Source organism: Tabrizicola sp., from assembly GCF_041919135.1.
Classification (GTDB): domain Bacteria; phylum Pseudomonadota; class Alphaproteobacteria; order Rhodobacterales; family Rhodobacteraceae; genus Tabrizicola.
This window is the reverse complement of record NZ_JAYRUJ010000017.1, coordinates 1-56,088: the sequence shown is the minus strand read 5'-3', so window position 1 is coordinate 56,088 and position 56,088 is coordinate 1. Positions and strand designations below refer to the sequence as shown.

Genomic DNA, 56,088 nt, shown 5'->3' with positions numbered 1-56,088 from the left:
GATCGTGCAATCTGGGATTGAGTTCGCTGCCCTGCTCATAGACGTCGAGTCCGGCGCCGGCCAGTTCTCCGGCCCGCAGCGCGCGGGTGAGGGCGTTCTGGTCGATCACCTCGCCGCGCGAGGTGTTCACCACCACCGCCGAGGGTTTCATCAGCTTGAGCCGCCGCGCGTTCAGCAGGTGGAAGGTCGAGGGCGTGTGCGGGCAGTTGACCGAGACGATGTCCATCCGGGCCAGCATCTGGTCCAGGCTTTCCCACCAGGTCGCCTCAAGCTCGGCCTCGGTCTCGGGGCGGACGCGCTTGCGGTTGTGGTAATGGACCTGAAGCCCGAAGGCCCGCGCCCGCCGCGCCACCGCCTGCCCGATCCGCCCCATGCCGAGGATGCCGAGCCTGCGTCCGCCCAGCCGCCCGCCGAGATTCGCCATCGGCGACCAGCCCGGCCAGTTGCCGGACTGCATCACCTTCAGCCCCTCGGGGATGCGGCGCGTCACGGCGAGAATCAGGGCCATGACCATGTCCGCCGTGTCCTCGGTCGTGACGCCGGGCGTGTTCGAGACCAGGATGCCGCGCTGGCGGGCGGTGGCCACGTCGACATGGTCGAATCCTGCGCCATAATTGGCGATCAGCTTCAGCTTCTCGCCCGCCTGGCCCAGCAGGCCCGCGTCGATCGTGTCGGTGATCGTGGGCACCAGCACATCGGCCTGGCGCATGGCGGCGGCCAGTTCCTCGCGCGACATCGGCGTGTCGGGGTCGCGCAGGGTGACGTCGAACAATTCCTTCATCCGGGTCTCGACGACCTCGGGCAGGCGCCGCGTGACCACGACCGACAGACGCTTTACTGGCATGAAACCTTCCCCCTGCCCTTCCAAATTCCTGGCACTTGCGGCAAGGTTACGGCAAGGGGCGCAATGCACAAGCCCCACGGAAGGGCGCACCCCGTCGCTGGCGGGATCGGGCAGCAAGGCGGACGGGCATGAAACGGTTCCTGGGAAGCATCGCGATCCTTGTCGCAGCCGCGACTCTGCCGCTTGCCGCGCAGGAGACCGACCTGCCGCAGCCCGAGAAACCGCCGGAAGAACAATGCAAGCCCGATATCGGCTGCGTGACCAACCTGCCGCTGCCGCGCTATGTCTCGCTGAAAGGGTCCGAGGGCAACGCAAGGCGCGGGCCGGGGCTGACGCATCGGGTGGACTGGGTGTTCACCCGGGCCGGGATGCCGCTGAAGATCACCGCCGAATACGAGAACTGGCGCCGGGTCGAGGATTTCGAGGGCGCGGGCGGCTGGGTGCACTACTCGCTTCTGTCGGGGGTGCGCTCGGTCATGGTGACGCTGGACATGGCCGAGTTCCATGACGACCCCGACGATGCCTCGCCGGTGATCGCCCAGGCCGAGGTCGGGGTGATCGGCCGGGTGCAGGAATGCCTGCCCGACTGGTGCCGCATCACGCTGGACGGCGCGCGGGGCTGGGTGCGCAAATCCGCGATCTGGGGGGTGAAGCCCGATGAAACCATCGACTGAGCCGTCCGGGCCGGGACTTGCGCTGTCGGCGGGCCTCGCCTCGGTCCTGGTGGCGGGACTTCTGGTCGCGCTGAAGCTTTGGGCCATGGCCGAGACGGGGGCGCTGTCGATTGCGGCCTCGCTGGCCGATTCCGCGCTGGACCTGATGATGTCGCTGGGGGCGGCGGCGGCCATCGTCTATGCCGCCCGGCCCGCGGACGAGGACCACGCCTTCGGCCACAGCAGCGCCGAGGACCTGACGGCGCTGGCGCAGGCGGCATTCATCCTGATCTCGGCCGGGGTGATCGGCTGGGCGGCGGCGGGGCGGCTCATGTCCTCCGCGCCGCCGGAACTGACCAGCCACGGGCGCGGCGTGGTGGTCATGGGCCTGTCGATCCTGCTGACCCTGGGCCTGGTCTGGTGGCAGGGCCGGGTGGCGAAGGCCACGGGCAGCAAGGTGGTGGCGGCGGACCGGCTGCACTATCTGGGCGACCTTCTGCCCAGCCTGGGCGCGATCGGGGCGCTCCTGGCCTCGTCGCGCTGGGGGATCGGCTATGTCGATTCGGTGGTGGCGCTGGGGGCGGCGGGGGTGCTGGTCTTCGGCGCGCTGAAGATCGGCAAGGACGCCTGGGACGCGCTGATGGACCGCGCCGCCGACCCGGAGGTGCTGGAGGGAATCGGCCGGATCGCGCAGGCCTGGCCCGGGGTGCGGGGTTATCACGACCTCAAGACCCGGCGGGCCGGAAGCCGCGTCTTCGTCAACCTGCATATCGAACTGGATGGCGAGCAGTCCCTGCGCGAGGCGCATGACATCGGCGCGGGACTGCGCCGGGCGATTCTGGCGGCCTATCCGCAGGCGGATGTGATGATCCACAAGGACGTCCACGATCCGGCCGGCAAAACCTGAAGTGTTGCGGACTTGACTTCGCTGCGCGGCAGGCCGATTGTTCACGCGTATAACAACCCGGTCGCCATGCAACCCGTCCGCCGCCTCTATCGCCGCGAAAGCGAGGAAAATCGCCGGTCTTCGCTGATCTCGGCCACGCAGGAGCTGGTGGCCGAGGGCGGGCCAGGGGCTGCGACCGTGCGCGCCATCGCGGCGCGCGCCGGGGTCACGCCGGGGCTGATCCGGCATTACTTCCAGTCCAAGGACGAACTCACCCGCGCCGCCTACCGCTCGCTGATGGACGGGATGACGGCCAAGGGGTCCGACGCGCTGGAGGGGGTGGGCGCCCTGCCCGAGGAGCGGCTTGCCGCCTTCGTCTCGGCCTCGCTACGCCCGCCGGTGCTGGATTCGGGTTCGGTCGTGCTTTGGGCCGGCTACATGCACAAGGTCCGCAGCGACCCCGAGCTGCTGGCGGCGCATGAGGCCGGCTATCTTGCCTATCGCGACATGCTGCAGGCGCTGATCGAGGCCCTGCCGCGTGAAACCCGGCCCGGCCAGACCCGCTCCGAGGCCATCGCCTGCAACGCGCTGATCGACGGGCTCTGGATCGAGGGCTCGCTCCTGCGCGACAGCTTTTCACCGGGCGAGGTCGTGACCATCGGCCTTCGTTCGGTCGGCGCCATCCTTGGCGCCGACCTGATCGCCCATTCCTCCATGCTGCCTGATCCGGGAAAGACCCTCTGATGCGCTACGCTTCCGTCACCGACCGACTCGCCGGACTTGGCGGCGCGAAATGGGCGATCCATGCCCGCGCCCGCGACCTGAAATCGGCCGGAGAGCAGATCATCGAACTGACCATCGGCGAACCCGACGTCGAGACGCCCGAGCCGATGCTGGAGGCGGCGGCGCGCTCGATGCGGGCGGGGCGGACCGGCTATTCCAACGGCCGCGGCGAGCCGGGGCTGGTCGCGGCGCTGGCCGCCCGCTACACCGCGCGGCGCGGACGCGGGATCGGGCGCAATCAGGTGATGTGCCTGCCCGGCACCCAGACCACGCTTTACGCCATCCTGCGCACCCTGGTCGAGAGCGGGGACGAGGTGCTGCTGGGCGATCCGATGTATGCCACCTATGAGGGGCTGATCGCCCAGACCGGGGCGACCATGGTGCCGGTGCCGCTGCGGCCGGAACACGGCTTCCGGATGCAGGCCGCCGATGTGGCCGCGCGGATCACGCCGCGCACGCGCGTCCTGTTCCTGAACACCCCGCACAACCCGACCGGCGCCGTCCTGCGGCCCGCCGACATCCGCGCCCTGGGCGAGGTGGCGAAGGCGCATGACCTCTGGATCGTCTCGGACGAGGTCTATGAGGACCTGGTCTTCCCCGGCGTCCCCTTCACCTCGCCGCTGGACTTTGCCGACCTGGCCGACCGGGTGGTGGTCGCCTCGTCGATCTCGAAGTCGCACGCGGCGCCGGGCTTCCGCTCGGGCTGGTGCGTCGGCCCGGCCGAGTTCTGCGAGCGGCTGCTGCCGCTTTCGGAAACCATGCTTTTCGGCAGCCAGCCCTTCATCGCCGACATGACCCAGATTGCAGTTTCCGAACCTTCGCCGGTTGCGGCCGGGATGGCGGAACGCTTCGCGCGCCGCGCGGCGCTGATCCAGGATCAGCTCACCGGGGTGAACGGGCTTTATGTCCACCGGCCCGAGGCGGGGATGTTCGCGCTGGTCGATGTCCGCGCCACGGGTCTTACGGGCGAGGAGTTCGCGCTGGGGCTTCTTGACCGGCAGAAGGTCGCGGTGATGCCGGGCGAAAGCTTCGGCGCGGGGCTTTCGGGCTGGCTGCGGCTCAGCCTGACGCAGCCGGACGAAAGGGTGGTCGAGGCCACCGACCGCATCGCCGCCCATGCGGCCAGCCTGCTGGAGGGCGTGGCATGACCACCGTCGGCATCCGTCTGGTCGAGGGGCTGGCCGCCCGGGGCATCGACACCGTCTTCGGCATCCCCGGCGTCCACACGATCGAGCTTTACCGCGGCCTTGCCGCCGCCGAGGGCAGGATCCGCCATGTCACCGCCCGTCACGAACAGGGCGCAGGCTTCATGGCCGACGGCTTTGCCCGGGTCGCGGGCCGCCCGGCCGCCGCCTTCGTGATCACCGGGCCGGGGCTGACGAACACGCTGACCGCCATGGCGCAGGCCAAGGCGGATTCGGTGCCGATGCTGGTCGTCTCGGGCCTTGGGCGCAGCGATACCCTGGGCAAGGGGTTGGGGCGGTTGCACGAACTGCCGGACCAGGGGGCGATGATCGCCACGCTTTGCCATACCGAGACGGTGACCGATCCGAAGAAGCTGGGCGAGGTCCTGGACCGCGCCTTTGCCGCGATGACGGCAGGGCGGCCGGGACCGGCGCATATCCAGATCTCGACCAACATGATGGGCCAGCCCTGCCCCGCCCTGCCGCCGCCGGTGGTGTCCACCGCCGCCGTGCCGCTGCCGATGGGCCGGATGCGCAGCATCGCCACCGCGTTGAACAATGCCGAGCGGGTGCTGATCCTGGCGGGAGGCGGCACCCGCGGCGCGCATGAGGAGTTGCGCAAGCTGGCCGAGATGCTGGACGCCCCCGTGGTCCTGACCGCGAATGCGCGCGGCGCGATGCATGGCCACCGGCTCTGCGTCCCGGCCTCGCCCAGCCTGACGGCCGTGCGCAAGCTGATCGCGGAGGCCGACCAGGTGCTGGCGGTGGGCACGGAACTGGGGCCGACCGACTACGACGTCTATGCCAAGGGCGGCGTGCCGGACCTGTCGGGGATGATCCGCATCGACATCTGCGCCGACCAGTTGGGCCGCCATCCGGCGAAGATGCCGATCAAGGCCGATGCCGGGCCGATGATGGCGGGGCTGATGTCGATGCTCCTGCCCGCCAACCGCGAGGGCGCCCGCCGCGCCGCCGCCACGCGCGAGGCCGCGCTGGCCGAGCTGTCGACGATCAATGAAGCCCTGCCCGCCCAGCTGGACATGGTCGAGGCGATCCGCGAGGCCGTTCCCGGCGCGATCATCGTCGGCGACAGCACCCAGCCGATCTATGCGGCGAACCTCTATTACGACCACGACCGCCCGCGCGGCTGGTTCAACGCCGCCACCGGCTATGGCGCGCTGGGCTTCGCCCCCGGTGCGGCGGTGGGGGCGGCGCTGGCGGCCCCCGGCACTCCGGTCGTCTGCCTGATCGGCGACGGCGGCCTCCAGTTCAGCCCCGGAGAGCTGCGCACCGCCGTCGATGAAAAGCTGCCGATCACCTATATCGTCTGGAACAACGCCGGCTTCCGCGAGATCGCCGAGACGATGCGGCAGTACAAGGCGCCGGTCCTGGGCTGCGACCCCTCGCCCCTGGACATGGAGCATTTCGCCATGGCCTGCGACATGCTGTTCGCCGCGGTGCCGCAGGACCCGGAGGTCCTGGCCGAAATGCTGGCCACGCCGCATGACGGGCCGCGCCTGCTGGAGATTCAGGTCCGCTGACGCGCCAGGATCGGGGCGAGGAGGAAGACCGCCCGACCAGGAAGGCGGCCCAGAGAAAGGCCATGCGCAGGCCGAAGGTTCCGGCGATCAGGCCCAGCAGCGGCGGACCGACGAAATAGCCCAGATAGCCCAGAAGCGTCGCCCGGGCCACGGCGCGGGCGCGGGTGCCGGGCGGGCTGTACTGGCCGACGAGTGAAAAGGCGGTGGGGGCAAGGACCGAGGCACCGATCCCCATGACGAAAAAGCCGAGATAGGCCCCGATCGGCCCCGCGGCCTGCGCGGCGATCCCCGCCCCCAGCGCCGCAATCACCGCCCCGCCCTTCAGCAGCCGGAAGGGGTTCACCCGACCCGAAAGCCATTGCCCGCCCAGCCGGGCAAAACCCATGGTCAGCGCCAGCATCGCCGGGCCGAAGGCGCCTTCCTCGGGACTGCCGCCCAGCGTCTTCTCGATATGCAGCGCAGACCAGTTCTCGGCCGCGTTCTCGGTCATGAAGGCGATCAGCACGATGCCGCCGCCGATCACCGGCACCAGGCCCAAAGGCAGCGCGTTCCCGTCCTTCGGGCGCTGCAACCCTTCGATCCTCCCGTCGCGCTCCAGCGTCAGCAGGGCGCAGAGCAGGCCGAGCAGGCCCATCAGCCCCAGCACCCAGGCCGGCGCCCAGCCCGCGCCGCGCATCGCGCCGGTCAGGATTGCGCCGGTCGCATAGCCGAAGGAATAGGCCGCATGGGCGAGGTTCATCAGATGCGCGCCCCGCGCCGTCTCCATCGCGGCGACGCGGGCGTTCATCAGCACATCGGTAAGGCCCGTCGCCGCCCCGGCGCAGGCCATGGCCAGCGGGAACAGCCAGACCGCATCCGCCTGCCCCGGCAGCACGAAGGCCAGCGCCATCAGGGCGGTGGCCAGGGGCAGCGCCACCCGGCCCAGCGCCGCGCCGAAGGCCGGGGCCAGCAGCATCGCGCTGATCGCCGCAAGGGGCGTGAAGAACAGCAGAAGGCCCAGCCCGGCCTCGTCCACCCCGAGCATCGCCTTCAGGTCCGGCAGGTCGGCCGCGAATGTGCCCCAGAGCAGGCCCATCGCCCCGAAGGCCGCGATCGCGGGCCGGGAATAGGCAAGGGTGGCAAGGGCAGGCATGCGGGGCTCCAGCGGCGGAAGCCGAGAGGTATCCTGCGACCCCTGCAACCTCCACCCCTTCCGCGACGCGGGCCGGGGCCGAAAGCGACACGGAACAAGCCCCTTTCCTTCCCGCCGATTCCCCGTTATGGACCCCCGGTCGCGCCATGCACCCTTGGAGGATGGCGGACCTTACATATGGAGAGACCCAATGGCACGCGAGATCGTCGATCTTAACGCCGAGGTACGGACGGGGACAGGCAAGGGGGCCGCCCGTCAAGCCCGTCGCGAGGGCAAGGTACCTGGCATCGTCTACGGCGACGGGCAAGAGCCCACGCCGATCAAGATGAACTACAACTACCTCCTGACCAAGCTGCGGCAGGGCCGGTTCCTGCAGACGCTGTTCAACCTGAAGGTCGAAGGCCAGCCCGACGTCCATGTCATCTGCCGCGCCGTGCAGCGCGACGTGGTCAAGGACCTGCCGACGCATGTCGACTTCATGCGCATCCATGATGAAAGCCGGATCGAGCTGTTCATCCATGTGACCTTCGTGAACCACGAGGCAAGCCCCGGTCTCAAGCGCGGCGGCACGCTGACCGTGGTCCGCCCCGAGGTGGAACTGGAAGTCACCGCGGGCGACATCCCGGATCACATCACGGTCGACCTGACCGGCAAGAAGATCGGCGATGTCATCCACATCGACGACGTCCAGCTGCCGGCCGGCGCCAAGCCGACCATCGCGCGGAACTTCGTGATCGCCAACATCGCCGCGCCCTCGGGCCTGGTCTCGGAAGAGCACGCCGAAGCCGAAGCCTGAGGCTGACGCGCATCGACGACCTTTGCGGGGGGCCTCTGGCCCCCCGCTCGCTTTTCCGCCGTTGCCTCCGCGCCCCGCCTGCCGCGCGCTGCCCTGAGGCGTGGTTAAGCCTTCCTTGCTACCCAGCCTCGCCATGGGCGAAGCGGCCCGGGCCTGCCCCTTCCCGCTTTGCCGTGGCGTTCAAGCTGGCAAGGGAGTTTTCAGATGAACAAGGCAATCACCGACGGGCTGGTCCTGATGCCGCCGCCGTTCTCGGCCGGGCTGAACCTCTGGTCGCGCGGCGACGGGACGCCGGGCTCGGCCGCGTGGCAGGGCCAGCCGAACGCGGCGCTGGTGACGAACGACCAGGATTTCGCCGGCTGCCTGGAGTTGCAGAAGCTTGAGGCGACACAGAAGCTGCGCAGCTATGCGCAGACGCCGGTCCAGCCCGGCCTCTACCTGCGGGTGACGGCGCGGGTCAAGGCGGTCTCGGGCAACCTTCCGGCCGTCCGCATCGCCGCCTGGGCGGGGGATGTGGCGGGCCAGAACCTTGCCGCGCTGGCCCAGACCGGCCCCAGCGTGGCGCTGACCACCTATGGCGAGGTGGTGACGGTCAGCGCGATCATCTCTCCGGCCGCGCGAACCGGGGTGGACATGGCCTGGACCACCGAGGCGGTCTATGCCCATATCGGCCTCGACCTGACCGGCGCGAACGGCGGGGTGGTCCGCATCGACGACCTGGTGGTCGAGGATGTGACCGCGCTTTTCATCCGCAAGCTGATGGACTGGGTCGACGTGCGCGATTATGGCGCCCTGGGCAACGGGACGACCAATGACGCCGCCGCCTTCCTTGCCGCCGATGCCGATGCGCAGGGCCGCGCGATCCTGGTGCCCTCGGGCCTGTTCCGGCTGAACTCGGACGTCACGATCAACAGCCGCATCCGCTTCGAGGGCACCGTCTCGATGCCCGCCAACCGCCGGCTGATCCTGACGCGCAACTTCGACCTCGATACCTATGGCCAGGCTTTCGGCACCGAAGTTGATGGCTTCCGCCGCGCGCTGCAGGCGCTGTTCTACTTCACCGACCATGTGACGCTGGATCTCTCCGGCCGCCGGGTGGAGCTGACCGAGCCGATCGACGTGGCCGCCGTCGCGGGGCTGACGAATTTCAACAACCGCCGCGTGCTGCGCAACGGGCAACTGGTGGCGGTGGCAGGGCCGGCATGGACGACCGAGGATTTCACCTCGACCGCCACCTATTCGCCGGCGAACAACCTGACCCTGACCGGCGTCGCCAATGTCGCGAATATCCCGGTCGGCTCGCTGGTGATCGGCACCGGCGTCGGGCGCGAGGTCTATGTCCGCGCCAGGAACGTGGCGGCGGGGACGATCACCCTCAGCCAGCCGCTCTGGGGCGGGACGGGGACGCGGTCCTATACCTTCCGCCGCTTCAAATACATGCTGGACTTCTCGGGCTTCGACCTTCTGTCCCGGTTCGAGATGGAGGATATCGAGTTCAACTGCCAGGGCCTGTGCTCCGGCGTGCTGCTGGCGACCTCCGGCGCGACCGCGCGTTTCGTCTCCTGCACGCTGAACCGGCCGCTGGACCGGGGGATCAGTTCGCCGGGCCTTGGCTGCCAGGGCATGTTCGTCGACATGTGCCAGTTCCTGTCGAACGAAAGCGCGCTGCCGGCGCAGAGCCGCACCTCGATCGCGCTGAACGTGAACGCCAATGACGTCAAGCTGCGCAACAACCGCGTCGTCCGCTTCGCCCATTTCGCCATCGTGAACGGCACCGGCCACCTGGTCCACGCCAACCACTTCTTCCAGGGCGACGACGAGCCCGCGGGCATCCGTCGCGCGGGGCTGGTCTTCACCCAGACCAACGTCTCCACCGTGGTGACGGGCAACTACATCGACAACTGCTTCATCGAATGGGGCAACGAGCATGATTCCGAACCACAGTGGAACGGCGAGTTCTCCTTCGGCGGGCTGAACATCGTCGGCAACGTCTTCATCGCCTCGTCCACGACCTCGGCCTTCCGCTGGATGGTGATCAAGCCCTATGGCGCGGGGCATTACCTGAACGGCTTCTCGCTGGTCTCGAACAGCTTCCGGGTCTTCAACGCCACCATCGACCGGGTCGAGATGCTGGACACCAGCCTTGCCACCCTGGACTTCCTGCAGTCGCGCAATGTCCGGGTCGAAGGGAACAGCTTCAACAACGTCGCCCAGGGCATCCAGAACCCGCTGATCGTCAGCCACAGCCAGAACACCGCCGCCGATACCTGGACCATCGACTCGGATGGCTTCGTGCCCTTCGGTGGCCGGATCCGCATGGTCGAGGCAGTGCAGCCCGAGGGGACGATCCTGAACGGCGCGAATGCGGCGCGCCATGTCTTCCCCAATGCCCTGCCCGGCACCGGCGCGCAGGGCAATCAGGCGCAACTGCGCTGGGGCGAGGCGGTGAAGGGCAAGGCGGTGGTCAAGATGCGCATGGATATACCGTCCTGATCGAACCTTTCGGGCCGAAAATGCGGCCGGAGATACCACATTCTTAAAGAAATCGAACAGGCGGGCCTTCGGGTCCGCCTGTTTCACAAATTCTGCGGCGTCAGGTGGAAGGCGCGGGCGAAACCGCCGTTCAGCAGCGCCGACAGCGGCGTCAGCCGCACGAAGGCGAAATCCGGCAGGTCGACATAGACCTGCGCCTTCGGATTCCGCTCCAGCCAGCGGGCGCGCATCCCCGCCCGGGCGGGATCGTCGGGCGCGACGAAACCGGCGCGGGCCCGGATCATCAGGCGCGGATGGGTCATCGGATCGCCCTTCGCGCCGACCTCGCCCAGCATCAGCGCGCAATCCGGGTTCTCGCGCAGCGCCCGGAAATGCGGCGCCAGGCCCGAGACCAGCGTCAGCAGTCCCGCCTCGGGGTCGCGGGCAAAGGCGATCCGGCTGATCCCCGGCGTGCCGGTCGCCGGATCGGTCCAGGCCAGGGCGGCATGGCCCAGCGACAGCAGGCCCCGGGCCAGGCTGCGGGCCTCATCATCGGCGGGGCGGACGGGATCGGGCATCATCGCTCCTTGACACTGGCGCGGCAGAGGCATTGTCTGGCGGCATTCGTTCCGCGATGCCAGCAATTTCTGGCGCTTCCCTTCTGGAAGACGAAGATGCCCCACACCGTCAAGGGCCAGGGCGGCCCGACCGAATACCTGCCCAAGCTCCTCACCGTCTGGCGCGAGGGCTATCGCCTGTCCGACCTGCGCGCCGATGCGCTGGCCGGGCTGACCGTCGCCATCGTCGCGCTGCCGCTCTCCATGGCCATCGCCATCGCCAGCGGCGTCGGGCCCGAGCGCGGGCTGTTCACCGCCATCGTTGGCGGCTTCCTCGTCTCGGCGCTTGGCGGCTCGCGCTACCAGATCGGCGGGCCGGCGGGGGCCTTCATCGTCCTCGTCGCGGCCTGCGTGATCGAGACCGGGCTGCCGGGCCTGATCCTGGCCACCTTCCTGTCGGGCTTCATGCTGATCGCGGGCGGGGCGCTGCGGCTGGGGACCTATATCCGCTACATCCCCTATCCCGTCACCGTGGGCTTCACCGCCGGCATCGCCGTGATCATCTTCGCCAGCCAGCTGCGCGAGATGTTCGGCCTGACCCTGCCGGGCGCCGAGCCGGGCGAGATCCTGGCCAAGGTCGAGGCGCTCTGGGCCGCGCGGGGCACGGTCACCTGGGCCGCCGTCGCAGTGGCCGCGCTTACGGCGGCGGTGATCCTGGGGCTGCGGCGGCTGCGGCCGCATTGGCCCGGCATGCTGATCGCAGTGGCCGTGGCCTCGACCGCCGCCGCGCTTCTGTCCCTGCCGGTCGAGACCATCGGCACCCGCTTCGGCGCGCTGCCAAGGGTGCTGCCGGTCCCCGCCCTGCCCGACCTCTCGCCTGCAGCGATCCAGGCCGCCCTGCCTTGGGCCGCCAGCTTCGCGCTGCTCGGCGCGATCGAATCGCTTCTCTCCGCCGTCGTCGCCGACGGGATGAGCGGCGCGCGCCACCGTTCCAACGCCGAGCTGGTGGCGCAGGGGGTGGCCAACGTCGGCTCGGCGCTGTTCGGCGGATTCTGCGTCACCGGGACCATCGCGCGCACCGCGACGAACGTGCGCGCGGGCAGCCGGGGGCCGGTCTCGGGGATGCTGCATTCGCTGTTCCTCCTTCTGTTCCTGCTGGTCGCCGCGCCGCTTGCCGCCTATATCCCGCTGGCGGCGCTGGCCGGGGTGCTGGCCGTCGTCGCCTGGGGCATGGCCGAGCGGCACGAATTCGCCGCCCTCGTCCGCGCGACGCGGGGGGATGCGCTGGTGGTGCTGGCGACCTTCCTCCTCGTGGTCTTCCGCGACCTGACCGAGGGGATCCTGGTCGGCTTCTCGCTGGCCGGACTGGTCTTCATCAAGCGCATGTCGGAAACGGCGGGAATGCGCCCGTCGAGTGATGCGACCCCGGACGCCCAGCGTGCCGACCGCATCGTCTATCACCTGGAAGGCCCCTATTTCTTCGGCGCGGCGGCGCAGCTTGGCGGCGTGCTGGAACGGATCGCCGAGGCCCCCCGCGCCCTGGTGCTGGACATGTCGGCCGTGCCGCTGATGGACAGTTCCGGCGCGCGCGGCGTCCTGCAACTGGCGGCGCGGGCGCGGCGGCGGGGCGGGCAGATCTACCTGATCGGCCTGCGCCCCGCCCTGCGCCGGGTGCTGGAATCGCAGGGCGCGCGCGAGCCCGAGGTGCATTTCCTGCCCGACCTCGCCGCCGTGGACGCCCGCCTCGCCCAGGGCGAATCGGCCTGAGCCAGCCTTTTCCCCATACGGGGCAGCCCTACGGTCGCGGCCGCGACAGGTCACGCCTGCGTGAGTCCAGTGTCTTGAAAATGCTGCATTTCCGGCCCGGACTTTTCACCGCTTTTCTTTCTTGACCACATTTTCGTCAAGCAATTTACAGTTTTATGCATGAAAATTAGGGGTTTACGCGACATTTAACACGGTGGTAACTTTATTGCGGAGTGAGGTTGTTCCGCAGCACGGGACGACAGGTTCGCAGGACCCATCGCCGGGCCCTGTCGGTAGGAGGACCGCGATGACCGATCAATCAGCCCTGAAATCCGTTTACCCCGCCTCGGCCGAGTTTGTCGCAAAGGCGCATGTGGACGCCGCCGGCTACGAGGCGCGCTATGCCGCCTCGGTCAAGGATCCCGTGGCGTTCTGGGGCGAGGAGGCGCTGCGGATCGACTGGATCAAGCCCTTCACCAAGGTGAAGGACACCTCCTTCGCGCCGGGCGACATCTCGATCAAATGGTTCGAGGACGGGCTTCTGAACGTCAGCGCGAACTGCATCGACCGGCACATGCTGACGCGCGCCAACCAGACCGCGATCATCTGGGAACCCGATGATCCGAAGGAACCGGCGCAGCACATCACCTATGCGCAACTGCTGGAGAACACCTGCCGCGTCGCCAACGTGCTGAAGGCGCATGGCGTGACCAAGGGCGACCGCGTCGTCCTCTACATGCCGATGATCCCCGAGGCGGCCTATGCGATGCTCGCCTGCACCCGGATCGGCGCGATCCATTCCGTCGTCTTCGGCGGCTTCTCGCCCGACGCGCTGGCCAACCGCGTGAACGACTGCGAGGCGAAGCTGGTCATCACCGCCGACTGGGCCCCGCGCGGCGGCAAGAAGACCGGCCTCAAGGACAACACCGACAAGGCGATGCTGCATTGCTCGGACAAGGTGAAGGTGCTGGTCGCCAAGCGGACCGGCGACCAGACCTCATGGGTGGAAGGCCGCGACTTCGACCTGAACGCCGAGATGGCGGCGGCCAGGCCCTATTGCCCCTATGTCGAGGTCGGCGCCGAGGATCCGATGTTCATCCTCTACACCAGCGGCAGCACGGGCAAGCCGAAGGGCGTGGTGCATACCACCGGCGGCTACCTGGTCTTTGCCAGCCTGACGCATCAGGTGACCTTCGACTACCATGACGGCGATGTGTTCTGGTGCACGGCGGATGTGGGCTGGGTCACCGGCCACAGCTACATCGTCTACGGCCCGCTGGCGAACGGCGCGACCACGGTGATGTTCGAGGGCGTGCCCACCTGGCCCGACGCCGGCCGCTTCTGGGAAGTCTGCGCCAAGCACAAGGTCAACCAGTTCTACACCGCCCCGACCGCGATCCGCAGCCTGATGGGCCTGGGCGCGGAATGGGTGGAAAAGCACGACCTCTCCAGCCTCAAGCTCCTGGGCTCGGTCGGCGAGCCGATCAACCCCGAGGCCTGGTCCTGGTACAACACCCATGTCGGCAAGGGGAAATGCCCGATCGTCGACACCTTCTGGCAGACCGAGACCGGCGGCCACATCATCACCCCGATCCCCGGCGCGATCCCGCAGAAGCCCGGCTCGGCCACCAAGCCCTTCTTCGGCATCAGGCCCGAGGTGCTGGACGCCGCCACCGGCCAGGTCCAGACCGCGACCGAGACCGAGGGCGTGCTCTGCCTGTCCGACAGCTGGCCGGGCCAGATGCGCACGCTCTGGGGCGACCACCAGCGTTTCGAAGAGGCCTATTTCAGCCAGTACAAGGGCTATTACTTCACCGGCGACGGCTGCCGCCGCGATGCCGACGGCTATTACTGGATCACCGGCCGGGTCGATGACGTGATCAACGTCTCGGGCCACCGGATGGGCACGGCCGAGGTCGAAAGCGCCCTCGTCGCGCATGACGCCGTGGCCGAGGCCGCCGTCGTCGGCTATCCGCATGACATCAAGGGCCAGGGCATCTATGCCTATGTCACCCTGATGAAGGGGGTGGAGCCTTCGGACGACCTGCGCAAGAAGCTGGAGGCCTGGGTCCGCCACGAGATCGGCCCGATCGCCAAGCCCGACCTGATCCAGTGGGCGCCCGGCCTGCCCAAGACCCGTTCGGGCAAGATCATGCGCCGCATCCTGCGCAAGATCGCCGAGAACGACTTCGGCGCGCTTGGCGACACCTCGACGCTGGCCGATCCGGCCGTGGTCGACGACCTGATCGCCAACCGCATGAACCGGGGGTAACGCATGGCCCCCGTTCTCATCCTTCTCGGCCCGCCCGGCGCGGGCAAGGGCACCCAGGCGCGGATGCTGGAAGAGGATTTCGGCCTCGTCCAGCTTTCCACCGGCGACCTCCTGCGCGCCGCCGTGGCCGCGGGGACCGAGGCCGGAAAGCGCGCCAAGGCGGTGATGGAGGCCGGGCAGCTGGTCTCGGACGACATCGTTCTGGCGATCCTCAAGGACCGGATGGCCCAGCCCGACGTGGCCAAGGGCATCATCCTGGACGGCTTTCCGCGCACCGCCGGCCAGGCCGCCGCGCTGGATGCGCTTCTGGCCGAGGCCGGGCGATCCGTGACCGCCGCGATCAGCCTGGAGGTCGACGACGAGGCGATGGTCGCCCGCGTCTCGGGCCGCTACACCTGCGGTGATTGCGGGGAAGGCTATCACGACCAGTTCAAGCAGCCCGCGACCGCGGGGGTCTGCGACAAATGCGGCGGCACCGGGTTCAAGCGCCGGGCCGACGACAATGCGGTGACCGTGCGCGAAAGGCTCTCGGCCTATCACGCCCAGACCGCGCCGCTGATCGCGCATTACGACCGGCTCTCGGTGCTTCAGAAGGTGCCGGCCATGGGCTCGATCGACGGAATCCGCGCCACGCTGGCCGACATCGTCGGGCGCGTCGCGGCATGAGACCCGGGTTCCCGCCCTGACCCACGAGGAGGGGCGGACGGGGACCGGAAGGGAGGGGGAGGCAGGCTGCGCCAGGCCCCTTCAGGACGACCATCCCCGGCGGGATGGATGACAGCACGGGGCCTGCCAAAACGGGCGGGCACATGGCCAAGGACAACAGGGATCGCCTGGACCATCGGTTCAGGCCACAAGGAGGTAATGCATGACGACGACCACCACAAATGTGCGCGACCGCTCGCGCCCGATGACCGGGGAGGAGAAGAAGGTCATTCTCGCCTCCTCGGCCGGGACCATCTTCGAATGGTATGACTTCTATCTCTATGGCTCGCTGGCCGCCGTGATCGGCGCCCAGTTCTTCACGCCCTTCCCGGAAGCCACGCGCAACGTCTTCGCGCTTCTGGCCTTCGCCGCCGGCTTCATCGTGCGCCCCTTCGGCGCGCTGGTGTTCGGCTCGCTCGGTGACCTGATCGGCCGGAAGTACACCTTCCTGATGACGATCATGATCATGGGCCTGTCGACCTTCCTCGTCGGCATGCTGCCCAGCTACTACTCCTGGGGCGTCGCCGCGCCGATCATCCTGATCACGCTGCGGATGCTGCAGGGCCTCGCCCTTGGCGGGGAATACGGCGGTGCGGCGGTCTATGTGGCCGAACACGCGCCCGCCAACCAGCGCGGCTACTTCACCGCCTTCATCCAGACCACCGCCACGCTGGGCCTGCTTCTGTCGCTCATCGTGATCATCTCGGTCCAGGGCTACGTCAACGGCAACTATCCCGACCAGCCGGTGCTTGACGCCGCTGGCGCCGCCGTGATGAACGCCGACGGCACGCCGGCGATGATGAAGGCCTTCAACGCCTGGGGCTGGCGGATTCCCTTCCTGGGCTCGATCCTGCTGCTGGCGATCTCGCTTTATATCCGCCTGCAGATGAACGAATCCCCCGCCTTCAAGAAGATGAAGGAAGAGGGTGCCCAGTCCAAGGCGCCGCTGCGCGAGGCCTTCGGCAACTGGCGCAACGGCAAGATCGCGCTGATCGCGCTTCTCGGCCTGACCGCCGGGCAGGCCGTGGTCTGGTACTCGGGCCAGTTCTACGCGCTGTTCTTCATGCAGAACATCGTCAAGATCGACAGCTTCTCGGCGAACGTCTTCGTCGCCTGGTCGCTGGTGCTGGGAACGGGCGGCTTCCTGTTCTTCGGCGCGCTCTCGGACCGCATCGGCCGCAAGCCGATCATCCTCGCCGGCTGCCTGATCGCCGCCGTCACCTACTTCCCGGTGTTCAAGTTCCTGACCGAAACCGCCAACCCGGTGCTGTCGCACGCCCAGGACACCCCGATCACCGTGACCGCCGACCCGGCCGACTGCTCGTTCCAGTTCAACCCGGTCGGCACCGCGAAGTTCACCAACTCCTGCGACATCCTGAAGGCCGGCCTGACCGCGCGTTCCGCCAACTCCAGCACCGAGGACGCGCCTGCCGGCACGATCGCCTCGGTCAAGATCGGCGAGACCGTGATCCAGGGCTATGACGGCAAGGCCGAGAATGCCGCGGACGAGAAGAAGCGCTTCGATGGCGAGCTGAACGCGGCCCTGACCGCGGCCGGCTATCCGATCAACCCGTCCGAGAACACCTCGCTGGCCAAGGCCGAGCACTTCCTGGACATCTTCACCGTGCAGAAGCTCACGATCGTCGCGATCCTGACCTATCTGATCATCCTGGTGACGATGGTCTACGGCCCGATCGCGGCCATGCTGGTCGAGCTGTTCCCGACCCGGATCCGCTACTCCGGCCTGTCGCTGCCCTATCACATCGGCAACGGATGGTTCGGCGGCCTGCTGCCCGCGACCGCCTTCGCGATCTCGGCCCAGACCGGCAACATCTACGCGGGCCTGTGGTATGCGATCGTGGTCGCCATGATGACGGTGGTGATCGGCGCGCTGTTCGTGCCGGGCGGCACCCACAAGAAGGACATCTTCGCCGACGACGGGCGTTGATCAGCAAAAGGGCCGGGGCGGTTTCCGCCCCGGCCCGATCCCTGCGGCGGAAGCGCCCGCATCCTTTGCATGCCTCCCGACAAGTGCCGCGCCCGGCGGTCCTTTTCCGAAGGCAGGGATTATCCCCGCAGCCGCCGCACCAAAGCCGCGAGGGCCAGAACGATGCCCAGGATGATCAGGTTGGACAGGATCCCCGCCAGCACCGCCTGCATCAGGTCGGCCCCGCCGCCGATCCCGGTCGAGGGCAGGATCACCGCCACGAAGACCACGCCCGCCGCCAGCGGCAAGAGCGTCCCGGTCGCCGCCCGCGTGCGGTACATCGTGACCACCAGGGCCACGATCAGACCGATGCGGAACGGATCGGCAAGCTGCGACTGGATGAGTTCGACCATTCTGACATCTCCCTTTGCGCATCCTTCCCCGATCCCCCGCCGCCGCACAAGCCCCCCGGCACGACAAGGCGGCGGCCCATGATCGCCCCGCATCCCGCCCGCATCCTCGTGGTCGAGGACGAGGACAACATCGCCACCGCGCTGGAATATCTCATCACCCGCGAGGGCTACTGCCACGACCGGGTCGCCAGCGGCGCCGAGGCCCTGTCCCGCATTCGCGACACCCGGCCGAACCTCGTCCTTCTCGACGTGATGCTGCCCGAGGTCTCGGGCTACGAGATCTGTGAAAGCATCCGCACCGATCCCGCGCTGTCGGGGATCAAGGTGCTGATGATGACCGCGCGCGGCTCGGCGGTGGAACGGCGCAAGGGCCTGGCGCTCGGGGCTGACGGCTTCATCACCAAGCCTTTCGAGCTGAAGGACCTCCGCGCCGAAGTCCGCCGCCTGCTCGCGCCCTGACCCCCTCCTCGTTCGACTTCGTCTCCTCGTCGGGCGACACCGCGAGAAGTGACGAAGTCATCGACGCGCCGGCTTTCCCAGCTTACCGGGTTCCGCTTCGACAACCGCTCGGACGGCCTTTACAAGATCTCGCGCGGAACGCCTGCTTCGACAGGCCGCCGATCACGGATTGGCCGCGATCACCTCGTTCAGCCAGGGCACGAAATGCGAGATGTTGGTATAGGCCGAGAACAGCGCCGTCTCCTCGCAGCCCTGACCCGACTGGGCGCTCAGGCCCCAGCTCACGATCCCGGCCTGGATATAGCCGCCGTCCTCCAGCGGCACGACCAGCGGCCCGCCGCTGTCGCCGTTGCAGCTGGTCTTGCCGCCCTCGAAGGTGCCCGAGCAGATCATATTCTCGCTCACCGGCATCGGCGCGCGGGCCAGAAGCTCGTCCCAGATCGCATAGGCGTCCGCTTCGCCCACCCCCAGCGTCTGCACTGCATAGCCGAAGCCGCCCGCGGCATCCTCGGCCATCGCCTCCAGCATCGCCGAATTGCACAGCTCGCGATCCAGCACCTGGATCTGCGCCTGCCGCAACTGCGGCGAGGCCATCGCGCCCTCCTGCAGGCCCCAGCCGGTGACGATCGTGGTCACGCCCTGCTGGTTCAGCAGGTCGCCGTATTCGGCATCCGGCACCTCGATCGTCTGGAACTTCACCTTCGGCGCGCGGGCAAGCTTGACCAGCGCGATGTCGAAATCGAACTGGGCGCCCGAATAGGACGGGTGGCGGAAGATCGCCTCGACCGGGATCAGGTCGCCCTTGCCCGGCTGCAACTCGTTGGTGCCGACCAGGATCGAGACATCCTGCGGCATCAGGTCGGCGAAACTGCCGTCCTCCTGCGGCATGTGGATGCAATGCGCCGCCGTCAGCACCCAGCGGTCCATCACCAGCGAGCCGCCGCAGAACTGGGCATCGGTGCCGACCTCGGCCCCGGCGATCAGGAGCGCGACCTGCCAGGGCCAGGCCCCCTCGGCCGCCACCTCGCCGCCGATCACCTTGGCGCCCGCCACATCCGCCGCCTTCGCGCGTTCGGCCTTGGCGCCGGACCTGGCATATTCGTAGGGCGATGCCGTCACAGCCTTCGGCGCGGCAAATCCCGTCTCCTCGGCCTGGACCGGGGCGGCGAGGGCGAGGGCAAGCAGGGCAGGCAGGGTCCGCATCTCAATTCTCCATGGCAATCTTGGGGGTCAGGCGCACCATCTGGCGCAGCATCACCAGCGGGGCGGGTTTCAGGGTAAAGCCTCGGCTCCGCGCCTCGGGGTCCAGCCGCCCCTCCAGCCAGAGCACCATCGCATCCGCCCCGGCCGCGCGCGTGGTCTCGGGCCGGGCCAGGCGCGTCAGGTCCACGCGGGGCGCGTCGGGATCGGCGGGAACGGCCAGGATCCAGATCTCCTCCAGCCCCGCCGTGCTGCCGTCCTCGATCATCAGGCCGACCCGGACGCTCTCGCCGGGGGCCAGCCGGTTCGCCAGATTCTGCGCCGGCCAGATCGGCGTCACCGCGAAATCCGCCGCGAAGTACAGTACCGAGACGTCCTGCGCCCGGCCGCCGGTGTTCTCCAGCACCAGCCAGAGCTGGTCGCAGGGCGCGACGCCCCTGGCCGGGTCGAAGACCTCGGCCTTCCCCGCCGTGCCGCAGCCGCCGGTCGCCGCGCGCCGCTCGACGGTCATCGTCAGGGGCGGCACCGCCGTCAATCCGCGCCCGGTCGCGCCCGCCAGCACCGCGCGCAGCCGCAGCCCATGCGCCGCCTGCTCCAGCATCCGCGCCACCGCCTCGGCCGGCGTCTCGCCCGCCTCGGCCAGGATCCGGGGCGAGGAGCCCGGCCCGTCCGGGTCCAGCACCCCGTCCGCGCCGGCCAGCGCCACCGCCCCGTCCACCAGGATCGGCACCAGATCGGGCCTCGGCCCCGGCGGCGGGAGGGCGGCGGTCCAGGCGGCATAGTCCCGGCCGTCGCCCGGATCGGCCCGCACCGGCGCGGCCAGCACCAGAGGCTCGGGCGGCGGGGCGCTGACCAGTTCGGCCCAGGCCGCGCCCTCGGGCAAGGTCCCCGCGATCCGCGCCTCGCGCGCCGTCACCCCGGCCAGCGCAAGCACCGCCAGCGGCTCCCCGCCCGAGGCTTCCGCATAGACCGCCACTTCGGCCCCCTGCGCCAGTCCCTGCAGAAGGCCCCCCTCCACCTTCGCGCCGGCGACGGGCCACCGCGCCGCGCCCATACCCTCGCCGAAGACCTGCGCCTCCAGCATCGGCCCCTCGCCCTCGGGCATCTGCCGGGCCGGCCCCTGCACCATCGCCTCGGTCGTCGCGGCCAGGACCTGTGCCCAGCTTGCCCCCGGCGCCTCGCGCAGGACCTGGGCCAGCCGCAGGGTGAATTCGCCATGCCATGTGCCGTCGGCCATCGGATATTCAAAGGACCGCTGGTCTGATTGCGAGGAATAGAGGAACACGAACTCCCCGCTCAAGGGCGGCAGGGGGTTGCCCACGACCGGCACCACATCCTCCGGTATGCCCAGCAGGCCTTCCTCCACCACCCGCGCCACGCCCCCCGCGCCCAGCGCCCGGAATCCGGTGGCCGAATGGCAGGCGTCGATCAGCCCCACCACCCGCACGCCCCGCGACAAGGCACGCTGCGCCCAGTCCTGCAATTCATCGTCCAGGATCGCATTCTCGACCGCCCCGATCGCGCCCTTCCAGCCCGAGGCGTCGGCGGGCAAGAGGATCTCGTCATAGCCCCCGCCCTCGTCGCCCGACATGTCCGGAGCCTGCGCGCCGTGGCCCGAGAAATAGAAGACCAGCGTGTCGCCCGGCTGCGATTCCGCCGCCACGGCATCAAGCGCCGCCATGATCCCGGCCCGCAGCGGCAGACCCGTGACCACCCCCGCCGGCAGGCCCGAGGGATCCGAGGTCAGCACCACCATCGCCCCGGCGGGAACGCCCCGCGCGGCCAGCGTCCCGGCCATCAGGCGGACATCGTTCGCCGGTCCCTTCAGGTCGGCGTCCAGCACCAGATAGTCGCTCACCCCGACCAGGACCGCCCGAACCTCGGCCAGGGCGGCAGACCCGGACAGGGCAAGGGCGCAGAGGAGCGGAGGGAGAAGGCCACGCATGATGCGCAAACTCTATCCGCGCGCCGTCACGGAACAAGTGCCCCGCCGCGTATGACGGAATTTGTCACCGGCCCGTCGGCCCAAAATTTTTCGGCGAAAAATTTTGGGCCCGCCTCAGTTCCCCACCGGCAGCACCCGCCGCCCGCCCGAGGCGATCCCCGCCTCGATCCGCGCCTCGACCGCGTTGCCGTCCAGCGAGGCGAGGAACCCGTTGAACTCGGGCGTCGCCCGCACCGCCATCCGCCCGGCCGCGATCACCTTGTCGACCTGATCGCCCTCCAGCTTCAACCGGGTCGGCACAAGGTTCATCTCGTCGCGCAGATCGGCCGGAAGGTTGGCGAAACTCGCCTCGCCGACGAAGAGCTTCACATCCCTGCAATCCCAGCCCTCGGTATCGCCGCGCAGCCGCCGGACCTCGGCCAGCGGCAGGCCGCAGCGCCATTCGATCAGCTCCATCTCCCACAGCCTGAGTTCGCCCCGCATCGAGTCGTAGCCCGAGCGCGAGGCCGCCGACATCGCGCTGCCGGCAATCGACATCGCCAGATTGACGCCCCCCGGCCCCGCGACCTTCTGCGTCCAGCCGTAATCCGATTCCACCCCGGCATTGGCGACCAGGAACAGCATCCGCTTCAGCTTCACCGCCTCCTGCGCCGTCAAGGGCGCATAGGGCACCTCGGCCCGCGCCCGTTCCACCGCCAGGCCGGTGGTGCCGAAATTGTCGGTGATCCCCCCGTCCAGAAGCTTGACGAACTTCACTTCCTCGGGGTTCGTATAGCTTTCCAGCGCCCGCGCATGGGCCCGCATCGCCGCCGTCGCCTCGGGGTTGTAGCGCGCCGCGGTCAGCCAGTCCGGCTCGCGATAGTCGCAGTCGCCCTGATGGGCCTCCAGCACGATCGGGGTGAAGACCAGGGGATAGGCCGCCGATGCCGCCACCGCCTCGGACAGGCGCACCTGCGACAGGTCGGAACAGAGCGCGTCGAAGGTCTCAGGACTGAACAGGAAGGGCGTGTTGTTCGCCATGTCGGTGGCGTTGATCCAGGTCCTGATCCGCGAGTGGCGCAGGTCGGCGAAGGTCGCGCCGTGGAACAGGGTCTCGTCCAGCGTGCGGCCGAACGTGTCGCGCCCGTTCACGCCGCCGGCCACGCCCTTGACGATGGTCAGCGGGTTGAAGCCCGAGGTGACCATCCGCGCCTCGCCGTCGCTGGCCAGAAAGTCGCGGAACCCGTCCAGCCCCCGCGGCCCGTGCAGCCCGAACTGCGCCGCCATGATCGAGCCGCCCGACACGCCCGAGACCAGCCGCACCTCGTCCAGAAGCCCCTCCGGCCCCTCTCCCGCCGCCCGCAACTCCTCCAGCATGCCATAGGCGAAGGCCGTGGCCCGGAACCCGCCGCCCGAGAAGGCAAGGCCGACGAAAAGCTCGCCCTCCCCCGTTCCCGGATCCGACAGCGACGCGTTCTCTCCCTGCAAGGGCTGGTTCCGGGGCTGGTTCCAGGGGGCACAGCCTGTCAGGGCCAGAAGGGCGAATAGCAGGAAACGCATGCAGGAACCGGGAAAGGACGTTCACTCCGATTGCTGAAGCCTTGGCCAATGGATTTCAAGCGTGAATCCGGGGCCCTCGGGCAGGACCAGCCGCGCGCCGTGCCGCGCCGCGATGGCCCGGACCAGCGCAAGGCCAAGGCCGTGGCCGGGGGTGCCCCGGTCGCGCTCGGCCCTGGTGAAGCGGTCGAAGGCCTCGGCCTTCATCTCATCGGGCAGGCCCGGCCCGCTGTCGGCGACCCGCAGGACATGGCGGTCCCCGGCCTCTGCAAGGTCCAGCTCCAGCCGGTCGCCCGCCGCGCAATACTTGATCGCATTGTCCAGAAGGTTCGCCAGCACCTGCGCGATCAGGTTGCGGTCGCCCAGCACGCGCAGCCCCGGCGCGACCCGCGCCCCGGTCGCCAGCCCCTTGTCCTCGGCCAGCGGCTCGTAGAGGTCCCAGACCTCGGCCACGACCGCCGACAGGTCCACCGGCACCAGCCCCCCGCCGGTCCCGGCATCGGCCTCGGCCCGGCTGATGTCCAGCAGCGAATCGAACATGCGGATCGCCTGCCGCATCTCGGCCTTCAGCTCGGCCGCAAGCTCCTCCTGCCCCTCGATCCGCGACAGCTTCTGCAGCATCCGGTTCAGGGGCGTGCGCAACTCATGCGCGATGGTGTCGGACAGGCGATGCGTCGCCCGGTTCAGGTTCTGGATCCGGTCCAGCATGGCATGGACATGGGTTTCCAGAAGGCCGAATTCGTCGTCCGAACGCGCCCCCGGCAGGCGGGCGTCCAGGGCACCCTCGGCCACCCGGTCGGCAAGGTCGTTCAGCCGCCCGATCCGCCGCATGACCGAGCGCGCGGCCAGCCAGCCGACCCCGCCGCCCGCCAGCAGCAGCGCCGCGAACAGCCCCAGCATCCCGCGCCGCATCGCCGCCAGCGTCTCGTCCACCGGCCGCAGACTGCGCGCCACCAGCAGCGGGAAGCCCCCCGGCAGGTCGCGCGCCACGGCCAGCCAGCGCACCCCGCCGTCCAGGATGATTCCGGCCGGTTCCACCGCAAAGCCCTCGCCTTCGGTCGCCACGCCCTCGGGCCAGGCGGCCCGCGTGCCCGCCAGCACCGCGCCCTGCCGGTCCAGCAGGACCAGCATCTCCTCGCCCGTCGCCGCCGTCGCGCGATAGTCGATCGCCTGCCGCAAGGCGATGATCCGGCGCTGGTCGTATAGCGCGCCGAAGCCCGCCAGATCCGCCGCCAGCGCCGCCCGTTGCGCCGCCATCAGCCGCGCCTCGACCAGCCGGTATTGCAGCGCCATCGCCCCCAGCGACAGAAGCGTCACCGCCAGCGCCATCAGCGCCGCCAAGCGAAGCGTCGCCCGCGCCGCCATCGGCCGGGCCAGCGTCACCCGCCCACCCTGGGCGCAAAGACATAGCCCTCGCCCCGCGCGGTCTGGATCGCCTGCGAGCCCGCCTCCTCCAGCTTGCGGCGCAAGCGGCCGACATGGACATCGACGACATTGGTGCCGGGGTCGAAATGCAGGTTCCAGACGTTTTCCAGAAGTTGCATCCGCGTGACTACCTGCCCCGCATTCCGGGCGAAATAGGTGAGCAACTCGAACTCCTTGGGGCTGACGGCGACATGCGCGCGCCTTACATGCACCGTCCGCGCCTTCAGCCTTATCTCCAGCTCGCCGAAGGCCAGCAGGTCGTTGTCCAGCACCTGCATCGTGCCCCGGCGCAACAGCGCCCGCAGGCGCGCGCGCAGTTCCTCGGGCTCGAAGGGCTTCGGCAGGTAGTCGTCCGCGCCCTTCTCCAGCCCCTCCACCCGGTTCGCGGCCCGGCCCAGCGCCGAGAGAATCAGGATCAGCGCCGAGGATCCCCCGGCCCTTATCCGCGCCATCGCCTCCACCCCGTCGCCGCCGGGCAGCATCCGGTCCAGCACGATCACCCGGTAGGGCGTGGCGACGGCGGCCGCGATCCCCGCCTCCAGCGTGTCGCGATGGTCGGCGGCGCAGCCCAGGCCCTCGACCTCGGCCCGCACGGCGGCGGCGGTCTCGGGGTCGTCCTCGACGATCAGGATACGATCTTGCATGGCCCCGCCTTCACTGCACGATCATTCAGAACACGACCACGTCCGGGTCAAGCACATTCGCCCCACCCACCGGCCGCAGGCCCCCGGTCTCGCCCCAGGGGTCGAGGTAGATGTGCCGCGTCGCACCGCCCGGCGCCGCCACAAGGATCAGCACCGGCCCGGTGATCTCATAGCCCGCCAGATCGACCGCCGCACCGTTCACCGCCAGGATGCGGTCGCCCTGCGCCAGCCCGGCAAACAGCGCGGGCGAGTTCTCGGTCACCCCCGTCACCACGCCCGCATCGTCCAGCACCACCCCCAGCGCCGCCAGCCGGTAGGACCTGACCGCCATCGGCGCGGCCTGCCCCAGCTCACGCAGCCGTAGCCCGTCCGCGTCCTCGGCCGCCAGCGACAGCGCCAGCTCCAGCCGCGCGCCGCCGCGCATCAGCGTCAGCATGGCCTCGGTGCCTGCCCGCTCCAGCGCAAAGGCCAGTTCCCCCGGCTCGGCCAGCGCCGCGCCGTCCACTGCCAGCAGGATATCCCCCGCCGCCAGTCCCGCGGCCCCGGCCAGCGAGTCCGCCTCGACCCCGTCCACCAGCAGGCCGCCGACCGGCACGCCCAGCGCCGCCGCCACCTGCCGGTCCACCGGCCGCGCCCTCAGCCCCAGCTTCGGCAAGGGCGGCAGCGTCTCCGCGACCAGTCCCGGCACGATCCGCGCCAGATCGGCGGCCGAGATCGCATAGGCGATGCCCACGAACATCCGGCTGCCATCGGCGATCTGGCTGTTCATCCCCAGAAGCCGCCCCCCGGCATCCACCAGCGGCCCGCCCGAGGACCCCGGATTGACCGCCGCGTCATGCTGGAGCAGCCGCAGCGGCACCGTGATGTCCACCTGCCGCGCGGTCGCGGAAATCCGCCCCTCGGTCAGCGTGAACTCCACCCCGAGCGGCGCGCCCAGCGCGAAGACCTCATCCCCCAAGCCCGGCACGGAATCCGCCAGCACCAGCCCCTCGCGGCCCGGCGCGACCGAAAGCACCGCCACATCCCGCACCGCATCGCGCGCGATGACCAGCGCCAGCTCCTCGGCCCCGTGCCGGTCGACCAGCCGCACCTCGTCGGCCTCGCCCACCACATGCGCATTGGTCACCGCCACCGACCCGTCGCCCCAAAGGAAGGCCGAGCCGAGGAAGCGATCCTCGGCATCCGCGCCATGCACCGTGAACACCCGGTCCATCGCTCGGTCCAGCGCCCTCGCCTCGGCCGGGCCGATCAGCGCCACCAGCACCAGCACGACCAGCACCGCCACTGCCTCGACGAACCGCATCGGTCGGCCTTGTCCCTGCCTTGCCTGCATCATCATACACCTTGTCTGCCTCGTTGCCGCCTTGCTAGCAGCCGCCTTCCGGCAGGGCACATGACAAAGGCCGTCATGCGGAAATCCCGCATTTACAGGCGGAAGGCCGCGCCGCATCCTGCCGCCAGACAGAACCGGGAAACCCCATGCGCCGCAGCCTCGTTGCCCTGACCCTGATCCTCGCCCCGCCCGCGCTGGCCGAGACCCCCTCGCCGGTCAAGACCGCCGAGCTTTCCGCCCGCCTCTACGCGCTGGGGCTGGCGCAGGGCGACCCGCTCCTGATCCTCTCCGCCGCCCGGTTGCGCAAGACGCTGGCCCCCACCGCCAGCGACCGCGCGCCCGAAGGCGGCACCCCGGTCGCGGGCACCCCGCTGACCTGGGAGGAGATGCTGGCCAGCGCCGAACCCCTTGTCACCGGCGACGAGGCCCTCGCCGGCCTCATCGACGACATCCGCGCCGAGACGGTGAAGGGCGTCGCCTCCGGCCCGGTCTACAACATCGGCCAGTTGGCGAACGGCGGCGGCGACACCTACCCGCCGATCGAGTTTCGCGGCGGCGAATATGCCGAGGTCTATGTCGAGGCCAGGGCCGCCACAAACCTCAACCTCACCGTGCGCGACGACAAGGGTCGGCTGGTCTGTTCCGACACCGACATCAGCCATATCGCCTATTGCGGCTGGACACCGGCCACCGGCGGAACCTTCTCGCTGACGGTGGAAAACAAGGGCCCCGCCGCGGCCCCCTATGCGCTGATGACGAACTGATGCTGCGCGCCCTTCTCACCTCCGCCCTCTGCCTTGCCGCCCTCCCTGCCCTGGCGCGCGAGAATTACGCGCTCCTGATCGGGGCGAACCAGTATCCGAACCTGGAGGAACGCTGGTGGCTGAAAGGCCCCGCGAACGACGTGCAACTCGTCGCCACCTATCTGACGACCGAGGCCCCGGTTCCCTTCGCGCCCGATCATGTCGCCCTCCTCTCCGACGGCGTCCCCGGCGCCACGCCGCCCACCCTGGCCGCGATCCGCGCCGCCTTCGCCGACCTGACGGCAAAGGTGCAGCCCGGCGATTTCGTCTACCTCCATTTTTCCGGCCACGGCACCCAGGCCCCCGCGTTCGATCCGGCCAGCGAACTCGACGGGCTGGACGAGCTTTTCCTACCCGTCGACATCGGCCCCTGGTCGAACCAGGTCGGCGCGGTGGAAAACGCGCTGGTCGATGACGAGATCGGCGCGCTGATCGACGGGCTGCGTGGCAAGGGGGCGAATGTCTGGGCGGTGTTCGACAGCTGTCACTCCGGCACCGTCACCCGCAGTCTCGACGCATCCGGGGAGGAGGTCCGCACCCGCCAGCTTCCGCCCGAGGCGCTGGGGATCGACCCCGAGGCGGTGGAGACCACCCGCTCGGTGGGCGACCCGCGCGCGCCCGAGGCCCCGTTCGACGCCGGGGAAGGCGAGGGCAGCTTCGTCGCCTTCTTCGCCGCCCAGACCAACGAGGTGACGCCCGAGAAGAACCTGCCCAAGGGCAAGCCGGGAAGGAAGCCGCAGGGCGTCTTTACCTGGACCCTGATGGAGGTGCTGGCCGAATATCCGCAGGCGACCTATGCCCAGATCGGGCAGGAGGTCCTGCGCCGCTATGCGGTGAAGAATCTCGCCCGCTCCACCCCGCTGTTCGAGGGCGACCTGGACCAGGTGGCCTTCTCCGGCACCGGCGGCGTCCGCGTCGCGCAATGGCAGGCCGAGGCGACCGGGGCGGGGCTGACCATCCCTGCGGGCAGCCTGCACGGCCTCAGCGAAGGCGAAGTGCTGGCGGTGCTGGCCAGCGCGGCCGATGCCGACGATGCCGCATTGGGCTTTGTGCAACTGACCACCGTCGATACCTTCACCGCCACCGGCGCGCCGGTGGAACGGGACGGCAAGGCCCTGCCCGCCGACCTGCCCAAGGGCGTCACCCTGCGCAAGCTGGACGAGGCGCTGGATTTCACCCTGACCGTCGCCCTGCCCCGCGCGGGCTCGCCCCCCGCCGACGCGCTGCTTTCCGCACTGGAGGAGCTGACCGCCAGCGCCGGCCCCCGGATTGCCTTCGTCCCGGCGGAGCAGGAGGCCGACCTCCGCCTCGCCGTCCTGCCCGACAGCCCCCGTCCCGAGGCGATCTGGGTCCTGCCCGCCACCGGCCTTGCCGGGGATCTGGCCTCGACCCCCTCGGTCCTGACCACCGACAGGTCGGGGGCGGACCTCGCCGCGACGCTGGCCGACACGCTGACCACCATGGCCCGGGCGCAGAACCTGATGAAGCTCGGCGCGGCGGTGGGCGCGGGCAATCTGGAGGTCGAGGTCGAACTCCTTACCCGCACGCCCGAGGACCGCACCCTGCGCCCCCTGCCCTTCGCCCCGGTCCCGACGCTTCTGCCCGAGGACGAGGTGCATGTGCTTGCCCGCAACGGCAGCGACGGGCCGGTGGACGTGAACGTCCTCTATATCGGCGCCGACTGGTCGATCAGCCACTGGTTCTCGGGCCGGCTGCAGCCGGGGGACGAGTTGAAGAAGGGCCTGTTCAAGATTTCCGATTCGGTGCTGGGGCAGGAGCGGATGCTGGTCGTGGTCACCCCCGCCAAACCGCAAAGCCCAGTCGAGGACCTGAGCTATCTGGCCCAGGACGCGCTGGACACCAGCCGCAGCCTCGGCGGCAGCGGCATCGATGCGGCGCTGGCCGAGGCCGGTTTCGGCGAGACCACACGCGGCGCGGTGGCCCTGGGCGAGGAGACGGCGGAAGGACCGGGCCCGGCGATCCTGCAACTGGACCTCAGGACCGTGGCCGCCGAATAGGGCGCAAGCGAAAGGGGGCGAGTCGCCCACCCTGCTCCCGCGTCAGGATCGAGCCGGGACCACCTTGCCGGGGTTCATCCGCCCCTCCGGGTCCAGCGCCCGCTTCACCGCCCGCATCACTTCCAGCGCCACCGGGTCCTTGCGCCGCGCCATCGAGGGCAGCTTCGACAGCCCCACCCCATGCTCGGCCGAGAAACTGCCGCCCAACTCCTCCACCACATCCTCGACCAGTTCCAGCACCCGGTCCTTCAGCCCCGCATCGTCGCCGGTCGGGAAGACGGTGAAATGCAGGTTGCCGTCGCCCAGATGCGCCACCGTCAGGCTTCGGGCCCCCGGATCCAGCGCCTCCAGCCGCGCCAGAACCCGGGCCAGGAATACCTCCACCCGGTCCAGCGGCAGGCAGACATCCGTGTCGACGATCGGCCCCAGCCCCAGGCACAGCTCGGCCGCCGCCTCGCGCCGCGCCCACATCGCCCGGCGCTGCTGCTCGCTCCGGGCGATCACCGCATCGGTGACCAGCCCCTCCTCCAGCATCCCGGCCAGCACCCGTTCCAGAAGCGCGACCAGCGGCACCTCGCCCGTCGCATCCGGCCCGGCCTCGGCAGGCACGGTCGTCGCCGCCTCGATCAGGATCGTCACCTCGGGCAGATGGTCGAAGGCCAGGCCCAGGTCCGGCCGCACCTCGCGCAGCCGTTCGGAATAGCTGCGCGGCATGAACTCGAAGGCCTCGACCCTGCCGCCCGTCGCCTCCTGCATCCGGTTCAGAAGCAGCAGCGCATCCGGAAGCGAGCGCGCGGCCAGCGTCGCCGTCGCATGGGCGCGCGGCAGCGGCACCAGCTTCATCACCGCCGCCGTGATGATCCCCAGCGTCCCCTCGGCCCCGATGAACATCTGCTTCAGGTCATAGCCCGAATTGTCCTTGTGCAACTCGCTCATCAGATCCAGCACCCGCCCGTCGGCCAGGACGACCTCCAGCCCCAGGCAAAGACCCCGTGTGCTGCCATAGCGCAGCACGTTCGACCCGCCGGCATTGGTGGACAGGACACCCCCCAGCATGGCCGAGCCGCGCGCCCCGAACCACAGCGGGAAATACAGCCCCTCCGCCTCGGCCGCGTCATGCAGGCGCGACAGGATCACCCCCGCCTCGGCCACCACCAGCCGCGCATCCCGTTTCACCGCCCGGATGCGGTTCATCCGCTCCAGGCTGACCATCACGCCGCCCGTGGTCATCGTCCCGCCCACGAGGCCGGTATTGCCGCCGACCGGCACAACCGGCACGCCATGCGCCGCCGCCACCCGGACGCAGGCCGCCACCTCGGCGGTCGAGCCCGGGCGGACCACTGCGACCGGCGCGCCCTGATACTTGCCCATCCAGTCGCGCGCATGGCGGGCCATGTCCGCCCCGGTCAGCACCTGCGCCGCGCCAACCGCCGCGCGAAGATCCTCGATCAGCGCCATCCTTCCCCCATTCCGGGCGAATACCTCATGCGGCGATGAACCGCGCGCCCAGCATTCCGCGCAGGGCCTCCAGCGCCGGGGCCGCATCCTCGCACCCCGCCCCGATCCGGACCGCGACCGTTCCGGCGAAACCGAACGCCGCGCGCTTGTCCGGGGCAAGCGCGATCTCCAGTCCCTTCGGCCCCAGCGTCACGCTTTCCACCCCGTCCTCGGCCCCGAAGGTCTCGTCGCCCACCTCGAACCAGACCGGCCCGCCGCCTGCGTCCTGGCGGAACAGGACGTAATTCTCCTCCTCGTCCTCACCCTCGGCGAAGCCGACGAACAGCATCCCCTCATCCTCGACGACCGAGCCATAGGCCGCCTTCACCACGATATCCGCCATCCTCACCCCCTCAGGGCCATTTCGCGACCGGAGGCAGGCTCATCAGCACCGCATTGGCGTCATGCCCGGTCTCCAGCCCGAATTTCGTGCCCCGGTCGTAGACCAGGTTGTATTCGGCATAAAGCCCGCGATGCACGAGTTGCACCTCGCGGTCGGCCTCGGTCCAGGCGGTCGCGATGCGCCGTTCCGTCACCGGCAGGAAGGCCGGCAAAAAGGCGCTGCCGACGTCGCGGGTAAAGGCGAAATCCGCCTCCCAGTCGCCGGTGTTCAGGTCGTCGTAGAAGATGCCCCCCACGCCCCGCGCCCGGCCGCGATGCGGCACGAAGAAATACTCGTCGGCCCAGGCCTTGAAGCGCGGGTAGTAATCCGGCGCATGGGCATCGCAGGCGGCCTGCATCTGCCCGTGGAAATGCGCGGTATCCTCGGCATATTCGATGCAGGGGTTGAGGTCCGCCCCGCCGCCGAACCACCAGGCGCCGGGGGTCCAGAACATCCGGGTGTTCATGTGCACCGCCGGGGTATGCGGGTTGACCATATGCGCGACCAGGCTGATGCCGCTGGCCCAGAAGCGCGGGTCACCCTCCATCCCCGGCACGCCCCGCGCCGCCATCGCGCGCTGCGCCTTCTCACCAAGGGTGCCATGCACCTCGGACCAGTTGACGCCGACCTTCTCGAACACGCCGCCGCCGCGCATCACGCTCATCAACCCGCCGCCGCCATCGGCGCGCTGCGTCGGCGTCACCTCGAACCGGCCCGGCGCGCCCTTGGCATGCCGGTCCTCCAGCGCCTCGAAATCCGCGACGATGCGGTCGCGCAGGCCCCGGAACCAGGCGGCGGCCTCGGCCTTGCGGCTGTCAAAGAGATCGGTCATCCTTCGCCTCCGGCTGCTTCCGGCCCTGCCTAGCATCCCCGCGATCCGCTTTCCACCGCCGCAAGGAGGGATCCCGATGAAACGTCTTGCCCTTACGCTCTGCGCCCTGCTCGCCGCCTGCGGCACCCCGCAGGAACAATGCATCAACCGCTCCACCCGCGACCTGCGCACCGTCGACCGCCTGATCGCCGAGACCGAGGCCAACCTCGCCCGGGGCTATGCACTCGAAACCGTCACGGTCTACGAGACCGAATGGAACTGGTGCCACTCCCATTCGAAACCGGGCGAACCGCCGCGCCCGCCGCATATGTGCCTCGACCGCGAGCCGGTGACGAAGACCCGGCCCAAGGCCATCGACCTGCGGGACGAGGCGCGGAAGCTGGAAAGCCTGAAGCTCAAGCGGCAGGAACTTGCGCGTGCGGCGCAGCCGCTGATCGCCCAGTGCAGGGCGCAATACCCGGAATGATCAGTGCGAGGGCGCGCAGGCCACGTCCAGGATGCCGCGCCCGCCGTCGACCGTCAGCACCTGCCCGGTGACAAAGCCCGAGGCATCCGAGGCCAGGAACTGCACCGCCTCGGCCAGTTCGGCCGGGGCGGCGATCCGGCCCAGCGGCGTGGCCGCCGTGATCTGGTCGCGGTAATCCGGGTTGTCGCGCAGCGCCACCTGCAGGCTGGCGCTCATCACGCTGCCGAAAGCCACCGCATTGACCCGGATCCCCTTCGGCGCCAGCGCCACCGCCAGCGAGCGCGTCATCTGGTCCATCGCCGCCGCCGCCATCGAATAGCCCAAAAGCTCGGGTCGGGTGGCCCGCGCCGCGATGGACGAGATGTTGATGATCGCGCCCAGCATCGTGCCCTCCTCCAGCCCCGCGCGCTGGCCGTGCTGGATCATCCGCTTCGCCGTCATCTGCGACATCCGCAGCGCCGAGAGCACGTTCTGCCGCCACAGTTCCTCGACCCCGTCGGCCTCGGGGTTCAGCACCTCCGAGACCATCATCTTGCGGTTCGCGTTCACCAGGATGTCCAGCCGGTCGAAGGCATCGACCGTGGCCGACAACAGGTTGGCGATGGTCAGCTTTTCCGTCAGGTCGCCGCCGAAGATGCGGATCGGCCCTTCGGCCCGGGCCTCCTCGCCCAGTTCGGCCTCCAGCCGGGCCTCGTCGATGTCGGCGAACATCACGTTCGCCCCCTTGTCGACCAGGTGCCGCGCGATGGCCAGCCCGATGCCCGAAGCCGCGCCGGTCACGATGGCGGTCTTGCCGCTGACGGAAAAGGACATGCTCTGCCTCTAGGGTTTCGCCCGTCTGGGCTTGATGGCGTGGATGACGCGGAAACCGCCGTCGCCGGCCACTTCCTGCACCTCCAGGAAGCATTCGGCCAGCACCGCATCATAAGGCAGGTGACGGTTGGCCACCAGCCAGAGCCCGCCATCGGGGGCCAGCATCCGCCGCGCCGCCCGGATGAACGCAGCACCCAGCCCCGCATCCGCCTCGCGCCCGGTGTGGAACGGCGGGTTCATCACCACCGCGTCCAGCAGGCTTTCGGGCTTCCACAAGGTCGCATCCGCCCAGTGGAACCGCGCCCTCTCGTCCGTGACGTTCACCTTCGCACAGGCCAGCGCATCCGCCTCGGCCTCGACCAGGTCCAGCCGCTTCACCCCCGGCCGTTTCAGGATCTCGGCCGCGAGATAGCCCCAGCCCGCCCCCAGATCGGCGATCTTGCCGCCCAGCTTCGCCGGCAGCGCCCCCGCCAGGAGGACCGAGCCGCGATCCGGCCCGTCGGCCGAGAACACTCCCGGCAGGGTCTGGAACCCTCCGACCCGCGACGGCTGCGCCAGCCAGTCCGACAGGTCGGGGCCGACCGGGAAGAAGGCCAGCTTGCCATGCGCCTTCGACAGGCTCTCCGACAGGTCCACCCGCTTGCGCAGGTCTTTCAGCGCCGTGTCGATCCCGTCGGTCTTCTGCCCGTCCACCGCGACCCAGCCGCCGGGGGCCACATCGGCCGCCGCCTGCGCGATCAGCGCGCGACCCGCCTCGCGGCTGCGCGGCAGGCAGACGATGGCCGCGGCATAGGGCGGCGCGGGGGCAACCGCATAGTCCCTGGCGAAATGGTCGTGGTCCGGGCGAAACCCGGTCAGCACCACCACGCGCTCCTGCGGCAGCGCCAGAAGGCTGTCACCGATCCGGGGCCGATGGACGGCGATCCGGCCCTCGCCGGGAAGGACCAGCGCGCCGCTTTCCAGCGCCAGGGACAGACGGGCGGACCGCATGGGCGGCTCAGGCCCCGGCCCGCTGAAGGGAAAGCCGCAAGGTCATTCCTTTTCCATCGTGCATTGCAGCGGATGCTGGTGGCGGCGCGCGAAATCCATCACCTGCGCCACCTTGGTCTCGGCCACCTCGAAGCTGAACACGCCCACCACCGCCAGCCCCTTCTTGTGCACCGTCAGCATGATCTCGAATGCCTGGGCATGGTTCAGGCCGAAGAACCGCTCAAGCACATGGACGACGAATTCCATCGGCGTGTAGTCGTCGTTCAGCAACAGCACCTTGTACAGCGGCGGCCGCTGGGTCTTGGTCTTGGTCTTGGTCAGGACCCGCGTGTCGTTCCCCGGCCCATCCGTCTTGTCAGACATGCTCAACGGAGGAATGGACACGGGCCTCGGCTTCCTGGATTCGGGGGTTGCATCTCATTGCGGAAATATAGCCTCTTTTGCCGCAGCGAAAAGGGGGCGGCGCAGGGGCCGCCCAAGGGTGCTTCATGTTGACCACGATCGGCTTCGACGCCGACGACACGCTCTGGCAGAACGAGGCCTTCTTCCGCCTGACGCAAGAGCGTTTCGCGACGCTGCTGTCGCGCTACGCCGACCCCCTGCTTCTCGCCCAGCGGCTGGAAGCGGCCGAGCGGCGCAACCTCGGCCATTACGGCTTTGGCGTGAAGGGCTTCACCCTGTCGATGATCGAGACCGCGATCGAGGTCACCGACGCCCGCGTTCCCGCCCGGCTGATCGGCGAGATCGTGGCGGCGGGCCGCGAGATGCTGGAACACCCGATCGAGCTTTTGCCCCATGTCCGCGCCACCGTGACCACGCTTGCCGCCGACTACCGCGTCCTGCTGATCACCAAGGGCGACCTTCTGGACCAGGAACGGAAACTCGCGCAATCCGGCCTGGGCGAGCTTTTCGACGGCGTCGAGATCGTCAGCGACAAGACGGCCAACTCATACCGCACCATCTTCGCCCGCCACGGCACCGGCGCGGATCAGGCGATGATGGTGGGCAATTCGCTGAAATCCGACGTCATTCCCGCGCTTGCCGCCGGGGCCTGGGGCGTGCATGTCCCGCATGGCGCGACCTGGGCGCTGGAAGCCGCCGATCCGCCCCAGGGCCATCGGCGCTTTCACGTGATCGAGACCCTGGCCACCTTGCCGGCGCTCGTGGAAAGCCTTAAGCCCGGCCGCAACGGATAGCGGCGACAGGCGCAGGGGCCGCAAGATGTGGCCCGGTGCTGCATCCGCGCAACTGGGTGAGCTTGTCCCGCAAAGTCCTTGGTATTTTTGGGTTTTCGGAATCCATTCCCTGTGCTAGCCTTCGACCCGAGGCAGAACGAGGCACCGGGAAACCCGGGCCGCACAGGCAAAGGAATGGGCGACGTGGCATCGCTTGTCGGGCGCATTCTCCGCGCAGTTTTCGTATATCTCGTGGTCGGCACGGTGCTGGTGACCAGCCCGCTGCAGGCGGCTCCCTTCGCGGCCATCGTGATGGACGCGCGGTCCGGCGAGATCCTCTATGAAAAGAACGCCCGCACCCGGCTGCACCCGGCCTCTCTGACCAAGATGATGACGCTCTACATCACCTTCCAGGAGATCGAGGCCGGCCGCCTGTCGCTGGACACCAAGGTCACGGTGTCGAAATACGCCGCGTCGCAGCCGCCGTCGCGGCTGGGGCTGAAGCCGGGGCAGAAGATCGCCGTGCGCTACCTGATCCGTGCGGCGGCGGTGAAATCGGCCAACGACGCGGCGGCCGCGCTCGGCGACCAGATCGGCGGCGATTACACGGCCTTCGCCAAGCGGATGACCAAGACCGCCCGCAGCCTGGGGATGAACGACACCACGTTCCGCAACGCCAACGGCCTCACGGCCGAGGGGCACCTGTCCACCGCCTATGACATGAACATCCTGGGGCGGCACCTGTTCTATGATTTCCCCCAGTATTACAACATCTTCTCCCGCCGCACCGCCGATGCGGGCGTGGCCACCGTGCGCAACACCAACTCGCGCTTCCTGGACGGCTACGAGGGCGCCGACGGCATCAAGACCGGCTATACCTCGGCGGCGGGCTTCAACCTGACCGCCTCGGCCGTGCGCGGCAACAAGCGGATCATCGCCACCGTCTTCGGCGGCACCTCGACCGCGAATCGCAACGCCAAGATGGCCGAGCTGATGGACCTCGGCTTCGGCACCGCCAAGAATCGCGTCAAGGAACAGCCGCCAGAGACGCCGGCCCCGCTGCCCTCGGATGCGCTGGTCGCCTCGGCCGAACCCGAGATCGACGAGATCGACGCCGAGGGCGGCGCCGGCAAGACCATTCGCGTCTCGGGTGGCGTGGCCTCCAGCCTGCGGCCCAAGGCCCGGCCGGGCGCCCCCGCCCCGGCCGTCCCCGATGCGGTGGCGCTTGCCATGGCCGCCAGCATCGACGGCGCGCTGGCCGAGGCCACCGCCGAACCCGCCCCGCCCGGCACCCTGGACTTCCAGGCCGAGACGATGGCCGAACCGGCGGCGGCTGTCGCCCTCGCCGAAGCCCTGCCCGCGGTCGAAGTCCCCGCCGAACTCCTGCCCGAGGCCACCAGCCTCGCCGCCGCCGAACCCGTGCCCGAGCCCGGCACGCTGGAGGCCCAGGCCGCCGCCCTGGCCGAAGGCACGCCGCCCGCCGAAACCCCGGCCGGGATCGTTCCCGAGGCCACCACCCTCGCCGCCGCCGAACCCGCGCCCCAGCCCGGCACGCTCGAGGCCCAGGCCGCCGCCCTTGCCGAGGAAATCCTGCCTGCCGCCGCCGACCCGGCCCTCGCCGCCGTGCAGCCCCAGGCCCGCCCGGAGACCCTCGCCCCCGCGGCCGAGGCCCCCGTCGACCTCGCCGCCGCGCCCGAGGAAGTCGTCACCGACCCCGGCCTGCCCGAGGCCGCGCCGGTCGAACTCGCCCTCGCCGACCCGCAGGCCGAGCTGACCGCCGTCGAGACCCTCGCCGCCGCCGCCAGCATGGCCCCCCCCACCCCCGCCGCACCCACCCGCAAGGCCCCGATCTTCGACCCGGTCGAGGTCGCCGAGGCCCCCGAGCCGCAGCAGGAGGAGGTCGTCGTCTCGATGTCCACCTCCGGCGGGCGCCATTTCGGGGTGAACGTCGGCGAATATCCCTCGCGCTACGAGGCCGAGCGGGCGCTGCTCAAGACCGCGCTGGCCGAAAGCGCCACGCTGAACGAGGGGCTGCGCAAGACCTCGCAGGCCGGCGGCGCCTGGCGCGCCAGCTTCATGGGCCTGACCGAGGACCAGGCGGAACTCGCCTGCCGCCGGCTGCGCGCCCGCGCCGTGCCCTGCGAAACCGTGGGGGGCTGAGATGGTCGCCCTGGTCTTCCCCGCCCTGCCCACCGTCACCCTGCCGGTCACCGGCCGCGCCGAACGCTTTCCGGTCCGCCGCATCTTCTGCGTCGGCCGCAACTATGCCGACCACGCCCGCGAGATGGGCGGCGAGCCCGAAAAGGAGCCGCCGTTCTTCTTCACCAAGCCCGCCGATGCCGTGGTCGAATCCGGCAGCCGCATCCCCTACCCGCCCGCGACCACCAACCTGCACCATGAGGCCGAGCTGGTCCTTGCCATCGGCAAGGGCGGCGCGATGGTGGCCGAGGAGGACGCGCCCGCGCTGGTCTGGGGCCATGCCACCGGCAACGATCTCACCCGCCGCGACCTGCAGGCCGAGGCCAAGGCCAACCGCCGCCCCTGGGACATGGCCAAGGCTTTCGACAAATCCGCCGTGGTCGGCCCGATCCGCCCCGGCGCCCTGCCGGATGGCAGCCTGCGCTGCATGGTGAACGGCGCGCTGCGGCAAGAGGCGCGGCTGTCCGACATGATCTGGAGCCCGGCCGCGATCATCGCCGCGCTTTCGCGTCTGGTCAGCCTGTCGCCGGGCGACCTGATCTTCACCGGAACGCCCGCCGGCGTCGGCCCGCTGAACCGCGGCGACACCTGCAAGGTCGAGATCGACGGGCTGCAATCGGCGACGGTGACCATCGGCTGACGCCCGTCGATGACGTCGTCACTCCTCGCAGCACCCTGCCGACGAGGAGACGAAGTCGAACGAGGAGGGCGTCAGGGCTTCGGCCGGTCGTCCCAGTCCCGGGTCAGGATCCGGTTCGCATCGCCTTCGGGATCGTCGAACTGCCGCGTCTTCATCGCCCAGAAGAAGGCCACCAGACCGATTCCCCCCAGGAACAGCGACACCGGGATAAGGATCGACAGGATCGCCATCAGCGCAGCCGCATCGCGTTCAGCGAAACCGTGATCGACGACAGCGACATCGCCAGCGCCGCGGCCAGCGGCGTCGCCATCCCCACCAGCGCCAGCGGCACCGCGACCACGTTGTAGCCGCCCGAGATCAGGAAATTCCCGACCATCCGCCGCGCCGCCTGCCGCCCGATCCGGACCGCATCGGCGATCGGCGCCATGTCCTGCCCCAGCAGCACGATGTCCGACGCCACCCGCGCCGCGTCCAGCGCGCTCGCGGGCGAGATCGAGACATGCGCCGCCGCCAGCGCCGCCGTGTCGTTCAGCCCGTCGCCGACCATCAGTACCTTGCCCATCCGCGAGAGTTCGGCCACCCGCGCGGCCTTTTCCGCCGGCAGCACGCCCGCGCGCCAGTCGGCGATCCCCAGCCGTTCGGCCAGCGCCCTGACCGGCGCTTCGGCATCGCCCGACAGAAGCTCGACCTTCAGGCCCGCCTTCTGCAGCGCCGCCACCGCCTCGGCCGCGCCGGGGCGGGGCCGGTCGGTGAAGGCGAAGCCATGCGTCGCATCGCCCAGCGCCAGATAGGTCGCCGTCTCGGGCAGGGCCTTCGCCCCGCACCAGTCGGCCCGGCCCAGCCGCACCCGCCTGCCCTGCCACAACCCCTCGATCCCCTGGCCCGGCACCTCGCGCAGGTCCTGCACCGCCTCGGGGGCGATGCCCAGCGCCCGCGCGCCCTCGGCCAGCGCCCGGGCCAGCGGATGCGACGACCCTGCCGCCAGCGCCGCCGCAACCGCCACCGCCTCGCGCGGCTGGTCCGCCAGCGCCAGCGGCTCGGGCACGCCAAGGGTCAGCGTCCCGGTCTTGTCGAAGACCACCCGGTCCACCTCGGCCAGCCGCTCCAGCGCGGTGCCGTGCTTGATCAGCAGGCCCTTGCGGAACAGCTTTCCGCTCGCCGAGGTGATCACCGCCGGCACCGCGAGCCCCAGCGCGCAGGGGCAGGTGATGATCAGCACCGCCGCCGAGATGTTGATCGCATGGCGCAGATCGCCGCCCGTTGCCCACATCCAGTAGCCGAAGGCGCTGAACGAAAGGATATGCACCAGCGGCGAATAAAGCCCGGCCGCCCGGTCGGCCAGGCTGGTGTAGCGTGTCTTCGCCCCCTCGGCGACCGCGACCAGGTCGGCCATCCGGTGCAGGCTCGATTCCTTGCCCGCCGCCGTCACCCGCACCGTCAGCGGCCCGGTCAGGTTGACCTCGCCCGCGCTGACCACCGTGCCCTCGCCCGCCGGCACCGGCAGGCTTTCCCCGGTCAGCAGCCCCCGGTCCAGTTCCGAGGCCCCGCCGACCACCACCCCGTCCACCGGCATCCGCGCGCCGGGGCGGACCAGCACCAGATCGCCCGGCTGCACCGCCGCGATCGGGGTCTCGACCTCGGCCCCGTCCAGAAGGACGATGGCGCGCGGCACTTCCAGCGCCGCCAGCTCCTCGGCGGCCGAGCGCGCGACGGCCCGCGTCCGGTGGTCCAGGTAGCGGCCAAGCAGCAGGAAGAAGGCCAGCATCACGGCAGCGTCGAAATAGGCATGATGCCCCGACATCCAGGTCTCGTAGACCGAGATGCAGGAGGCCAGGATCAGCGCCAGGCTGATCGGCACATCCATCCCCAGCCGGCCCTGGCGCAGGCTGGCCCAGGCCGATTTGAAGAACGGTTGCCCGGCGAAGACCACCGTCGGCAGCGCGATGGCGCCCGAGATCCAGTGGAAAAGGTCGCGCGTCGCATCCTCGGCCCCCGACCAGACCGCGACCGACAGCAGCATCACGTTCATCATGCTGAAGAAGGCGACGCCCAGCCGCATCAGAAGCTCGCGCCCCTGCCGGTCGGTCTCGGTCACCGACAGCAGGCCAGGGTCCAGTTCATGCGCCTCCTGCCCCTGCCCTTCCAGCACCTCGATCAGCTGGGCCGCCGTGACCTGCGGCATGGCCTCGATGCTGGCGCGCTTCAGCGTCAGGTTTACCCGGGCCGAGACGACCCCCGGCACCGCCTGCAAGGCCGCCTCGACCACCGAGATCGACTGCGCCCCCGCCGCGTTCGGCAGCGACAGCACGATCCGCCCGGCGCGGTCGGCGCGCAGGGCGGCGATCCGTTCGGCCGCGGGCACCGCCACGCAGGCCGGACAGGCCGAGACCTGGGCGCGCCCGTAGTCCTGCCCGAAATCCTCGACCACCGCCATCGCCTAGCCCTTCACGAACAGTTCGGATCGCTGCTCGAACAGCGTCCCGTCGGCCGAGCGGGCGGTGACCTTCACCATCCACTTGCCATGCCCCAGCGCCACATCGGCGGCGTATAGGTCGCCCACCGGCGCGAAATCCGGCCAGAGGTCCTCATTCGCCTCGGTCGTGCGCCCGATCAGCACCTGCAACTCGTCCACCCGCACCGGCAGGCCCTTGCCATCGGTGAAGGCCAGCGTCATCCGCCCCCCCTCATAGGCCGGAGCCATCGTCCAGCCCAGCGCCTCCTGCGCCGCCTTGCGGACCTCGAAATCCTGGCTCGCAACATAGGAGTTCCCCACCTCCAGCCCCGGAAAGGTCGAGACCGCCTTCACCGCCAGAAGCAGGTTCACCCCGATGATGACCGCGAAGGCCCCGGCGGTGATCGCGAACACATGCTTTCCCGTCAGCTCAGCCATCGCCGTCCTCCTTGCCGTTGAAGATCGTATCATGGTGGACGCGGTTCGTCGTGCCCTCTTCCGCGATCCACAAGCGCACATCGCTGTGGTGCGCGCGCGCCGCCGGGCTGTCCGGCGGGGCCGTGAGATACAGGCGCTGCGACAGCGTCTCGTTCGCCGGGACCGTCACCACCAGCCCCTCCTGCCCTTCCAGCGACAGCGCCAGCGGCGCCGCGGAATCCACCGTCAGCGCGAACTCGGCCGCCTCGCCCTGCATGTTGCGCAGCCGGATCTCATAGGCGTTGCGGATCGACCCGTCGGACAGGGTCACGAAGGTCGGGTTGCGGACCGGCGTCACGTTCACGTCGATGGGCGAGCGCAGGAACAGCGCCACCACCAGCCCGATGCCGATCCCGGCCCAAAGCACGGTGTAAAGCACGGTCCGCGGCCGGAACACATGCGCCCAGACCGATTTCGGCGGCTGGCCCTCGCGCTCGCGCAGCTCGTCGGTCAGCGCCAGATAGCCGATCAGGTCGCGCGGCTTGCCGATCTTGTCCATCACGTCGTTGCAGGCGTCGATGCAAAGCCCGCAGGTGATGCAGGCCATCTGTTGCCCGTCGCGGATGTCGATCCCCATCGGGCAGACGTTCACGCAGGCCATGCAGTCGATGCAGTCGCCGTTGCCCGCGACATTCGCCTTGCCGCGGGGTTCTCCGCGCCAGTCGCGATAGCCGATGGTCAGCGTGTCCTCGTCCACCATCGCGGCCTGGATGCGCGGCCAGGGGCAGGCATAGATGCAGATCTGCTCGCGCGCGAAACCGCCGAAGAAGAAGGTGGTCAGCGTGAGGACCAGCATGGTCGTATAGGCGATCGGATGCGCCTGGCCGGTCACCAGATCGCCCAGCAGCGTCGGCGCATCGGTGAAGTAGAAGATCCAGGCCCCGCCGGTGGCCAGCGCGATCAGCAGCCAGACCGTCCATTTGACCGCGCGCTTGCGGATCTTCTCGGCGTTCCAGGCCTGCCGGTGCAGGCGCAGCCGCGCGTTGCGGTCGCCCTCGATCCAGCGTTCGACCAGGATGAATAGGTCGGTCCACACCGTCTGCGGACAGGCATAGCCGCACCAGACCCGCCCGGCCGCGCTGGTGAACAGGAACAGCCCGAGGCCGGCCATGATCAGAAGGCCCGCGACGAAATAGAATTCATGCGGCCAGATCTCGATCATGAAGAAGAAGAAACGCCGGTTCGCCAGGTCGACCAGCACCGCCTGGTCCGGCAGGGCAGGCCCCCGGTCCCAGCGGATCCACGGCAGGATGTAGTAGATGCCCAGCGTCACCGCCATGATCCACCACTTGAGCGTGCGGAAGGTGCCCTTCACCCGGCGCGGAAAGACCGGCTCGCGGGCGGCGTAGAGAGAGGGGGCGGGATCTGGGTTGGACAAGGGAAAGCTCCTGAACCGGGCGCAGGGTCTGGCAGGCCCTGCTTCGGCCATTCACGGCCGGGGAACATTGACCTGTATCAATTATAAACTGGCGGCAAGTTCCGCCATGCGGCAAGGCGGCACAACTCGGCGTGAAGCGCGGCGCCGCCGAACGGAACAGGGGACCCGAAGGCCCCCTGTCCGGTCTTGTCCGCGACGGCTTACTCGCCGCCGCCCTGCCCGTGGACGAAGAAGGCCACGGCGCGGATCTCGTCCTCGCTCAGCCGTCCGTTCCAGTTCGGCATGACGCCGAAACGGGCATTGGTCACCGTCTCGGTGATCGCCTCGCGCGACCCGCCGTACAGCCAGATCGCATCCGACAGCCTCGGCGCGCCCTGCGCCCGGTCGCCCGAGCCGTCCTCCATGTGGCAGGCCACGCAGTTGTCGGCAAAGACGGTCGCCCCCTCTGCCGCCAGCGCCGCGTCATGCTCCTGCCCCGAAAGGGCAAGGACATGCTCGACCACCTGGCCGATCTGGGTCTCGTCCAGGATGCCATCCGCGCCGAACTTCGGCATCTCGGAATAGCGCGCATCGGCGTCGGTCGTGTTGCGGATGCCATGGGTGACGGTCAGGTGGATATCCTCCATCGTCCCGCCCCAGAGCCAGTCGTTGTCCAGAAGGTTGGGATAGCCCACGAACCCCGCCGCGCCCGAGCCGTGGCACTGCGCGCAGTTGGTGCGGAACACCGCCGCCCCCGCCCGCGTGGCGAATTCGGCCAGGGCCGGATCCGCCGCGATGGCGTTCAGGTCGGCGGCGACCAGCTTCTCCTTGATCGCGGCGTTGGCCGCGTCCACCGCCGCGATCTCGGCCGCGACATCGGCCCGGGTGCTGGCCCCCAGAAGGCCCGGAGTGGCCTCCTTGATCAGCGGCCAGGCGGGATAGGCGATGGTATAGCCGATCCCCCAGACGATCGTGGCGTAGAACACCCAGACCCACCAGCGCGGCAGGGGGTTGTTGTATTCCTCGATGCCGTCCCACTGGTGGCCGGTCGTTTCCACCTGCCGGGGTTCATGCTTGATTGGCTTGGCGCACATCGCTCAGGCCTCCTTCTGGGCAGGGTTGCGGTCCGCAGGACTGTCGTCGTTGCGGAAGATCGAGCCGGCCACCTCCTGGTGCATCGCGCGGCTGCCGGGCCGGAAGGCCCAGACACAAAGCGCGAGGAACCCGAGCGTCATCGCCAGCAGGAACCAGCTGTCGGCCATGTGGCGCAGGAAGGAATAGGTTTCCATTTCGGTTCCCTCCCCCTCAGCGATTGGCCACGGGCGTGAAGGTCGAGAAATCGACCATCGTGCCCAGCACCTGGATATAGGCGATCAGCGCGTCCATCTCGGTCAACTTCGGCTGGCCGTCGAAGTTGCGCACGTTCACCGCATGGCCAAAGGCCCCGGCGCCGTAACGCTCCTCCAGCCCCGAGGGATCGCCGTCCGGATCGGCCTGGGCGGCAAAGTCCGCCCGGGCATTGGCAACCATCTCGTCGGTATAGGGCACGCCGGTCATCCGGTGCGTCTCGACGACGTCCTGGATGTATTTCCCGTCGATCTCCCGGTTCGCCAGGAAGCCGTAGGGCGGCATCACCGATTCCGGCACCACCGACTTGGCGTCGTGGAAGTGGTCCTGGTGCCATTCGTCGGAATAACGCCCGCCGACGCGCGCCAGGTCCGGCCCGGTGCGCTTGGAGCCCCACTGGAACGGCCGGTCATACATCGACTCGGCGGCCAGCGAGTAGTGGCCGTAGCGTTCCACCTCGTCGCGCATCGGGCGGATCATCTGGCTGTGGCAGCCATAGCAGCCCTCGCGGACATAGATGTCGCGCCCCGCCAGTTCCAGCGGCGTGTAGGGCCGCACGCCCTCCACCTTCTCGATCGTGTTCTCCAGGTAGAACAGCGGCACGATCTGCACGATCCCCCCGATGGCCACGACCAGAAGGCTGAGCACCATCAGCAGCGTGGCATGGGTTTCGATAGCCTTGTGCTTGTCAAGGAAAGCCATTGTCCTGTCCCCTTATTCCGCCGGAACCGCCGAGTGCTGCGTCGCCCGTTCAGGCTGCGCGCGCACCGTCATCCACAGGTTCCAGCACATGATCAGCGCGCCCGTCAGGAACAGGAGTCCCCCCGTCGCCCGCACCACATACATCGGGAACTTCGCGGCCACCGTGTCGGCGAAGGCGTTCACGAGGAACCCGTTCGCATCCACTTCGCGCCACATCAGGCCCTCCATGATCCCCGTGACCCACATCGACGAGGCGTAGAGCACGATCCCGATCGTCGCGAGCCAGAAGTGCCAGCTCACCAGCTTCAGGCTGTACAGCCGCTCGCGGTTCCACAGCCGCGGCACCAGGTAGTAAAGCACGCCGAAGGTGATCATCCCGTTCCAGCCCAGGGCGCCGGAGTGGACGTGACCGATGGTCCAGTCGGTATAGTGCGACAGCGAGTTCACCGCCTTGATCGACATCATCGGCCCCTCGAAGGTCGACATGCCGTAGAAGCCGATCGAGACGACCATCATCCGGATGATCGGGTCGGTGCGCAGCTTGTCCCAGGCGCCCGAGAGCGTCATCAGCCCGTTGATCATGCCGCCCCAGGAGGGCATCCACAGGATCACCGAGAACACCATGCCCAGAGTCGCGGCCCAGTCGGGCAGCGCGGTATAGTGCAGGTGGTGCGGACCGGCCCAGATATACAGGAAGATCAAGGCCCAGAAGTGGATGATCGACAGCTTGTAGCTGTAGACCGGCCGTTCGGCCTGCTTGGGGACGAAATAGTACATCATCCCCAGGAACCCTGCGGTCAGGAAGAAGCCCACCGCGTTGTGGCCATACCACCACTGCACCATTGCATCCTGCACGCCGGCATAGGCCTGCACCTGCGCCGAGCCGAAGATCGACACCGGGATCGCCGCATTGTTCACCAGATGCAGCATCGCGACGGTCAGGATCATCGACAGCAGGAACCAGTTCGCCACATAGATATGGGGCTCCTTGCGCTTGAAGAGCGTGCCCATGAAGGCGACCAGCAGGCCGACCCAGACTGCGGTGATCAGGATATCGACATACCAGACGGGTTCCGCATATTCCTTGCTCTGCGTCGCGCCCAGCACATAGCCCGAGGCCGCGAGCACGATCACCAGCTGCCAGCCCCAGAACACGAACCAGCCCAGCGAACCGCCGAACAGCCGCGTCGCGCAGGTGCGCTGGACGATGTAGAACGAGGACATGATCAGCGCGTTGCCGCCGAAGGCGAAGATCACCGCGCTGGTGTGCAAGGGCCGCAGGCGGCCAAAGTTGCCATAGCCCTGCAGGAATTCGAAGTTCAGCTGCGGAAAGGCCAGTTGCAGCGCGATGATCACGCCGACCAGAAAGCCCACCGCGCCCCAGAAGGCCGTGGCGATGGCGCCGGCCCGGACCACGCTGTCGAAATATTCTTGGCTCCGGTCCGGCTTCGCATCGCCCGCCGTCCGCAACACCCAGAGGAAGGCGATGCCTGCGGCCAGCATCACCGTGATCGCATTGACCTGATAGGCCAGGTCATGGGCATAGTTGGCCGCGATCGCGGCGCAGACCGCGACCAGGCCAAGCCCTGCCAGTTTCAGATAGTCCCACATACTTTGTCCCTTCGTCCTGTCTGCCCCAGGGCTCCGAATCGGATTCGGACCCCATGCGGGACATTTCGACACCGTGTCTTCTGCTGTGCAGCATCATCATGCGACATGATCTGAATCAAGTCGTCCCAAGGTCGCCCTTGACCTGCGTCAATGCGGCAACGAGGCTGCGGCGCAACACTGCTTCATCAGCAAGGAGATCCCCCATGGCCTACAAATCGCTCCTCACCATCGCGGCCTCGCCCGAGGGACTTCTGGCCCCGGTTTCCGCCGCAGCCCAGATCGCAGTGCGGACCGATGCCCACCTTGACGCCCTTGCGCTTGGGGTGGACCGTACCCAGGTCGGCTATTCCTATGTCGGTTCGGGCGCGGTGATGATCGCCGCCGCGATGGACCGCGCCGAGGCCGAGGCGCGCGAGGCCGAGGCCGCGCTGAACGCCGCCCTCGGCTCCCAGTCGCCCGACCTGCGCTACGGGGTCGAGTCGGTCGTGACCCAGCTTGGCGCGCTGACCGATGTGGTCGCCGCCCGCGCGCGCTATGCCGACCTGGTGGTCCTGCCCCTGCCCTATGGCAAGACCCGCGGCGTCGAGGACGAGGCCCTGACCGAGGCCGCGCTCTTCGAGGGCATGGCCCCGGTCCTCGTGGTGCCCGAGGCGGGAATGAAATCCAGCGACCCGCGCCGGATCGTCGTCGCCTGGAACCAAAGCCGCGAGGCCCTGGTCGCCGCCCGCCGCTCGATGCCCTTCCTGCGCCGGGCCGAGAATGTGCAGATCGTGGTGATCGACCCGCCGTCCCATGGGCCGGAACGGTCGGATCCGGGCGGGCTTCTGTGCCAGTATCTCGTGCGCCACGGCGTCCGGGCCGAGGTGACGGTGCTGGCCAAGTCCCTGCCCCGCGTCTCGGACGTGCTGGCGCGCCACCTGCGCGATGTCGATGCCGAGATGCTGGTGATGGGCGCCTACGGTCATTCCCGCTTCCGCGAGGCGATCATGGGCGGCGCGACCCGCGACATGCTGGAAGGGGCGCAAATCCCGGTGTTCCTGGCGCATTGACCCGGAGAGGCGGCCGTCCTCGAGGCATCGAGCCCCTCGGACGGCCTTGCCAGCGAAAGCCGCACCGGCAGAGCATCTGCCAAAGGGCGCGCCGCCGGAAGCGGGGCGCGGAACAATTCCGCCTCGGACCCTGACAGATTTCTTCAAGGAAATCGGCGCCCCGTCGAAACCGCCCGACCATCAGGCCGGAGCCCGGATCCGCCCCTCGGCCACCGGCACCGCGCCGCCGCTGATCCGGACCTCGACCAGCCGTCCCGCCGCCACGCGGACGCGCAGCCCGATCTCGCTCGGCCGCCCCATCTCCACGCCCTGACGCAGCTCAAGCCGCGTTTCCCCCTCGGCGAGCGCGCCCGAAGCCAGCAACTGCGCCGCCAGGATCGCGCTGGCCGAGCCCGTCGCGGGATCCTCCGGGATTCCCGCCGTGGGCGAGAACATCCGGGCGCGGAAGGCGCAATCCGCGCCGATTGTGTAAAGGTAGATGCTGTCCACCCCCGCCGCCCGCATCTGTTCCGACCAGCAGGGTTCGATCGGCCGCGCCCGGCCCAGCGCCGCCAGCGAGGCGACCGGAGCGTAAAGGAAGCGCGGTCCGCCCTGCCAGAGTCCAGGACGGTGCCCGGCAAAGCCGATCTCCTCCGGGGCAAGGCCCAAAGCCGCCGCCAGCCGCGCCGGGTCCAGCGCGGCCCTTGCGTCTGGCGCATCACTTACGCCATGCGGCACGACGGGCGCGACGAACTCGGCCCGAACCGCATCGCCCCGGCGCGAGACTTGGACCGGGACCAGCCCCGCCTCCTCCTCCAGCACCAGATCGCGGTCGAAATCGCCCGACGTGCCGGCACAGGCCAGATGGATCGCGCAGCCGATGGTCGGGTGGCCGGCAAAGGGGATCTCGGCGGTGGGAAAGAAGATGCGGACCCGGGCGGTATGGGCCGGGTTCCGGGGGGCCTGGACGAAGATCGTCTCGGACAGGTTGAACTCGCGCGCGATGGTCTGCATTTGCGCGGTGGTCAGGCCATCGGCCCCCAGAACGATCGCAAGGGGGTTTCCGGCAAAGGGCCGGTCGGTGAAGACATCACAGGTGTGGAAGGTCGGCATGGCCCTGCGGCTTTCAAAAGTATGAACGGCTATGAACAAACCTTTGATTCTCTTGGATTCAAAATTCTGTCCACCGTGGACAGCCTAGACCAGCATGCCCCCGTCGGTATCATCCCCGGCCTCTTCCATCAGCCGGTCGATATCCGGGATGCTGACATGCCGGTTCCCCTCCAGCGTGATCACCCCGTCCTTCTTCAGCGCGCTGATCTGCCGGCTGACCGTCTCGAGGGTCAGGCCGAGATAATCCGCCATCTCTTCCCGGGTGAGGGGCAGGTCCACCGAAAGATTTCCCGAGGCCTTCTTCTTGTGCAGCGCCGCCTCGCGCCGGGCGATGATCGAGATCAGCGAGGCGATCTTCTCCCGCGCGGTCTTGCGACCCAGAAGCAGCATCCACTCCCGCGCCGCATCCAGTTCGTCCAGGGTCATCTCCAGCAGCCGCTGGGCGACATGCGGCGTCTCGGCGATCAGGGTCTCGAAGGGTTTCTTGCGGAAGCAGCACATCACCACATCGGTGGTGGCGGTCACGTCGAAGGCCGCCGTCGACCGCCCCGGCCGTCCGACGAAATCCGAGGGCAGCAGGAGCCCGACCATCTGCCGCCGCCCGTCCTCCATCGTCTGGGTCAGGCTGGCGATCCCGCTCACGACCGAGCCGACGAAATCCATCCGGTCCCCCGACCAGATGATCGTCTGCCCCGCCTGGAAACTGCGGTAGTACTTGATCTGCTCCAGCTCGGCGAGTTCGTCCGTGTCGCACCGGGCACAAACCGCGCGGTGCCGGATGGGGCAGTCGCCGCATTGGACATGCACGAAGTGGTCTTGCATCCGGTGCTCCCAAATTGATTTGCGTCAAGGCGACTTGGGACGCAGCCGCTAATGTAGCCGCATGACCCACGATCCGCAACTCGCCCGCCTGGGGCTTTTCGACGCGCGCGTGCCGCGCTACACTTCCTATCCGACCGCGCCGCATTTCGGCGCCTCGGTCGACGCCGGAGATTTCACCAGCTGGATCGAGGCCGTGCCCGAGGGCAGCCAGATCTCGCTTTACGTCCATGTGCCCTTCTGCCGTCGGCTGTGCTGGTTCTGCGCCTGCCGGACCCAGGGCACGACGTCGAACGATCCGGTCAACGCCTATGTCGAGATGCTGCTTCTCGAACTGGCCATGCTTGCCCGGCACCTGCCGCGCGGCGTCAGCCTGTCGCGGCTGCATTGGGGCGGGGGCACGCCGACGCTGCTGGACCCCGAGCGGATGACGCGGCTGGCCGAGGCGATCTTCAGGGTCGCGCCGATGGCCGCCGAAGGCGAATTCTCGGTCGAGATCGACCCGAACGAGATCGACGATCCCCGGCTGGACGCCCTTGCCGCCGCCGGGATGAACCGCGCCTCGATCGGGGTGCAGGACTTCGATCCGATGATCCAGAAGGCGATCGGCCGCGAGCAGAGCTATGAGCTGACCCGCGACGTGGTGGAACGCATCCGCGCGCGCGGCATCGCCAGCCTGAACGCCGACATCCTCTATGGCCTGCCGCACCAGACCGGGCCGCGCATCGCCGATTCGGTCCAGAAGCTCCTTACCCTCTCTCCCGACCGGGTGGCGCTTTACGGCTATGCCCATGTGCCCTGGATGAGCCGGCGGCAGCAGATGATCCCCTCGGACACGATGCCCACCCCGCAGGAGCGGCTGGACCTGTTCGAGACCGCGCGGCAACTGTTCCTCTGGGACGGCTACCGCGAAATCGGCATCGACCATTTCGCCAGACCCGAGGACAGGATGGCCAGGGCCCATGCGGCGGGGCGGCTGCGGCGGAACTTCCAGGGCTATACCGACGACACCTCGCCGGTCCTGATCGGGATCGGGGCCTCGTCGATCTCGCGCTTTCCGCAGGGCTTCGCGCAGAATGCGGCGGCGACGGCCGCGCATGTGAAGGCGATCCGCGAGGGGCGCTTCTCGGTCCACAAGGGGCACCGCTTCTCGGGCGAGGATACGCTGCGCGCCCGGATCATCGAGGCGCTGATGTGCGATTTCGCCGTCCGCCGGGAGGAGTTGCTGGCCAACTATGCCACCACCGACGCGCGGTTGGACGAACTGTTCGCCGCGGCGCAGGCCACCTTCGGCGAGATGGTGCGCGTCACCGACGAGGGATTCTTCATCCCCGAGAAGGCCCGGCCGCTGACCCGGATGATCGCGCGGGCGTTCGACGCCTACGACAGCGCCCAGGCGCGGCATTCCGCGGCGATCTGAAGCCGCCTCCTCGAGCACTTCGTGCACTCGTCGGTCTGCCGGCGAGGAGTGCACGAAGTGCTCGACGAGCAGCCCTCAGACGAGGCCGCGCTCCAGCCGGATGAGGTGGTCGATCTGTTTCGGCAGGCAGACCGAGCGCAGGTCGTAGTTCTCGCGCGCCAGCGCCTGTGCGGCCTGGCGCATCGGCGCATGGGCCTCGGGGCGGGCCAGCGCGTCCGTCAACGCGGCCGACCAGCCGGGGATGTCGAAGAAATCGACCAGACGCCCGTTCACCCCGTCCTGGATCACCTCGGCCACTGGGGCTGTGTTCGAGCCGATCACCAGCGTTCCGGCGGCCAGCGTCTCGACCAGCGACCAGGAAAGCACGAAGGGATAGGTCAGATAGGCATGGGCCCGGCTGACATGGATCAGGTCGACCAGCCGGTCATAGGGCAGCTTGCCCACGAAATGCACGCGCGCGAGGTCGAGGCGATCCTTCACCTCGTCCAGGAAGATGTCCTTCCAGGTTCCTTCCTTCGGCGGCTGGCCGTAGCTGACCCCTTCGCCGCCGACGATCACGACCTGGGCCTGCGGCCGGGCGGCCAGAACGGCCGGCAGGGCGCGCATGAAGATGTGGTAGCCGCGATAGGGTTCGAGGTTGCGGTTGACGAAGGTCAGCACCTCGTCCCCGCGCCGAAGCTGGCGGCCGTCGGGCAGGGTGAAGCGCGCCGCCGGGTCGGGGGTCAGGCGGTCGCAATCTACGCCGTCGAAGATCACCTCGATCATGCGGCGCAGGGCCGGCGGGTGACTGTCGGCCTGCCAGCGGGTCGGCGAAATGCCCCGGTCGGCATGCAGCAGCGCCTGGCCGAGATGCGCGGCGCGGCCCTGGGCGATCATCACCTGGTCGAAGCTGCGGCTTTGAAACTCCGGGTCGAAGCCGGAATCGGCGCCCTCTCCGCGATAGTAGAATTCGGCGAAGACCAGCAGCCGCGCCTCGGGCCAGACCTCTTTCAGGAACAGGGTCTCGCCCCAGCCGGAATGGCCGTAGATCACGTCGGGCACATAGCCCTGGGCGCGGAGCTGCCGGGCGAAGCGGGCGACGGTGACGCCCCGGTCGCTCATCGTGGTGTAGTTGCGGCCAAGGCGGGTATGCTGCGGCTCGACCGGGGCGGGCTTGAAGTCGTAGCGCAGGAGGGGCACCGGCGAGGGGTTGCGGTTCGCCGCATCGGTAAGGACGCGGACGTCGTGGCCAAGGCGCTGCATCTCGGGCGCGAGGTGCAGGAACTGGGCGGGAAAGTTCTGATGGACGAAGAGAAGTTTCAAGATCCGGTCCCGAAGGCTGCCGCCATCAGAGCCTTGGTGTAACCGGATTGAGGATTGGTGAACACCGCCTCGCAGGACCCGCCTTCCACCACGTCGCCGGCCCGCATCACGATCACCTGATGCGCCATGGCCCGGATCACCCGCAGGTCGTGGCTGATGAACAGGTAGGCCAGCCCCCATTTGCGCTGCAGGGCGCGCAGCAGTTCGACGATCTGGACCTGCACCGTCATGTCCAGGGCCGAGGTCGGCTCGTCCAGGACCACCAGTTTCGGGCGCAGGATCATCGCGCGGGCGATGGCGATGCGCTGGCGCTGGCCGCCGGAGAATTCGTGCGGATAGCGGCCCATGGTGGCCGGGTCGAGGCCGACCTCGGCCATGATCTCGGCCACCATCCCAGTCCGGTCGCGGCCCGGTTCAAGGCCGTGGACGCCCAGCCCCTCGGCGATGATCTGCTCGACCGTCATCCGGGGCGAAAGGCTGCCGTACGGGTCCTGGAACACGACCTGCATCTCGCGCCTTATGGCGCGCAGGGCGGCCCCGTTGCGGTCGCGCAGGTCGCGGCCGAGGAAGGCCACCCGCCCCTCGGATCCGATCAGCTGCAGGATCCCCAGCGCCAGCGTCGTCTTGCCCGAGCCGCTTTCGCCGACGATGCCCAGGGTCTCGCCGGCGCGGACGGAGATGGTCGCGTCGTTCACCGCCTTCACATGGCCGACGGTGCGGCGCAGGAAGCCCTTTTGGATCGGGAACCAGACGCGGAGGTGTTCGGTCGCAACGATCTCGGGCGCGCCGGGGGGGACGGGATCGGGGCCGCCCCGCTGTTCGGCGGCCAGCAGCTTGCGGGTATAGGGATGCCGCGGGTTGGCGAAGATTTCGGCCGTCGGCCCCTGCTCCACGATCTCGCCGCCCTGCATGACGCAGACCCGGTCGGCGATGCGGCGGACGATGTTCAGGTCGTGGGTGATGAAGAGAAGGCTGAGGCCCTCGGCCTGCTTGAGACCGGCCAGAAGGTCGAGGATCTGCGCCTGGATCGTCACGTCCAGCGCGGTGGTAGGCTCGTCCGCGACCAGAAGCTCGGGCCCGTTGGCCAGCGCCATGGCGATCATCACCCGCTGGCGCTGCCCGCCCGAAAGCTGGTGCGGATAGGCCCCGAGGCGGGATTCGGCGTCGCGGATGCCGACCTTGTCCATCAGCTCGACGATCCGCGCGCGCGCCTTGTCGCCGGTCAGGCCCTGGTGCAGCGCCAGGCTTTCGGCCAGCTGCTTCTCGATCGTGTGCAGCGGGTTGAGGGAGGTCATCGGCTCCTGGAAGATGAAGCTGATGTCGTTGCCCCGGACCTTGCGCAGCGTGGGCTCGGCGGCGCCCAGCATCTGCGTGCCGCGATAGGTGACCGAGCCGGTGACCTGCGCATTGTCGCCCAGAAGCCCCACCGTCGACAGCGCCGTCACCGACTTGCCCGAGCCGCTTTCGCCGACCAGCGCCACCGTCTCGCCCTTGTCCACGGTGAAGCTGACGCCCTTCACCGCCTGGATCACCCTTCCGTCCTGGCGGAAGCCGACCTTGAGGTCGCGGACCTCGAGAACGCTCATCTGCCGGCCCTCATCTGAACGTCTTCCGCGGGTCGAAGGCATCGCGCACGCCCTCGAAGATGAAGACCAGCAGCGAGAGCATGATGGCGAAGGTGAAGAACGAGACGAAGGCCAGATGCGGCGATTGCAGGTTCTGCTGCGCCTGCCGCGACAACTGCCCCAGCGAGGGCGAGCTGGAGGGCAGGCCGAAGCCGAGGTAGTCCAGCATGGCGAGCGAGCCGATGGTGCCGGTGATGATGAACGGCAGCATGGTCAGCGTGGCGACCATGGCGTTCGGCAGCAGATGGCGGAACATGATCTGCAGGTCGGGCACGCCCAGCGCGCGGGCGGCGCGGACATATTCGAAGTTCCGCGCCCGCAGGAACTCGGCCCGGACGACGCCGACAAGGGAGGTCCAGCCGAAGACCACCATCAGAAGGACCATCAGCCAGAAGCTCTTGGACCAGACGGCCGTCACGATGATGATGACATACAGCGTCGGGACCGAGGACCACAGCTCGATCACCCGCTGGAAGATCAGGTCGGTCCGGCCGCCGAAATAGCCCTGAACCGCGCCCGCCGCCACGCCGATCACCGAGGTCAGCAGGGTGACGATCAGCGCGAAGGTCACGGAGAGGCGGAAGCCGTAGATCACCCGGGCGGCCACGTCGCGGCTGGTGTCGTCGGTGCCAAGCCAGTTCTGCGCCGTGGGCGGGCCGGGGGCCACGCCGCCGGTATCGACGATGGTGTTGTAGCTGAAGGGGATCGGCGGCCAGAGGATCCAGCCCTTGTTCACCGCCTCGCCCGCCGCCGTGCCCTTCTCCCTCACCTCGGCGATGATGCCCTCGGGGTCGTCCCAGCAGTCGAGCGAGCCGGCGGCGAGGATCAGGCACTGCACCTCGACCGTGGAATATTTCGACTCGGTCCGGAGGTCGCCACCGAAGGCGGTCTCGGGGTAGAACCTGAACACCGGCATGTAATAGCCGCCGTCATAGCGGACGAGGACCGGACGGTCGTTGGCGATCAGCTCGGCCCCGAGCGACAGGCCGTAGAGGACCAGGAACAGCCAGAGCGACCAGAACGCCCGCCGGTTGGCCTTGAAGTTGCGCCAGCGGCGCTGGTTCAGGGGCGAAAGCGCCATCAGCCGCGCCTTTCGAAGTCGATGCGCGGATCGACCAGCACATACATCAGGTCGGACAGGATGCCGACGACCAGCCCGATCAGGCCAAAGGCGAAGAGCGTGCCGAAGATCACCGGATAATCCCGCTCGACCGCCGAGCGATAGCCGAGCTGGCCAAGGCCATCCAGCGAGAAGATGAACTCGATGATCAGGCTGGAGCCGAAGAACACCCCCAGGAACAGGCTGGGAAAGCCCGCGATCACGATCAGCATGGCATTGCGGAAGACATGGCCATACAGCACCCGCGCCTCGGACAGGCCCTTGGCGCGGGCGGTCATCACATAGTGCTTCTTGATCTCGTCCAGGAAGCTGTTCTTGGTCAGCAGCGTCAGCGTGGCAAAGGCCGAGATCAGTTGCGCCGTCACCGGCAGGATGATGTGCCAGAGGTAATCGGTGACCTTCTGCCAGAGGGAAAAGCTTTCCCATCCTTCCGACGTCAGGCCGCGCAGGGGGAACCACTGGAAATAGCTGCCGCCGGCAAAGACCACCATCAGCATGATCGCGAACAGGAAGCCGGGGATCGCATAGGCCGCGATGATGATGCCGGAGGTCCAGGTGTCGAAGCTGGAGCCGTCGCGCACCGCCTTGCGGATGCCCAGCGGGATCGAGACCAGATAGGCGATCAGCGTGGACCAGAGGCCCAGCGTGATCGAGACCGGCATCTTCTCCAGCACGAGGTCGACGACCGAGATCGAGCGGAAATAGCTTTGGCCGAAATCGAAGGTCAGATAGTTCCCCATCATGATGAAGAACCGCTCATAGGCCGGGATCGGCTCCTTGCGGCATTCGGGGGCCTTGATCGAGGGCGTGCCGGTGAAGCCCTCGTCGCAGGTGATGCGGGCGAAACCGAACTGCACCTCGAGCTTGGCCAGGAATTCGGGCGGCAGGCCGCGGGCGCCGACATAGCCGCTGTCCTTGTCCTCGGTTCCCGCGTCCGAGGTGCCGGAGAGGGCCGCGATGGAATCGCCCTCGCCCTGGATGCGGGCCTGGATCTGGTCGATCGGGCCGCCGGGGACGAACTGGGTCAGCGCGAAGTTGATCAGCATGACCCCGAACAAGGTCGGGATCACCAGAAGCAACCGGCGGAGGATATAGGCGCCCAAGTGCTTGCCTGCCTGCTATTTCAAGGCGCCAGCTGCCTTCAGCGCCTCGGCTTTTTCGGCGTTGTACCACCAGAGCGATTCGACGCCAAGCGCATAGGGCGGGATCACCTCGGGGTGCTCGTAGATGTCGTAATAGGCGGCCCAGTTTTCCGCCTTGTACCATTGCGGGATCCAGTAGCCTTCCGCCCGCAGCACCCGGTCCAGCGCCCTGGTCGCCACGGTCAGCGTCTCGCGCGTGTCGGTCGCCATGACCACATCGATCAGCCGGTCCACCGCCGGGCTTTTCAGCCCCGCAAGGTTGAAGACCGAAATGTCCGCCGTGGCCGAGCCGTAATACTGCTTCA

Annotated in this window: 49 protein-coding genes and 2 pseudogenes (1 of these 51 only partly in view); 20 read left to right on the top strand and 31 right to left on the bottom strand. The window is 68.9% G+C overall.

Annotated elements, in window-relative coordinates; genetic code table 11:
- Positions 1-844, bottom strand: the 5' portion of a protein-coding gene (locus ACE3UA_RS13215) for a 2-hydroxyacid dehydrogenase (protein ID WP_374645839.1). 143 nt of this gene lie to the left of the window's left edge; 844 of the gene's 987 nt are visible here — the first part of the coding sequence; its start codon is at positions 842-844; the stop codon falls past the left edge of the window.
- A gap of 128 nt (positions 845-972) precedes the next feature.
- On the opposite strand from ACE3UA_RS13215, the gene ACE3UA_RS13210 reads away from it, so the two are divergent.
- From ACE3UA_RS13210 to ACE3UA_RS13190, 5 genes are all read left to right on the top strand, one after another.
- Positions 973-1,518 (top strand): SH3 domain-containing protein, encoded by a 546-nt coding sequence (locus tag ACE3UA_RS13210; RefSeq protein WP_374645837.1) that lies wholly within the window; start codon positions 973-975, stop codon positions 1,516-1,518.
- On the top strand, positions 1,502-2,404 hold the full coding sequence (locus ACE3UA_RS13205; RefSeq protein WP_374645835.1) for a cation diffusion facilitator family transporter: 903 nt from the start codon (positions 1,502-1,504) through the stop codon (positions 2,402-2,404). Before ACE3UA_RS13210 ends, ACE3UA_RS13205 begins: the two co-directional genes overlap by 17 nt.
- A gap of 66 nt (positions 2,405-2,470) precedes the next feature.
- Complete coding sequence (locus ACE3UA_RS13200; protein WP_374645833.1) at positions 2,471-3,127, top strand: TetR/AcrR family transcriptional regulator; 657 nt, start codon at positions 2,471-2,473, stop codon at positions 3,125-3,127.
- Positions 3,127-4,314, top strand: a complete 1,188-nt coding sequence (locus tag ACE3UA_RS13195; protein WP_374645831.1) for a pyridoxal phosphate-dependent aminotransferase — start codon at positions 3,127-3,129, stop codon at positions 4,312-4,314. Before ACE3UA_RS13200 ends, ACE3UA_RS13195 begins: the two co-directional genes overlap by 1 nt.
- On the top strand, positions 4,311-5,891 hold the full coding sequence (locus tag ACE3UA_RS13190; protein WP_374645829.1) for a 5-guanidino-2-oxopentanoate decarboxylase: 1,581 nt from the start codon (positions 4,311-4,313) through the stop codon (positions 5,889-5,891). Before ACE3UA_RS13195 ends, ACE3UA_RS13190 begins: the two co-directional genes overlap by 4 nt.
- Before the next feature lie 94 nt (positions 5,892-5,985).
- Here the strand turns inward: ACE3UA_RS13190 and ACE3UA_RS13185 are convergent.
- Positions 5,986-6,966, bottom strand: a pseudogene (locus ACE3UA_RS13185) (MFS transporter); the annotation flags it as partial.
- Between the two features lie 247 nt (positions 6,967-7,213).
- Between ACE3UA_RS13185 and ACE3UA_RS13180 the strand changes: the two are divergent.
- Together ACE3UA_RS13180 and ACE3UA_RS13175 are read left to right on the top strand one after the other, a co-directional pair.
- Positions 7,214-7,819, top strand: coding sequence for a 50S ribosomal protein L25/general stress protein Ctc (locus ACE3UA_RS13180; protein ID WP_374645827.1), 606 nt, complete (start codon positions 7,214-7,216; stop codon positions 7,817-7,819).
- Positions 7,820-8,023: 204 nt separating this feature from the next.
- Positions 8,024-10,312: a right-handed parallel beta-helix repeat-containing protein gene (locus ACE3UA_RS13175; protein ID WP_374645825.1), complete on the top strand. Its 2,289-nt coding sequence runs from the start codon at positions 8,024-8,026 to the stop codon at positions 10,310-10,312.
- An 83-nt stretch (positions 10,313-10,395) separates the two neighbouring features.
- On the opposite strand, the gene ACE3UA_RS13170 is transcribed toward ACE3UA_RS13175, so the two are convergent.
- Positions 10,396-10,869, bottom strand: coding sequence for a HugZ family protein (locus ACE3UA_RS13170; RefSeq protein ID WP_374645823.1), 474 nt, complete (start codon positions 10,867-10,869; stop codon positions 10,396-10,398).
- Between the two features lie 96 nt (positions 10,870-10,965).
- Here ACE3UA_RS13170 and ACE3UA_RS13165 point away from each other — a divergent pair, with 96 nt between their 5' ends.
- The 4 genes from ACE3UA_RS13165 to ACE3UA_RS13150 all read left to right on the top strand — a co-directional run bounded on the left by ACE3UA_RS13165 (position 10,966) and on the right by ACE3UA_RS13150 (position 17,519).
- Positions 10,966-12,615 (top strand): SulP family inorganic anion transporter, encoded by a 1,650-nt coding sequence (locus ACE3UA_RS13165; RefSeq protein WP_374645821.1) that lies wholly within the window; start codon positions 10,966-10,968, stop codon positions 12,613-12,615.
- Between the two features lie 286 nt (positions 12,616-12,901).
- The gene (acs, locus tag ACE3UA_RS13160) at positions 12,902-14,866 is read left to right on the top strand and encodes an acetate--CoA ligase (RefSeq protein ID WP_374645819.1); all 1,965 of its coding nucleotides are present in this window, start codon (positions 12,902-12,904) and stop codon (positions 14,864-14,866) included.
- Between the two features lie 3 nt (positions 14,867-14,869).
- Positions 14,870-15,532 carry an adenylate kinase gene (locus ACE3UA_RS13155; RefSeq protein ID WP_374645817.1) on the top strand — a complete coding sequence of 221 codons (663 nt, stop codon included), beginning with the start codon at positions 14,870-14,872 and terminating at the stop codon, positions 15,530-15,532.
- A gap of 202 nt (positions 15,533-15,734) precedes the next feature.
- On the top strand, positions 15,735-17,519 hold the full coding sequence (locus ACE3UA_RS13150) for an MFS transporter (protein WP_374645815.1): 1,785 nt from the start codon (positions 15,735-15,737) through the stop codon (positions 17,517-17,519).
- Between the two features lie 119 nt (positions 17,520-17,638).
- Here the strand turns inward: ACE3UA_RS13150 and ACE3UA_RS13145 are convergent, their stop codons facing one another.
- Complete coding sequence (locus tag ACE3UA_RS13145; RefSeq protein WP_374645813.1) at positions 17,639-17,911, bottom strand: hypothetical protein; 273 nt, start codon at positions 17,909-17,911, stop codon at positions 17,639-17,641.
- A 78-nt stretch (positions 17,912-17,989) separates the two neighbouring features.
- On the opposite strand from ACE3UA_RS13145, the gene ACE3UA_RS13140 reads away from it, so the two are divergent.
- Positions 17,990-18,370 (top strand): response regulator transcription factor, encoded by a 381-nt coding sequence (locus ACE3UA_RS13140; protein WP_374645811.1) that lies wholly within the window; start codon positions 17,990-17,992, stop codon positions 18,368-18,370.
- Between the two features lie 162 nt (positions 18,371-18,532).
- Here ACE3UA_RS13140 and ACE3UA_RS13135 read toward each other — a convergent pair whose 3' ends face one another.
- From ACE3UA_RS13135 to ACE3UA_RS13110, 6 genes are all read right to left on the bottom strand, one after another.
- Positions 18,533-19,573 (bottom strand): serine protease, encoded by a 1,041-nt coding sequence (locus ACE3UA_RS13135; protein WP_374645809.1) that lies wholly within the window; start codon positions 19,571-19,573, stop codon positions 18,533-18,535.
- Between the two features lies 1 nt (position 19,574).
- Positions 19,575-21,515 carry a caspase domain-containing protein gene (locus ACE3UA_RS13130; RefSeq protein ID WP_374645807.1) on the bottom strand — a complete coding sequence of 647 codons (1,941 nt, stop codon included), beginning with the start codon at positions 21,513-21,515 and terminating at the stop codon, positions 19,575-19,577.
- 114 nt (positions 21,516-21,629) lie between these two features.
- Positions 21,630-23,054 carry a patatin-like phospholipase family protein gene (locus ACE3UA_RS13125; protein WP_374645805.1) on the bottom strand — a complete coding sequence of 475 codons (1,425 nt, stop codon included), beginning with the start codon at positions 23,052-23,054 and terminating at the stop codon, positions 21,630-21,632.
- A 21-nt stretch (positions 23,055-23,075) separates the two neighbouring features.
- Positions 23,076-24,434, bottom strand: coding sequence for an ATP-binding protein (locus tag ACE3UA_RS13120; RefSeq protein ID WP_374645803.1), 1,359 nt, complete (start codon positions 24,432-24,434; stop codon positions 23,076-23,078).
- Positions 24,431-25,120 carry a response regulator transcription factor gene (locus tag ACE3UA_RS13115; protein ID WP_374645801.1) on the bottom strand — a complete coding sequence of 230 codons (690 nt, stop codon included), beginning with the start codon at positions 25,118-25,120 and terminating at the stop codon, positions 24,431-24,433. Before ACE3UA_RS13115 ends, ACE3UA_RS13120 begins: the two co-directional genes overlap by 4 nt.
- Positions 25,121-25,145: 25 nt before the next feature.
- Positions 25,146-26,423 carry a trypsin-like peptidase domain-containing protein gene (locus tag ACE3UA_RS13110; protein WP_374645799.1) on the bottom strand — a complete coding sequence of 426 codons (1,278 nt, stop codon included), beginning with the start codon at positions 26,421-26,423 and terminating at the stop codon, positions 25,146-25,148.
- A 176-nt stretch (positions 26,424-26,599) separates the two neighbouring features.
- Between ACE3UA_RS13110 and ACE3UA_RS13105 the strand changes: the two genes are divergently transcribed.
- Together ACE3UA_RS13105 and ACE3UA_RS13100 are read left to right on the top strand one after the other, a co-directional pair.
- Positions 26,600-27,217: a hypothetical protein gene (locus tag ACE3UA_RS13105; protein WP_374645797.1), complete on the top strand. Its 618-nt coding sequence runs from the start codon at positions 26,600-26,602 to the stop codon at positions 27,215-27,217.
- Complete coding sequence (locus ACE3UA_RS13100; protein ID WP_374645795.1) at positions 27,217-29,274, top strand: caspase family protein; 2,058 nt, start codon at positions 27,217-27,219, stop codon at positions 29,272-29,274. Before ACE3UA_RS13105 ends, ACE3UA_RS13100 begins: the two co-directional genes overlap by 1 nt.
- Positions 29,275-29,316: 42 nt before the next feature.
- Here ACE3UA_RS13100 and ACE3UA_RS13095 read toward each other — a convergent pair whose 3' ends face one another.
- From ACE3UA_RS13095 to hemF, 3 genes are read right to left on the bottom strand one after another with little or no spacing between them, the layout of a single operon-like run.
- On the bottom strand, positions 29,317-30,732 hold the full coding sequence (locus tag ACE3UA_RS13095; RefSeq protein WP_374645793.1) for an FAD-binding oxidoreductase: 1,416 nt from the start codon (positions 30,730-30,732) through the stop codon (positions 29,317-29,319).
- Between the two features lie 25 nt (positions 30,733-30,757).
- Positions 30,758-31,114, bottom strand: a complete 357-nt coding sequence (locus tag ACE3UA_RS13090) for a hypothetical protein (protein WP_374645791.1) — start codon at positions 31,112-31,114, stop codon at positions 30,758-30,760.
- A gap of 10 nt (positions 31,115-31,124) precedes the next feature.
- Entirely contained in the window at positions 31,125-31,985 is an 861-nt protein-coding gene (gene hemF / locus ACE3UA_RS13085; protein WP_374645789.1) for an oxygen-dependent coproporphyrinogen oxidase, read from the bottom strand.
- 76 nt (positions 31,986-32,061) lie between these two features.
- Between hemF and ACE3UA_RS13080 the strand changes: the two genes are divergently transcribed.
- Entirely contained in the window at positions 32,062-32,451 is a 390-nt protein-coding gene (locus tag ACE3UA_RS13080; protein ID WP_374645787.1) for a hypothetical protein, read from the top strand.
- Here the strand turns inward: ACE3UA_RS13080 and ACE3UA_RS13075 are convergent, their stop codons facing one another.
- Genes ACE3UA_RS13075 through clpS form a run of 3 tightly spaced genes read right to left on the bottom strand, consistent with a single transcriptional unit; the run spans position 32,452 to position 34,617 of the window.
- Positions 32,452-33,264: an SDR family NAD(P)-dependent oxidoreductase gene (locus ACE3UA_RS13075; protein ID WP_374645785.1), complete on the bottom strand. Its 813-nt coding sequence runs from the start codon at positions 33,262-33,264 to the stop codon at positions 32,452-32,454.
- 9 nt (positions 33,265-33,273) lie between these two features.
- Positions 33,274-34,254, bottom strand: a complete 981-nt coding sequence (locus ACE3UA_RS13070) for a class I SAM-dependent methyltransferase (RefSeq protein ID WP_374645783.1) — start codon at positions 34,252-34,254, stop codon at positions 33,274-33,276.
- Between the two features lie 42 nt (positions 34,255-34,296).
- Positions 34,297-34,617, bottom strand: coding sequence for an ATP-dependent Clp protease adapter ClpS (clpS, locus tag ACE3UA_RS13065; protein WP_374645781.1), 321 nt, complete (start codon positions 34,615-34,617; stop codon positions 34,297-34,299).
- 125 nt (positions 34,618-34,742) lie between these two features.
- On the opposite strand from clpS, the gene ACE3UA_RS13060 reads away from it, so the two are divergent.
- The 3 genes from ACE3UA_RS13060 to ACE3UA_RS13050 all read left to right on the top strand — a co-directional run bounded on the left by ACE3UA_RS13060 (position 34,743) and on the right by ACE3UA_RS13050 (position 38,268).
- Positions 34,743-35,450, top strand: coding sequence for an HAD family hydrolase (locus ACE3UA_RS13060; protein WP_374645779.1), 708 nt, complete (start codon positions 34,743-34,745; stop codon positions 35,448-35,450).
- Between the two features lie 183 nt (positions 35,451-35,633).
- Positions 35,634-37,589, top strand: a complete 1,956-nt coding sequence (locus ACE3UA_RS13055; protein ID WP_374645777.1) for a serine hydrolase — start codon at positions 35,634-35,636, stop codon at positions 37,587-37,589.
- A gap of 1 nt (position 37,590) precedes the next feature.
- On the top strand, positions 37,591-38,268 hold the full coding sequence (locus ACE3UA_RS13050) for a fumarylacetoacetate hydrolase family protein (protein WP_374645775.1): 678 nt from the start codon (positions 37,591-37,593) through the stop codon (positions 38,266-38,268).
- Between the two features lie 71 nt (positions 38,269-38,339).
- On the opposite strand, the gene ccoS is transcribed toward ACE3UA_RS13050, so the two are convergent.
- The 8 genes from ccoS to ccoN all read right to left on the bottom strand — a co-directional run bounded on the left by ccoS (position 38,340) and on the right by ccoN (position 46,214).
- The gene (ccoS, locus tag ACE3UA_RS13045) at positions 38,340-38,498 is read right to left on the bottom strand and encodes a cbb3-type cytochrome oxidase assembly protein CcoS (RefSeq protein WP_374645773.1); all 159 of its coding nucleotides are present in this window, start codon (positions 38,496-38,498) and stop codon (positions 38,340-38,342) included.
- Positions 38,498-40,702: a heavy metal translocating P-type ATPase gene (locus ACE3UA_RS13040; RefSeq protein WP_374645771.1), complete on the bottom strand. Its 2,205-nt coding sequence runs from the start codon at positions 40,700-40,702 to the stop codon at positions 38,498-38,500. The genes ccoS and ACE3UA_RS13040 overlap by 1 nt, the downstream gene beginning before the upstream one ends.
- A 3-nt stretch (positions 40,703-40,705) precedes the next feature.
- Complete coding sequence (locus ACE3UA_RS13035; protein WP_374645769.1) at positions 40,706-41,158, bottom strand: FixH family protein; 453 nt, start codon at positions 41,156-41,158, stop codon at positions 40,706-40,708.
- Positions 41,151-42,575, bottom strand: coding sequence for a cytochrome c oxidase accessory protein CcoG (gene ccoG, locus ACE3UA_RS13030; RefSeq protein WP_374645767.1), 1,425 nt, complete (start codon positions 42,573-42,575; stop codon positions 41,151-41,153). Before ccoG ends, ACE3UA_RS13035 begins: the two co-directional genes overlap by 8 nt.
- A 200-nt stretch (positions 42,576-42,775) precedes the next feature.
- Complete coding sequence (gene ccoP, locus ACE3UA_RS13025; RefSeq protein WP_374645765.1) at positions 42,776-43,648, bottom strand: cytochrome-c oxidase, cbb3-type subunit III; 873 nt, start codon at positions 43,646-43,648, stop codon at positions 42,776-42,778.
- Positions 43,649-43,651: 3 nt separating this feature from the next.
- Positions 43,652-43,843 carry a cbb3-type cytochrome c oxidase subunit 3 gene (locus tag ACE3UA_RS13020; RefSeq protein WP_197642529.1) on the bottom strand — a complete coding sequence of 64 codons (192 nt, stop codon included), beginning with the start codon at positions 43,841-43,843 and terminating at the stop codon, positions 43,652-43,654.
- Between the two features lie 16 nt (positions 43,844-43,859).
- The gene (gene ccoO / locus ACE3UA_RS13015; RefSeq protein WP_374645763.1) at positions 43,860-44,603 is read right to left on the bottom strand and encodes a cytochrome-c oxidase, cbb3-type subunit II; all 744 of its coding nucleotides are present in this window, start codon (positions 44,601-44,603) and stop codon (positions 43,860-43,862) included.
- A gap of 12 nt (positions 44,604-44,615) precedes the next feature.
- Positions 44,616-46,214, bottom strand: a complete 1,599-nt coding sequence (gene ccoN, locus ACE3UA_RS13010; RefSeq protein ID WP_374645761.1) for a cytochrome-c oxidase, cbb3-type subunit I — start codon at positions 46,212-46,214, stop codon at positions 44,616-44,618.
- Positions 46,215-46,417: 203 nt separating this feature from the next.
- On the opposite strand from ccoN, the gene ACE3UA_RS13005 reads away from it, so the two are divergent.
- Positions 46,418-47,263: a universal stress protein gene (locus ACE3UA_RS13005; protein ID WP_374645759.1), complete on the top strand. Its 846-nt coding sequence runs from the start codon at positions 46,418-46,420 to the stop codon at positions 47,261-47,263.
- A 180-nt stretch (positions 47,264-47,443) separates the two neighbouring features.
- On the opposite strand, the gene ACE3UA_RS13000 is transcribed toward ACE3UA_RS13005, so the two are convergent.
- Both ACE3UA_RS13000 and fnrL read right to left on the bottom strand, forming a co-directional pair.
- The gene (locus ACE3UA_RS13000; RefSeq protein ID WP_374645757.1) at positions 47,444-48,355 is read right to left on the bottom strand and encodes a PhzF family phenazine biosynthesis protein; all 912 of its coding nucleotides are present in this window, start codon (positions 48,353-48,355) and stop codon (positions 47,444-47,446) included.
- A gap of 84 nt (positions 48,356-48,439) precedes the next feature.
- Positions 48,440-49,177, bottom strand: a complete 738-nt coding sequence (gene fnrL, locus ACE3UA_RS12995; protein WP_374645755.1) for a transcriptional regulator FnrL — start codon at positions 49,175-49,177, stop codon at positions 48,440-48,442.
- A 61-nt stretch (positions 49,178-49,238) separates the two neighbouring features.
- Between fnrL and hemN the strand changes: the two genes are divergently transcribed.
- Positions 49,239-50,594: an oxygen-independent coproporphyrinogen III oxidase gene (hemN, locus tag ACE3UA_RS12990; protein WP_374645753.1), complete on the top strand. Its 1,356-nt coding sequence runs from the start codon at positions 49,239-49,241 to the stop codon at positions 50,592-50,594.
- Positions 50,595-50,669: 75 nt separating this feature from the next.
- On the opposite strand, the gene ACE3UA_RS12985 is transcribed toward hemN, so the two are convergent.
- The 5 genes and pseudogenes from ACE3UA_RS12985 to ACE3UA_RS12965 all read right to left on the bottom strand — a co-directional run.
- Positions 50,670-51,896: a glycosyltransferase gene (locus ACE3UA_RS12985; RefSeq protein WP_374645751.1), complete on the bottom strand. Its 1,227-nt coding sequence runs from the start codon at positions 51,894-51,896 to the stop codon at positions 50,670-50,672.
- Positions 51,893-53,482: an ABC transporter ATP-binding protein gene (locus ACE3UA_RS12980; protein WP_374645749.1), complete on the bottom strand. Its 1,590-nt coding sequence runs from the start codon at positions 53,480-53,482 to the stop codon at positions 51,893-51,895. The genes ACE3UA_RS12985 and ACE3UA_RS12980 overlap by 4 nt, the downstream gene beginning before the upstream one ends.
- Positions 53,483-53,492: 10 nt before the next feature.
- Positions 53,493-54,602: an ABC transporter permease gene (locus ACE3UA_RS12975; protein WP_374645747.1), complete on the bottom strand. Its 1,110-nt coding sequence runs from the start codon at positions 54,600-54,602 to the stop codon at positions 53,493-53,495.
- Complete coding sequence (locus ACE3UA_RS12970) at positions 54,602-55,744, bottom strand: microcin C ABC transporter permease YejB (protein WP_374645745.1); 1,143 nt, start codon at positions 55,742-55,744, stop codon at positions 54,602-54,604. The genes ACE3UA_RS12975 and ACE3UA_RS12970 overlap by 1 nt, the downstream gene beginning before the upstream one ends.
- A gap of 15 nt (positions 55,745-55,759) precedes the next feature.
- Positions 55,760-56,088: pseudogene (locus ACE3UA_RS12965) on the bottom strand (ABC transporter substrate-binding protein); the annotation flags it as partial.

Coding starts and splice junctions, on each gene's coding strand:
- ACE3UA_RS13210 (WP_374645837.1), top strand. CDS start 973: ATGAAACGGTTCCTGGGAAGCATCGCGATCCTTGTCGCAGCCGCGACT.
- ACE3UA_RS13205 (WP_374645835.1), top strand. CDS start 1,502: ATGAAACCATCGACTGAGCCGTCCGGGCCGGGACTTGCGCTGTCGGCG.
- ACE3UA_RS13200 (WP_374645833.1), top strand. CDS start 2,471: ATGCAACCCGTCCGCCGCCTCTATCGCCGCGAAAGCGAGGAAAATCGC.
- ACE3UA_RS13195 (WP_374645831.1), top strand. CDS start 3,127: ATGCGCTACGCTTCCGTCACCGACCGACTCGCCGGACTTGGCGGCGCG.
- ACE3UA_RS13190 (WP_374645829.1), top strand. CDS start 4,311: ATGACCACCGTCGGCATCCGTCTGGTCGAGGGGCTGGCCGCCCGGGGC.
- ACE3UA_RS13180 (WP_374645827.1), top strand. CDS start 7,214: ATGGCACGCGAGATCGTCGATCTTAACGCCGAGGTACGGACGGGGACA.
- ACE3UA_RS13175 (WP_374645825.1), top strand. CDS start 8,024: ATGAACAAGGCAATCACCGACGGGCTGGTCCTGATGCCGCCGCCGTTC.
- ACE3UA_RS13170 (WP_374645823.1), bottom strand. CDS start 10,869: ATGCCCGATCCCGTCCGCCCCGCCGATGATGAGGCCCGCAGCCTGGCC.
- ACE3UA_RS13165 (WP_374645821.1), top strand. CDS start 10,966: ATGCCCCACACCGTCAAGGGCCAGGGCGGCCCGACCGAATACCTGCCC.
- acs (WP_374645819.1), top strand. CDS start 12,902: ATGACCGATCAATCAGCCCTGAAATCCGTTTACCCCGCCTCGGCCGAG.
- ACE3UA_RS13155 (WP_374645817.1), top strand. CDS start 14,870: ATGGCCCCCGTTCTCATCCTTCTCGGCCCGCCCGGCGCGGGCAAGGGC.
- ACE3UA_RS13150 (WP_374645815.1), top strand. CDS start 15,735: ATGACGACGACCACCACAAATGTGCGCGACCGCTCGCGCCCGATGACC.
- ACE3UA_RS13145 (WP_374645813.1), bottom strand. CDS start 17,911: ATGGTCGAACTCATCCAGTCGCAGCTTGCCGATCCGTTCCGCATCGGT.
- ACE3UA_RS13140 (WP_374645811.1), top strand. CDS start 17,990: ATGATCGCCCCGCATCCCGCCCGCATCCTCGTGGTCGAGGACGAGGAC.
- ACE3UA_RS13135 (WP_374645809.1), bottom strand. CDS start 19,573: ATGCGGACCCTGCCTGCCCTGCTTGCCCTCGCCCTCGCCGCCCCGGTC.
- ACE3UA_RS13130 (WP_374645807.1), bottom strand. CDS start 21,515: ATGCGTGGCCTTCTCCCTCCGCTCCTCTGCGCCCTTGCCCTGTCCGGG.
- ACE3UA_RS13125 (WP_374645805.1), bottom strand. CDS start 23,054: ATGCGTTTCCTGCTATTCGCCCTTCTGGCCCTGACAGGCTGTGCCCCC.
- ACE3UA_RS13115 (WP_374645801.1), bottom strand. CDS start 25,120: ATGCAAGATCGTATCCTGATCGTCGAGGACGACCCCGAGACCGCCGCC.
- ACE3UA_RS13110 (WP_374645799.1), bottom strand. CDS start 26,423: ATGCGGTTCGTCGAGGCAGTGGCGGTGCTGGTCGTGCTGGTGCTGGTG.
- ACE3UA_RS13105 (WP_374645797.1), top strand. CDS start 26,600: ATGCGCCGCAGCCTCGTTGCCCTGACCCTGATCCTCGCCCCGCCCGCG.
- ACE3UA_RS13100 (WP_374645795.1), top strand. CDS start 27,217: ATGCTGCGCGCCCTTCTCACCTCCGCCCTCTGCCTTGCCGCCCTCCCT.
- ACE3UA_RS13095 (WP_374645793.1), bottom strand. CDS start 30,732: ATGGCGCTGATCGAGGATCTTCGCGCGGCGGTTGGCGCGGCGCAGGTG.
- ACE3UA_RS13090 (WP_374645791.1), bottom strand. CDS start 31,114: ATGGCGGATATCGTGGTGAAGGCGGCCTATGGCTCGGTCGTCGAGGAT.
- hemF (WP_374645789.1), bottom strand. CDS start 31,985: ATGACCGATCTCTTTGACAGCCGCAAGGCCGAGGCCGCCGCCTGGTTC.
- ACE3UA_RS13080 (WP_374645787.1), top strand. CDS start 32,062: ATGAAACGTCTTGCCCTTACGCTCTGCGCCCTGCTCGCCGCCTGCGGC.
- ACE3UA_RS13075 (WP_374645785.1), bottom strand. CDS start 33,264: ATGTCCTTTTCCGTCAGCGGCAAGACCGCCATCGTGACCGGCGCGGCT.
- ACE3UA_RS13070 (WP_374645783.1), bottom strand. CDS start 34,254: ATGCGGTCCGCCCGTCTGTCCCTGGCGCTGGAAAGCGGCGCGCTGGTC.
- clpS (WP_374645781.1), bottom strand. CDS start 34,617: ATGTCTGACAAGACGGATGGGCCGGGGAACGACACGCGGGTCCTGACC.
- ACE3UA_RS13060 (WP_374645779.1), top strand. CDS start 34,743: ATGTTGACCACGATCGGCTTCGACGCCGACGACACGCTCTGGCAGAAC.
- ACE3UA_RS13050 (WP_374645775.1), top strand. CDS start 37,591: ATGGTCGCCCTGGTCTTCCCCGCCCTGCCCACCGTCACCCTGCCGGTC.
- ccoS (WP_374645773.1), bottom strand. CDS start 38,498: ATGGCGATCCTGTCGATCCTTATCCCGGTGTCGCTGTTCCTGGGGGGA.
- ACE3UA_RS13040 (WP_374645771.1), bottom strand. CDS start 40,702: ATGGCGGTGGTCGAGGATTTCGGGCAGGACTACGGGCGCGCCCAGGTC.
- ACE3UA_RS13035 (WP_374645769.1), bottom strand. CDS start 41,158: ATGGCTGAGCTGACGGGAAAGCATGTGTTCGCGATCACCGCCGGGGCC.
- ccoP (WP_374645765.1), bottom strand. CDS start 43,648: ATGTGCGCCAAGCCAATCAAGCATGAACCCCGGCAGGTGGAAACGACC.
- ACE3UA_RS13020 (WP_197642529.1), bottom strand. CDS start 43,843: ATGGAAACCTATTCCTTCCTGCGCCACATGGCCGACAGCTGGTTCCTG.
- ccoO (WP_374645763.1), bottom strand. CDS start 44,603: ATGGCTTTCCTTGACAAGCACAAGGCTATCGAAACCCATGCCACGCTG.
- ccoN (WP_374645761.1), bottom strand. CDS start 46,214: ATGTGGGACTATCTGAAACTGGCAGGGCTTGGCCTGGTCGCGGTCTGC.
- ACE3UA_RS13005 (WP_374645759.1), top strand. CDS start 46,418: ATGGCCTACAAATCGCTCCTCACCATCGCGGCCTCGCCCGAGGGACTT.
- ACE3UA_RS13000 (WP_374645757.1), bottom strand. CDS start 48,355: ATGCCGACCTTCCACACCTGTGATGTCTTCACCGACCGGCCCTTTGCC.
- fnrL (WP_374645755.1), bottom strand. CDS start 49,177: ATGCAAGACCACTTCGTGCATGTCCAATGCGGCGACTGCCCCATCCGG.
- hemN (WP_374645753.1), top strand. CDS start 49,239: ATGACCCACGATCCGCAACTCGCCCGCCTGGGGCTTTTCGACGCGCGC.
- ACE3UA_RS12980 (WP_374645749.1), bottom strand. CDS start 53,482: ATGAGCGTTCTCGAGGTCCGCGACCTCAAGGTCGGCTTCCGCCAGGAC.
- ACE3UA_RS12975 (WP_374645747.1), bottom strand. CDS start 54,602: ATGGCGCTTTCGCCCCTGAACCAGCGCCGCTGGCGCAACTTCAAGGCC.